The sequence below is a fragment of the Exiguobacterium sp. s168 genome, assembly GCF_018619035.1.
GTDB lineage: Bacteria > Bacillota > Bacilli > Exiguobacteriales > Exiguobacteriaceae > Exiguobacterium_A > Exiguobacterium_A acetylicum.
This window is the reverse complement of sequence record NZ_JACSNE010000004.1, coordinates 114,892-166,899: the sequence shown is the minus strand read 5'-3', so window position 1 is coordinate 166,899 and position 52,008 is coordinate 114,892. Positions and strand designations below refer to the sequence as shown.

The 52,008-nt window shown below is 48.1% G+C and carries 59 protein-coding genes and 1 other annotated feature (1 of these 60 only partly in view); of the genes, 23 read left to right on the top strand and 36 right to left on the bottom strand.

The window, feature by feature from the left end:
* Window positions 1-108 precede the first annotated feature (108 nt).
* Window positions 109-432, bottom strand: coding sequence for a hypothetical protein (locus tag KNQ15_RS04635; RefSeq protein WP_023467783.1), 324 nt, complete (start codon window positions 430-432; stop codon window positions 109-111).
* Window positions 433-523: 91 nt separating this feature from the next.
* Between KNQ15_RS04635 and KNQ15_RS04630 the strand changes: the two genes are divergently transcribed.
* Window positions 524-949, top strand: a complete 426-nt coding sequence (locus KNQ15_RS04630) for a DUF2621 family protein (protein WP_029341260.1) — start codon at window positions 524-526, stop codon at window positions 947-949.
* 42 nt (window positions 950-991) lie between these two features.
* Here the strand turns inward: KNQ15_RS04630 and KNQ15_RS04625 are convergent, their stop codons facing one another.
* Together KNQ15_RS04625 and KNQ15_RS04620 are read right to left on the bottom strand one after the other, a co-directional pair.
* Window positions 992-1,471 carry a CcdC family protein gene (locus tag KNQ15_RS04625; RefSeq protein WP_214728020.1) on the bottom strand — a complete coding sequence of 160 codons (480 nt, stop codon included), beginning with the start codon at window positions 1,469-1,471 and terminating at the stop codon, window positions 992-994.
* Between the two features lie 16 nt (window positions 1,472-1,487).
* The gene (locus KNQ15_RS04620; protein ID WP_023467780.1) at window positions 1,488-2,186 is read right to left on the bottom strand and encodes a cytochrome c biogenesis CcdA family protein; all 699 of its coding nucleotides are present in this window, start codon (window positions 2,184-2,186) and stop codon (window positions 1,488-1,490) included.
* Between the two features lie 221 nt (window positions 2,187-2,407).
* Here KNQ15_RS04620 and KNQ15_RS04615 point away from each other — a divergent pair, with 221 nt between their 5' ends.
* From KNQ15_RS04615 to KNQ15_RS04605, 3 genes are all read left to right on the top strand, one after another.
* Complete coding sequence (locus tag KNQ15_RS04615; protein WP_029341257.1) at window positions 2,408-2,602, top strand: aspartyl-phosphate phosphatase Spo0E family protein; 195 nt, start codon at window positions 2,408-2,410, stop codon at window positions 2,600-2,602.
* 196 nt (window positions 2,603-2,798) lie between these two features.
* Window positions 2,799-3,095, top strand: coding sequence for a hypothetical protein (locus KNQ15_RS04610; RefSeq protein ID WP_214728018.1), 297 nt, complete (start codon window positions 2,799-2,801; stop codon window positions 3,093-3,095).
* A 304-nt stretch (window positions 3,096-3,399) separates the two neighbouring features.
* Window positions 3,400-4,296: an SH3 domain-containing protein gene (locus tag KNQ15_RS04605; protein ID WP_029341255.1), complete on the top strand. Its 897-nt coding sequence runs from the start codon at window positions 3,400-3,402 to the stop codon at window positions 4,294-4,296.
* 58 nt (window positions 4,297-4,354) lie between these two features.
* On the opposite strand, the gene KNQ15_RS04600 is transcribed toward KNQ15_RS04605, so the two are convergent.
* From KNQ15_RS04600 to yneA, 7 genes are all read right to left on the bottom strand, one after another.
* Window positions 4,355-6,118, bottom strand: coding sequence for an ABC transporter ATP-binding protein (locus KNQ15_RS04600; protein WP_214728016.1), 1,764 nt, complete (start codon window positions 6,116-6,118; stop codon window positions 4,355-4,357).
* Window positions 6,115-7,866: an ABC transporter transmembrane domain-containing protein gene (locus KNQ15_RS04595; protein ID WP_214728014.1), complete on the bottom strand. Its 1,752-nt coding sequence runs from the start codon at window positions 7,864-7,866 to the stop codon at window positions 6,115-6,117. The genes KNQ15_RS04600 and KNQ15_RS04595 overlap by 4 nt, the downstream gene beginning before the upstream one ends.
* A gap of 120 nt (window positions 7,867-7,986) precedes the next feature.
* On the bottom strand, window positions 7,987-8,217 hold the full coding sequence (locus KNQ15_RS04590; RefSeq protein WP_012370001.1) for a YneF family protein: 231 nt from the start codon (window positions 8,215-8,217) through the stop codon (window positions 7,987-7,989).
* Window positions 8,218-8,341: 124 nt separating this feature from the next.
* Window positions 8,342-10,330: a transketolase gene (gene tkt, locus KNQ15_RS04585; protein WP_214728012.1), complete on the bottom strand. Its 1,989-nt coding sequence runs from the start codon at window positions 10,328-10,330 to the stop codon at window positions 8,342-8,344.
* A 255-nt stretch (window positions 10,331-10,585) separates the two neighbouring features.
* Complete coding sequence (locus KNQ15_RS04580; protein WP_035398122.1) at window positions 10,586-10,822, bottom strand: DUF896 domain-containing protein; 237 nt, start codon at window positions 10,820-10,822, stop codon at window positions 10,586-10,588.
* 113 nt (window positions 10,823-10,935) lie between these two features.
* A complete protein-coding gene (locus KNQ15_RS04575) occupies window positions 10,936-11,589 on the bottom strand; it encodes a YneB family resolvase-like protein (RefSeq protein ID WP_214728010.1) in 654 nt (217 codons plus the stop codon).
* 45 nt (window positions 11,590-11,634) lie between these two features.
* Window positions 11,635-11,922 carry a cell division suppressor protein YneA gene (yneA, locus tag KNQ15_RS04570; protein WP_023467771.1) on the bottom strand — a complete coding sequence of 96 codons (288 nt, stop codon included), beginning with the start codon at window positions 11,920-11,922 and terminating at the stop codon, window positions 11,635-11,637.
* A gap of 211 nt (window positions 11,923-12,133) precedes the next feature.
* Between yneA and lexA the strand changes: the two genes are divergently transcribed.
* The 4 genes from lexA (at window position 12,134) to glpK (ending at window position 15,684) form a co-directional block, all read left to right on the top strand.
* Window positions 12,134-12,748 (top strand): transcriptional repressor LexA, encoded by a 615-nt coding sequence (gene lexA, locus KNQ15_RS04565; protein WP_023467770.1) that lies wholly within the window; start codon window positions 12,134-12,136, stop codon window positions 12,746-12,748.
* A 31-nt stretch (window positions 12,749-12,779) separates the two neighbouring features.
* Window positions 12,780-13,250, top strand: coding sequence for a metal-binding protein (locus tag KNQ15_RS04560; protein WP_047391185.1), 471 nt, complete (start codon window positions 12,780-12,782; stop codon window positions 13,248-13,250).
* A gap of 186 nt (window positions 13,251-13,436) precedes the next feature.
* Window positions 13,437-14,138: an MIP/aquaporin family protein gene (locus KNQ15_RS04555; protein ID WP_023467768.1), complete on the top strand. Its 702-nt coding sequence runs from the start codon at window positions 13,437-13,439 to the stop codon at window positions 14,136-14,138.
* Window positions 14,139-14,181: 43 nt separating this feature from the next.
* On the top strand, window positions 14,182-15,684 hold the full coding sequence (gene glpK, locus KNQ15_RS04550) for a glycerol kinase GlpK (RefSeq protein ID WP_214728008.1): 1,503 nt from the start codon (window positions 14,182-14,184) through the stop codon (window positions 15,682-15,684).
* A 188-nt stretch (window positions 15,685-15,872) separates the two neighbouring features.
* Here the strand turns inward: glpK and KNQ15_RS04545 are convergent, their stop codons facing one another.
* The 4 genes from KNQ15_RS04545 to dhaK all read right to left on the bottom strand — a co-directional run bounded on the left by KNQ15_RS04545 (window position 15,873) and on the right by dhaK (window position 18,426).
* Entirely contained in the window at window positions 15,873-16,337 is a 465-nt protein-coding gene (locus KNQ15_RS04545; RefSeq protein WP_214728006.1) for a GNAT family N-acetyltransferase, read from the bottom strand.
* Between the two features lie 132 nt (window positions 16,338-16,469).
* Entirely contained in the window at window positions 16,470-16,838 is a 369-nt protein-coding gene (gene dhaM, locus KNQ15_RS04540; RefSeq protein WP_214728004.1) for a dihydroxyacetone kinase phosphoryl donor subunit DhaM, read from the bottom strand.
* Complete coding sequence (dhaL, locus tag KNQ15_RS04535; RefSeq protein ID WP_029341247.1) at window positions 16,831-17,433, bottom strand: dihydroxyacetone kinase subunit DhaL; 603 nt, start codon at window positions 17,431-17,433, stop codon at window positions 16,831-16,833. Before dhaL ends, dhaM begins: the two co-directional genes overlap by 8 nt.
* 24 nt (window positions 17,434-17,457) lie before the next feature.
* Complete coding sequence (gene dhaK / locus KNQ15_RS04530; protein WP_035408722.1) at window positions 17,458-18,426, bottom strand: dihydroxyacetone kinase subunit DhaK; 969 nt, start codon at window positions 18,424-18,426, stop codon at window positions 17,458-17,460.
* 154 nt (window positions 18,427-18,580) lie between these two features.
* On the opposite strand from dhaK, the gene KNQ15_RS04525 reads away from it, so the two are divergent.
* Complete coding sequence (locus tag KNQ15_RS04525) at window positions 18,581-19,282, top strand: AzlC family ABC transporter permease (RefSeq protein ID WP_214728002.1); 702 nt, start codon at window positions 18,581-18,583, stop codon at window positions 19,280-19,282.
* A complete protein-coding gene (locus KNQ15_RS04520) occupies window positions 19,261-19,587 on the top strand; it encodes an AzlD domain-containing protein (RefSeq protein ID WP_214728000.1) in 327 nt (108 codons plus the stop codon). Before KNQ15_RS04525 ends, KNQ15_RS04520 begins: the two co-directional genes overlap by 22 nt.
* Before the next feature lie 313 nt (window positions 19,588-19,900).
* On the opposite strand, the gene KNQ15_RS04515 is transcribed toward KNQ15_RS04520, so the two are convergent.
* From KNQ15_RS04515 to hflX, 7 genes are all read right to left on the bottom strand, one after another.
* Window positions 19,901-20,176 (bottom strand): GNAT family N-acetyltransferase, encoded by a 276-nt coding sequence (locus KNQ15_RS04515; RefSeq protein WP_035398130.1) that lies wholly within the window; start codon window positions 20,174-20,176, stop codon window positions 19,901-19,903.
* Complete coding sequence (locus KNQ15_RS04510; protein ID WP_251137587.1) at window positions 20,151-20,351, bottom strand: (4Fe-4S)-binding protein; 201 nt, start codon at window positions 20,349-20,351, stop codon at window positions 20,151-20,153. The genes KNQ15_RS04515 and KNQ15_RS04510 overlap by 26 nt, the downstream gene beginning before the upstream one ends.
* On the bottom strand, window positions 20,287-20,433 hold the full coding sequence (locus tag KNQ15_RS17015) for a (4Fe-4S)-binding protein (protein ID WP_353048887.1): 147 nt from the start codon (window positions 20,431-20,433) through the stop codon (window positions 20,287-20,289). The genes KNQ15_RS04510 and KNQ15_RS17015 overlap by 65 nt, the downstream gene beginning before the upstream one ends.
* 74 nt (window positions 20,434-20,507) lie before the next feature.
* Complete coding sequence (gene glnA, locus KNQ15_RS04505; protein WP_056060529.1) at window positions 20,508-21,854, bottom strand: type I glutamate--ammonia ligase; 1,347 nt, start codon at window positions 21,852-21,854, stop codon at window positions 20,508-20,510.
* A 45-nt stretch (window positions 21,855-21,899) separates the two neighbouring features.
* Window positions 21,900-22,298 (bottom strand): MerR family transcriptional regulator, encoded by a 399-nt coding sequence (locus tag KNQ15_RS04500; RefSeq protein WP_023467758.1) that lies wholly within the window; start codon window positions 22,296-22,298, stop codon window positions 21,900-21,902.
* 141 nt (window positions 22,299-22,439) lie between these two features.
* Complete coding sequence (locus KNQ15_RS04495) at window positions 22,440-23,717, bottom strand: methionine gamma-lyase family protein (RefSeq protein ID WP_035408732.1); 1,278 nt, start codon at window positions 23,715-23,717, stop codon at window positions 22,440-22,442.
* 2 nt (window positions 23,718-23,719) lie between these two features.
* Entirely contained in the window at window positions 23,720-24,961 is a 1,242-nt protein-coding gene (gene hflX, locus KNQ15_RS04490; protein ID WP_214727998.1) for a GTPase HflX, read from the bottom strand.
* A 139-nt stretch (window positions 24,962-25,100) separates the two neighbouring features.
* Between hflX and KNQ15_RS04485 the strand changes: the two genes are divergently transcribed.
* On the top strand, window positions 25,101-26,072 hold the full coding sequence (locus KNQ15_RS04485) for a site-specific integrase (RefSeq protein ID WP_214727988.1): 972 nt from the start codon (window positions 25,101-25,103) through the stop codon (window positions 26,070-26,072).
* Window positions 26,073-26,101: 29 nt separating this feature from the next.
* Window positions 26,102-26,506: a DUF2283 domain-containing protein gene (locus KNQ15_RS04480; RefSeq protein WP_214727986.1), complete on the top strand. Its 405-nt coding sequence runs from the start codon at window positions 26,102-26,104 to the stop codon at window positions 26,504-26,506.
* Window positions 26,507-26,549: 43 nt separating this feature from the next.
* On the opposite strand, the gene hfq is transcribed toward KNQ15_RS04480, so the two are convergent.
* Window positions 26,550-26,798 (bottom strand): RNA chaperone Hfq, encoded by a 249-nt coding sequence (gene hfq, locus KNQ15_RS04475; RefSeq protein WP_023467753.1) that lies wholly within the window; start codon window positions 26,796-26,798, stop codon window positions 26,550-26,552.
* Window positions 26,799-26,846: 48 nt separating this feature from the next.
* Window positions 26,847-27,773, bottom strand: coding sequence for a tRNA (adenosine(37)-N6)-dimethylallyltransferase MiaA (gene miaA / locus KNQ15_RS04470; protein ID WP_029341237.1), 927 nt, complete (start codon window positions 27,771-27,773; stop codon window positions 26,847-26,849).
* A 506-nt stretch (window positions 27,774-28,279) separates the two neighbouring features.
* Between miaA and KNQ15_RS04465 the strand changes: the two genes are divergently transcribed.
* Window positions 28,280-28,807, top strand: a complete 528-nt coding sequence (locus tag KNQ15_RS04465; RefSeq protein WP_214727984.1) for a P-loop NTPase family protein — start codon at window positions 28,280-28,282, stop codon at window positions 28,805-28,807.
* Between the two features lie 36 nt (window positions 28,808-28,843).
* On the opposite strand, the gene KNQ15_RS04460 is transcribed toward KNQ15_RS04465, so the two are convergent.
* Window positions 28,844-29,842: an ABC transporter permease gene (locus KNQ15_RS04460; protein ID WP_034785942.1), complete on the bottom strand. Its 999-nt coding sequence runs from the start codon at window positions 29,840-29,842 to the stop codon at window positions 28,844-28,846.
* Window positions 29,835-30,755 carry an ABC transporter ATP-binding protein gene (locus tag KNQ15_RS04455; protein ID WP_029341234.1) on the bottom strand — a complete coding sequence of 307 codons (921 nt, stop codon included), beginning with the start codon at window positions 30,753-30,755 and terminating at the stop codon, window positions 29,835-29,837. The genes KNQ15_RS04460 and KNQ15_RS04455 overlap by 8 nt, the downstream gene beginning before the upstream one ends.
* Window positions 30,756-30,881: 126 nt before the next feature.
* Between KNQ15_RS04455 and KNQ15_RS04450 the strand changes: the two genes are divergently transcribed.
* Window positions 30,882-31,646 (top strand): SGNH/GDSL hydrolase family protein, encoded by a 765-nt coding sequence (locus tag KNQ15_RS04450; protein WP_023467747.1) that lies wholly within the window; start codon window positions 30,882-30,884, stop codon window positions 31,644-31,646.
* A gap of 38 nt (window positions 31,647-31,684) precedes the next feature.
* Here KNQ15_RS04450 and KNQ15_RS04445 read toward each other — a convergent pair whose 3' ends face one another.
* Complete coding sequence (locus KNQ15_RS04445; RefSeq protein WP_029341233.1) at window positions 31,685-32,035, bottom strand: DoxX family protein; 351 nt, start codon at window positions 32,033-32,035, stop codon at window positions 31,685-31,687.
* A 207-nt stretch (window positions 32,036-32,242) separates the two neighbouring features.
* Here KNQ15_RS04445 and KNQ15_RS04440 point away from each other — a divergent pair, with 207 nt between their 5' ends.
* Together KNQ15_RS04440 and KNQ15_RS04435 are read left to right on the top strand one after the other, a co-directional pair.
* A complete protein-coding gene (locus KNQ15_RS04440; RefSeq protein WP_214727982.1) occupies window positions 32,243-33,373 on the top strand; it encodes a S1C family serine protease in 1,131 nt (376 codons plus the stop codon).
* A 77-nt stretch (window positions 33,374-33,450) separates the two neighbouring features.
* Window positions 33,451-34,698: a lysine N(6)-hydroxylase/L-ornithine N(5)-oxygenase family protein gene (locus tag KNQ15_RS04435; RefSeq protein WP_214727980.1), complete on the top strand. Its 1,248-nt coding sequence runs from the start codon at window positions 33,451-33,453 to the stop codon at window positions 34,696-34,698.
* 57 nt (window positions 34,699-34,755) lie between these two features.
* Here KNQ15_RS04435 and KNQ15_RS04430 read toward each other — a convergent pair whose 3' ends face one another.
* Together KNQ15_RS04430 and KNQ15_RS04425 are read right to left on the bottom strand one after the other, a co-directional pair.
* A complete protein-coding gene (locus tag KNQ15_RS04430; protein WP_029341231.1) occupies window positions 34,756-35,616 on the bottom strand; it encodes a DUF4003 family protein in 861 nt (286 codons plus the stop codon).
* Window positions 35,617-35,739: 123 nt separating this feature from the next.
* A complete protein-coding gene (locus tag KNQ15_RS04425) occupies window positions 35,740-37,452 on the bottom strand; it encodes an ABC transporter ATP-binding protein (RefSeq protein WP_029341230.1) in 1,713 nt (570 codons plus the stop codon).
* Window positions 37,453-37,647: 195 nt separating this feature from the next.
* On the opposite strand from KNQ15_RS04425, the gene KNQ15_RS04420 reads away from it, so the two are divergent.
* Entirely contained in the window at window positions 37,648-39,081 is a 1,434-nt protein-coding gene (locus tag KNQ15_RS04420) for a C40 family peptidase (protein WP_214727978.1), read from the top strand.
* Window positions 39,082-39,169: 88 nt separating this feature from the next.
* Entirely contained in the window at window positions 39,170-39,349 is a 180-nt protein-coding gene (locus KNQ15_RS04415; RefSeq protein WP_029341228.1) for a hypothetical protein, read from the top strand.
* 29 nt (window positions 39,350-39,378) lie between these two features.
* On the opposite strand, the gene KNQ15_RS04410 is transcribed toward KNQ15_RS04415, so the two are convergent.
* Window positions 39,379-40,569: a helix-turn-helix domain-containing protein gene (locus KNQ15_RS04410; protein WP_050677355.1), complete on the bottom strand. Its 1,191-nt coding sequence runs from the start codon at window positions 40,567-40,569 to the stop codon at window positions 39,379-39,381.
* Between the two features lie 120 nt (window positions 40,570-40,689).
* Between KNQ15_RS04410 and KNQ15_RS16750 the strand changes: the two genes are divergently transcribed.
* On the top strand, window positions 40,690-41,340 hold the full coding sequence (locus KNQ15_RS16750; protein WP_251137586.1) for an MFS transporter: 651 nt from the start codon (window positions 40,690-40,692) through the stop codon (window positions 41,338-41,340).
* Entirely contained in the window at window positions 41,319-41,957 is a 639-nt protein-coding gene (locus tag KNQ15_RS16745) for an MFS transporter (protein WP_251137585.1), read from the top strand. Before KNQ15_RS16750 ends, KNQ15_RS16745 begins: the two co-directional genes overlap by 22 nt.
* A gap of 19 nt (window positions 41,958-41,976) precedes the next feature.
* Here the strand turns inward: KNQ15_RS16745 and KNQ15_RS04400 are convergent, their stop codons facing one another.
* On the bottom strand, window positions 41,977-42,987 hold the full coding sequence (locus KNQ15_RS04400) for an LLM class flavin-dependent oxidoreductase (protein ID WP_023467737.1): 1,011 nt from the start codon (window positions 42,985-42,987) through the stop codon (window positions 41,977-41,979).
* Window positions 42,988-43,150: 163 nt separating this feature from the next.
* Between KNQ15_RS04400 and KNQ15_RS04395 the strand changes: the two genes are divergently transcribed.
* The 3 genes from KNQ15_RS04395 (at window position 43,151) to KNQ15_RS04385 (ending at window position 45,019) form a co-directional block, all read left to right on the top strand.
* Complete coding sequence (locus tag KNQ15_RS04395; RefSeq protein ID WP_023467736.1) at window positions 43,151-43,636, top strand: pyridoxamine 5'-phosphate oxidase family protein; 486 nt, start codon at window positions 43,151-43,153, stop codon at window positions 43,634-43,636.
* A gap of 121 nt (window positions 43,637-43,757) precedes the next feature.
* A complete protein-coding gene (locus KNQ15_RS04390) occupies window positions 43,758-44,726 on the top strand; it encodes a cation diffusion facilitator family transporter (RefSeq protein WP_214727976.1) in 969 nt (322 codons plus the stop codon).
* On the top strand, window positions 44,723-45,019 hold the full coding sequence (locus KNQ15_RS04385) for an MGMT family protein (protein WP_214727973.1): 297 nt from the start codon (window positions 44,723-44,725) through the stop codon (window positions 45,017-45,019). The genes KNQ15_RS04390 and KNQ15_RS04385 overlap by 4 nt, the downstream gene beginning before the upstream one ends.
* A 63-nt stretch (window positions 45,020-45,082) precedes the next feature.
* Here the strand turns inward: KNQ15_RS04385 and KNQ15_RS04380 are convergent, their stop codons facing one another.
* The 6 genes from KNQ15_RS04380 to KNQ15_RS04355 all read right to left on the bottom strand — a co-directional run.
* Entirely contained in the window at window positions 45,083-45,604 is a 522-nt protein-coding gene (locus tag KNQ15_RS04380) for a pyrophosphohydrolase domain-containing protein (RefSeq protein ID WP_214727971.1), read from the bottom strand.
* A 61-nt stretch (window positions 45,605-45,665) separates the two neighbouring features.
* Complete coding sequence (locus KNQ15_RS04375; RefSeq protein WP_214727969.1) at window positions 45,666-47,315, bottom strand: aromatic amino acid hydroxylase; 1,650 nt, start codon at window positions 47,313-47,315, stop codon at window positions 45,666-45,668.
* A gap of 60 nt (window positions 47,316-47,375) precedes the next feature.
* Window positions 47,376-47,580 (bottom strand) — a binding site (T-box leader).
* A gap of 70 nt (window positions 47,581-47,650) precedes the next feature.
* Complete coding sequence (locus tag KNQ15_RS04370; protein WP_053452932.1) at window positions 47,651-48,796, bottom strand: FUSC family protein; 1,146 nt, start codon at window positions 48,794-48,796, stop codon at window positions 47,651-47,653.
* 105 nt (window positions 48,797-48,901) lie between these two features.
* Window positions 48,902-50,836 carry a PTS fructose transporter subunit IIABC gene (locus KNQ15_RS04365; RefSeq protein ID WP_214727967.1) on the bottom strand — a complete coding sequence of 645 codons (1,935 nt, stop codon included), beginning with the start codon at window positions 50,834-50,836 and terminating at the stop codon, window positions 48,902-48,904.
* Between the two features lie 17 nt (window positions 50,837-50,853).
* Window positions 50,854-51,774 (bottom strand): 1-phosphofructokinase, encoded by a 921-nt coding sequence (gene pfkB / locus KNQ15_RS04360; protein ID WP_214727965.1) that lies wholly within the window; start codon window positions 51,772-51,774, stop codon window positions 50,854-50,856.
* Window positions 51,771-52,008, bottom strand: the end of a protein-coding gene (locus KNQ15_RS04355) for a DeoR/GlpR family DNA-binding transcription regulator (RefSeq protein WP_029341218.1). It continues 509 nt past the right edge of the window; only the last 238 of its 747 coding nucleotides appear in the window; its start codon lies beyond the right edge, outside the window; the stop codon is at window positions 51,771-51,773. Before KNQ15_RS04355 ends, pfkB begins: the two co-directional genes overlap by 4 nt.

Genomic DNA, 52,008 nt, shown 5'->3' with positions numbered 1-52,008 from the left:
AAAACTTAGATTTAGACACAGAAAATGCTCCCTTCAAAAAGTGGACAGTTTTTGTTATTTCAACTGTCTACTTTTTGGGGAGCATATCAATCCGCATCTCCTTCTTTTTTAATAGTCGAGCAATCTCGAAGCGTCGATTTGACGTTTCGACCCATCCGCGAACATCTCAAGTGTTGCGAAAATCTGGTCATTTGCCCATTCATAGTGAAGTAACGTGAAGTCTTCGAGTGTCGAGACCGTCTTGAACGTTTTCCCGACCGTAAACGCACGCTTCCGGCTCGCATCTTCTGCCGGAACGGTGACGAAGATGACCGTGATCTCTTCGCCCTTCGTATCATAATAGAATTCAACGATCCGACCGTCCGCTGTTTCAGGTAAGACACCTTTACGGGGCTGTCCGGTCTCGTCCAATTGTACGTATGGTTGCAGCATTCTTTCGCCTCACTTTCTCCGTCATTCATCATAGCACGTCCACCTGATTTATGCTAATCTATATTTGATGTGAAAGGGGGATGAGTCGCGCATGGAATGGTTCATGAACGGGATTCTGCTCTGGGGCTTTATCATGATTACACTCATGGCAATTGGCGGGTTTTTCATGTTCCGGAAGTTCCTCAAAAAGTTACCGAAAGAAGACGGTAAATCGATGATGGACTGGGAAGATGAATACATCGACCAGACACGACATCTTTGGACGGATGAGACGATGGAATTGTTGAACGCTCTCGTCATGCCGGTTCCATCGGCATTTCGCGATGTCGCACGCCGCAAGATTGCTGGGCGGATCGGACAGTTCGCACTTGAGGAACAAGCGACAGAGATGACATCTGAACTGGTCGTCAAAGGATATATTTCCGCTACGCCAAAACGCGATCATAAATTCTTGAAAAAAGCACTGACGGAGCACGCCATCGACTGGCGAGACTACGCATTATACTTCCAAAATTGAAGGATGCACGAAAAACCGCCGAAGTCGCCTTCAGCGGTTTTTTTAGTGAGGTAAGTGCGCGACCGGCACGGTGCCCGACTTTACTCGTTTGTATTTCAAATACATCGCGAAGCGCCAAGGGACTATCATTCCAAAAGCGACGAGATAAAAAATGCCGCCCGTTTCGAAAATATCAATCTGCCCGCCGATGAAGAACTTCGCAACCGTCCGAATGAATAAGATACCGAATAAGACGATGAAAAAAGCTTTCGAACGTTGCAAATAAATCTGCCCTTTTGCTTCATAAAAATTGGATGTCTTGATCAAAAAGATGCTGAAGATGGCTCCAATGAGCAATGCTTCCGCCACTTCCGTCCATGTCAGACGGGATGCCGGGTATAAAAACTGTAGCATCCCCGTCGACATCGCAAAGGGCGGGATCAAGATTTTTTTAGCATTCGTCGGTTTTGCTGATGCCTTCACACGAATGAAGCTGATCAGCAATCCCATGACGAGCGCTACCCCAGTTGATATCCAAATCATCCGATCACTTCCTTGATTAAAATCCAGTGAATCCGACGATGTCACTCATCCATGCTGCGAATTTACTCAAGCCATCAAAATACAGCATGACTCCGAAGACCATCATCAAGGCTCCCCCGAATTTCGTTAATTTCAGACTATACTGCACGAACAAGCGCGAACGACCGACGAAGAACGCCATTAATAAGAAAGGAATTGAGAACCCAAGTACGTAAGCAAGCATGTAGAACATACCTTGACTTGGATTGGTCGCAGCTAATCCGATGACTCCTGCGAGAATCGGACCTGTACACGGTGTCCAACCGGCTGCAAAACCGATTCCGACGAGTACCGTTCCGACGTATCCTCCTTTTCGTTCCCCGAGATTCAGTTTCTTTTCACGCATCAAGAATGTCGGTTGCCATAATCCGACGAGAACAATCCCGAAGACGAAGATGACGAGCGCCCCAACCATCCGTAACGTATCCCGATATGTGATAAAGACATCTGCGAATAACGATGTCGATAACCCGAGCACAACGAATACCATCGCAAAACCAACGAGGAACGCTAACGTATGAAACAAGGATCGCTTTTCTCGTACGCCCCGTTCTTTTAAATCCGTTACCGACACGCCTGTGATGTATGAGAGAAACACAGGATACAGTGGTAGCGTACACGGAGAGACGAAAGATAATAATCCTGCTCCAAACGCTAACCATAACGAGAGCTCCATCATGAGCATCCCCTTTCCTTACTACTATAGAAGAAGTTTCTCCTCTATTTTGCCAAACTCCTCTGCATTTAGCACCTATTATCTCACAGAAAGTTGCAAAAGATTCGTGTCCGCCAAAATTACAAAAAAATTACATTTCGTCGATTTTACTGAAATCTCGTTGCACCTAGTAAATGGACTTGCTAGAATATGGATACGACACCAATGTAAGGGAGACTGCTATGACGACACAACAACTATTGACGTTAGCGATCGAAGCCAAACGTAGCGAACTATATCATCAAGCTGACCAGTCCAGCTTCACCTCCCCGCGTGTTCTACAACTTAGTCATGAACTCGACGTCTTGCTTTTAGAATATTCACGCATCGTCCAAAACTATACCATTCACGGTTCGAATGAACCGCTTTTATCTTAATGCACGATCTGGTCAGCATTCGAGTGCGAATGCTGACTTTTTTGTGACTTCTTATTTCTGATGGAGGTGCTTTATGTCCGCTCTTACATTCATTGCTAGTTCTCGTCCTCTCTATATACCTGACGATCTCCCCCAATTATACGTACATGAAGTCGAAGCGATTGAATACGTATCATTGAAGCGAGGAAGGTTCACGATGCCTTACCTGTACACGATCGAAGGTGCTGATCAGTGGGAGTTCATGATTTACTTACAGCGTTATATGGAAGAAGGAGATGTCCTCGAGTTGCTTTATATTGAAAATCAAAATGACAGCATGCATGACCATCTACCATCCGCCCCCTTACTAGAGCCGATTGAAATCAATATTCGACAGCGAACGTACCAAACGATTCACGGCACGTTTCAGCTTTCCGCTAACGATTGGATGCAGGAATTGTTCCATCGTTCTTACCTGACAGCGTTCAGCGTGACGACGATCGTCAAGTATTGATCTGCGTATCCTCCATTTCACTTTTTCATCACTAGACGATAGAAGGATGACATAGTTTCTATTTTTAAGACTTTTTTCTGTTGAATTGTGCGAATCTTTCAGCAAAAGTAATCCAAAAGACCTACAAACATCCGTTTTTCATAATCAGTATGTCCTATCGATGACAAAAACCGACCTTTTGCAATCTCGTTGTCACAATAGCCCGGTTTGTAACTCGAATGACATTGACCTGTAAACGCACAGGTCAGTTTTGCCGTGTAAAGTAGGAACAGTAAACACAGCATATGTCAGGAGGACATCAATAATGAAAAAAGCAGTTTTCGCTGCCGGTCTTGCAGCAACAGCTCTATCAGTAGGATTTGCCCAAGAGACAGAGGCTGCCTCAGAAACGGTAACAGTAAATACACCAGTACTCAACGTACGCACAGCACCTACAACTGCATCAGCAGACGTAGGCAATGTTTATAAAGGTCAAACATTAAATGTCGAAGGACGTTCTGGCGCATGGATCCAAACACACATTAACGGTCAAAAACGTTATGTTCATGGCGCGTATACGTCTGCAGCAGGCTCATTCGACTTTAAAAAAGCGACAGTTACTACGGCAGTACTAAACGTCCGCACACAACCAACGACAAGCTCGAAAGATGTCGGTAACCTCTACAAAGGCGAAAAAGTCAACGTAGAAGGTAAAGTCGGTGCATGGATCAAAACAACAATCGATGGTAAAACACGCTACGTACACAGCGACTATACTTCACTCGCTGGCGTATCAAAAGCACCAGCAGCGCAAGCACAACCTGCTGCTAAACCAGCTGCGAAGCCAGCACCAAAAGCAGCTGCTAAACCAGCAACTGCAACAAAACAATCGACACCTGCAAAATCAGGTACGAAAGTGACAATGAACGTCACTGCTTACACGAACGACCCGTCTAACAACGGTAGCCAACTCTACAACGGTCGTGCGTTGACAGCAAGCGGTTATGACGTTACAAATACGATCACGTACAATGGTATGCGTATCGTAGCAGCTTCTTCACAATACCCAATCGGTACACGTATGCACATCGAAGGCATTGGTGAAGCAATCGTACTCGACCGTGGTGGCGCAATCCAAGGTAACAAACTTGACCTTCTCGTTGGTTCACAACAAGAAGCACTCAACTGGGGACGCCAAAACGTCACAGTCACAGTCTACTAATCAAAACAAACAACCTGCCGGGCGAGATCGCCTGGCAGGCTTTTTTTATGTCTATTTTTTAAGAAACCGTGACATGACCGGATTGCAACTGGTACATCTTTTTATACAGACCATCTTGCGCAATCAATTCTTGGTGATTGCCTTGCTCGATCACTTCTCCTTGATGCAATACAAGAATCAAATCGGCATCTTGAATCGTTGATAGACGGTGAGCAATGGCAATCGTCGTCCGTCCTTGACGCATCCGTTCAAGTGCAACTTGAACTTTTTCTTCCGTCTCCGTATCAATCGAACTCGTCGCTTCGTCGAGAATCAGGATTTTCGGATCTCGCGCCATCGTGCGTGCGAAGGAGATCAACTGACGTTCTCCAGCTGAGAACGTCGCGCCCCGTTCCGCAACGGGACTATCATATTGCTGGTCCAGTTGATTGATGAATCCGTCGGCTTGTACGAATTTGGCAGCCGCTTCGACACGATCAAAGGAAATCGAACTATCGAATAATCGAATGTTATCAGCGACCGTTCCCGTGAACAAGAATGAATCTTGCAACACGAGTCCGACGTGCTGTCGTAGTTCTTCTTCCGATAACTGCTCGAGCGGTTGACCATCAATCAAGATCCGACCCGATTGGTACGCGTAAAAACGCATCAAGATGTTAATGATCGAACTTTTCCCACTTCCCGTATGACCAACGAGCGCGATCGTCTGTCCTTTTTTCGCCTCGAACGAAATCCCTTTTAAGACGTCTTTTTCTCCGTCATAGCTAAAGCGAACGTTTTCAAAGACGATATGTCCTTCCGATACGCGTGCCTCCCCTTCGAGCTGTTTCGTTGGTTCTGGCTCATCCGTATCGAGGACCTTGAATACACGGTCTGCTGAGACGACAGCTTGCTGGAACTCGGACAACCGTTGCATGATTTGCTGAACCGGTTGGAAAATCCGCTCCATGTAGCTGATGAAGGCATAGACGACACCGACTTGGACCGTTTGTGAGAACGATAGGACACCGAAATACGTTACGAGTGTCGCAATTGAAATGGCGAGTAACAGTTCAATGATTGGTCGCAGTAACCAACTATCGAGCTTCAAGTTCTTATAACGGCCATTCTGGTGGGCAACGTTCGTCTCCTCGAACTCTGCCATCAAGCGTTTTTCTTGGCGGAATTGTTGAATGATCGCCATACCGTTGATGGATTCGTTCAGTTGGGCATTGATTTTCGATAGTAAATCGCGGACTTCCGCGTAATACTTCGTCGAATACTTTCGGTAAATCCAAATGATGAAATAAAACAATGGTAACAACAGTAATGCAATCGTCGCGAGTCGCGGCTCTAGTAGATAGAGGAAGATATATGTTCCGATCAACTGGACACCACTTTGTACGAATGTCGACAAGACACCGATGTAGAGCTCCTTGATCGCTTCCGTATCGTTCGTGATCCGGGACACGAGCACTCCGGCAGGCGTCCGGTCAAAATAGGCAAGCCGTAGGTGCATGACATGACGGAACACATCAATGCGTAAGCGTTGAATGACTTGCAAGGCAATCTTTTGGAATTCGAACGCTTGCAAGTAATCGACGATGATCCCTGTCGTATGCAGTAACAAGTACGCTGTAAACAAAAGTGCGACTTCCTGTACTGGGTACGTACCCGGTGCGACGTATTCATCAATGAAAATCTTGACGAGATATGGTCCACCGAGTTTTGCCGCTGTCGTAATGAACAGCAGGATGAAGGCGATGCTGACTTGCTTTTTGAACGGTTTGACGAAATCAAGCAATCGCTTCAGGACGGCTTTTTCATTGATATCATGATTCATTCGGAACGCCCTCCTTGTTCAACAAGTGATTCTAGTTGCTGGCGATCGTACGTCTCTTTATACCAACCGTCATGGGCGAGTAACTGTTCATGCGTGCCCCGTTCGATGATCCGACCGTCTTCAAGGACGATGATCTCATCGGTATGCGACACAGCCGACAGGCGATGGGCAACGATGATTTGTGCCTGATCGTGATCCGCCGTCCGGAAGTGATGGATGATCGCTTCCTCGGTTTTGGCATCGACCGCAGACAAGGCATCATCGAGCACTAAAATCGGACAGTCTGCTAATAATGCCCGGGCAATCGAGATCCGTTGTTTTTGACCGCCGGATAACGTCACCCCACGCTCCCCGACCATCGTCGCGTACCCTTCCTTAAATCCAAGAATATCATCATGAACCGCTGCAATACGTGCCGCTTCCATGATGTCTTCCATTGATGCATCCGGTTTTGCAAAAGCAATATTGTCGGCAATCGACGCCGAGAATAAGAAATGATCCTGTGGAACGATCGCCACTTGACGACGGACGGTGTCACGTGTCAATTGTTTGATGTCTCGTCCACCAATCGTGATGGCGCCTTGTTTGACGTCGTATTCGCGAGACAATAAGCGAACGAACGTCGATTTCCCGGCACCCGTCTTCCCGACGATGCCAAGCGATTTACCGGGCTTCAACGTCACATCGATGTCTTGTAAGACCGGTTGCGTATCATAGATGAAACGCTCAATCCCAACGTGGAGTTCTGGTGAGGAAACACTCGTTGCTGCTTCTTTTGCGTCTTTAATTTCCGGTTCAATCGCAAGCATCCGCTCGATCCGATCGTAAGAAGCACGACCACGTTCGACGATGTTGAACAACCAACCGAAGGCGAGCATCGGCCATGTCAATAAACCAAGATATGTAGTGAATGAGACGATGTCACCGATTCGGATTTCGCCTTGTTGTAACAGATACGCACCGTATCCGACAGCGATGATGTACGATAGACCGACTAATCCAAAAATCGTCGGGTCAAACAGCGCGTCGATTTTTGCGACACGACGGTTCTTTTGGACGACGTCATCCGATAGATCCGTAAACGTCTGTACATCAGACTCCACTTCTCCTGTTGCTTTTAAGACACGGACACCACTAATGCTTTCCGCGACCTTGTCATTCAAGTCGGAGAAGGCTTCCTGCGCGTCATGAAAACGCGAATGTAACATTTTCCCGTAGCGTGACGTTAAGTAAACCATCAGCGGCATCGGTAGAAGTGATACGAGCGTCAATTTCCAACTGATCGTCGTAACCATCGTGATGATGACGAAGCTCCCCATCGTCACCGAGTCGACGAGCGTTAGAATACCGGCACCCGCTGTCATCGATACCGCCTGTACGTCGTTCGTCGCATGCGCCATCAAATCTCCGCTCCGATATTTCTTATAGAACGATTGATCCAAATCTGAAAAATGACCATACAGTTGACTGCGTAACAATCGACCGAGACGAATCGATGCCCCAAAGATATGAAAACGCCAAAAATAACGAATGAAATACGTCGCGACCCCGATGAGCAACAATGTACCTGCTAGACGAATCAAATCATTCTTCGTCAAGCTCCCCTCGCTTAGACCATTGACTGTCGTCCCGATGATCTTCGGTGGAATGAGTTCTAACGCTGCTACAAAAATCAAGCAGACGACCCCAAGACTATACGCTTTCCATTCTCGTCGGAAAAACCAACCGAGTTTCCTGAAGACTCCCATTCAAGTCTCCCCCCTTTTTTAAATCCTATGATTATTTTAAATAGTCTCACATTTTAGATTAGTTCTCTTTCTAAAAAATAGCAAATAAAAAGGAGACCATTTGGTCCCCTTTCGTACAGCTTATTTTTTAGGTGATTTCATTGAACCACTCATTGAACGCATCACTTGGTTGACTTTCTTTTGTGATGGCTTTTGACCCATTTGCATCATCAATGTCTTAATCATATCTTCGTTGATTGGTGGGTTTTGCTCCAAGTAGTTCATCATGTATCGACGAGCGATATAGAAACCAAGGGCGACACCTGCTACCAAGCAAAGAAGGGCAATTAAAATCCAAATCCATGTAGCCAAGTTGCTTCCTCCTCTAACTTAAAACGTCGCTTTTTACTATACTATAATTCCAATTGTTTGCATAGATGATAATAGATGAAAAACGAGCCCGACGTAAGATCGGACCCGTTTTTTCCGGAAGTGATTATCCGAGTTGCTTGACTGTCGCTAATACGTTCTCAACAGACATGCCGTATTCTTTCAAGAGGAAGTCTCCAGGAGCAGATGCGCCGAAACGATCGATTCCGATGACTTGTCCTTCTGTTCCTACATATTTGTACCAACCGAGTGAAGCCCCTGCTTCGATCGCTACACGTTTCGTGATGTGTTTCGGAAGAACTGATTCTTTGTACTCTGCTGACTGTGCTTCGAATATTTCCCATGATGGAAGCGAAACGACAGCTGCTGATTCACCAAGTTCTTTTTGTGCTTCGACAAGAAGGTGAACTTCTGAACCCGTACCAATTAAGAGCGTATCAGCTTTCGTGACGTCACCAGCGATGACATAACCACCTTTTTCAGCGCCCTCTGTCGTCGTACCTTCCAGTTCAGGAAGACCTTGACGTGTCAAGACGAGAAGTGTCGGTTTGTCTTTTGCTTGAACCGCTGTTTTCCATGCTGCGATCGTCTCTTTTCCGTCTGCTGGGCGGTAGATCGTGACGTTCGGCATTGCACGGAAGCTCATCAAGTGCTCGACTGGCTCGTGTGTTGGACCATCTTCCCCAACAGCGATCGAGTCGTGTGTCAAGACGAAGATTGATGGAAGTCCCATTAATGCTGCTAAACGAACAGCTGGACGGAGGTAATCCGAGAAGACGAAGAATGTCGCGCCGTAAGGAATGACGCCACCGTGAAGGGCCATACCGTTGACAGCCGCAGCCATTGCGAATTCACGTACACCGAACCAGATGTTACGACCGCTTGGGTCGATATCGAAGTCTGCTTCGCCTTTGAGCATCGTGTTGTTCGATCCTGCAAGGTCAGCTGAACCACCGAATAATGTCGGAACGTTCTTCGCAAGACCGTTCAAGACTTCACCACTCGTTTGACGTGTCGCTTTTTTCGATGACAAGTCGTACGTCGGAAGATCTGCTTCCCAGTTGCTTGGCAATTCGTTTGCGATTGCGCGAACGAGTTCCGCATGCAATTCTGGATGCGCTGCTTCGTATTGTTTCATCGTTTCGTTCCATGCGTCTTCCGCAGAAGCACCACGTTGGACGATTCGCTCGTCGAACAATGATTTGACTTCTTCAGGGACGTAGAACTCTTCGTGATCCCAAATGTAGCTAGCTTTCGTCAATTTGATTTCCGCTTCACCGAGTGGTGCACCGTGAGAAGCCGATTTCCCTGACTTGTTCGGTGAACCGAAGCCGATGACTGTCTTGACTTCGATCAACGTTGGTTTTGTCGTCTCTGCTTTTGCCGCCGCGATTGCTTTCGAAATCGAATCGATATCCGTTCCGTCTTCTACGCGAATGACTTGCCAGTTGTACGCTTCGAAGCGCTTCTGGACGTTTTCAGAGAATGATTTATCGAGATCGCCGTCAAGTGAGATATCGTTTGAATCGTACAATACGACCAATTTACCAAGACCAAGGTGACCTGCGAGTGAAGCCGCCTCAGCTGAGACACCTTCCATTAAGTCTCCATCTCCACAAATTCCATATGTGAAGTGATCGACGACATTGAGATCGTCACGGTTGTATTTTGCTTCAAGATGACGTTCTGCCATCGCCATACCAACTGCCATTGCAATCCCTTGACCAAGTGGACCTGTCGTCGCATCTACACCAGCCGTGTGACGATATTCCGGGTGACCTGGTGTTTTTGATCCCCATTGACGGAATGATTTAAGATCATCCATTGATAGATCATATCCCGATAGGTGGAGGAGTGAGTAGAGAAGCATCGAACCGTGTCCGGCTGAAAGTACAAAACGGTCGCGGTTGAACCATTCTGGATTTTTAGGGTTGTGGTTCATATGATCCGCCCAAAGCGAGAATGCCATCGGCGCTGCTCCCATTGGCATACCTGGGTGACCCGAATTCGCCTTTTGTACGGCATCAATCGATAAGGTACGAATCGTATTAATTGCTAATTGTTCTACTGTCGTCATGTTCGTCAAAACAATCATCCTCTCTCTTTTTCACAAATTCCTACTCATTTTAGCACACTCTTAAATGTGATACAACTTTTCTAAATAGTATGTCACATTCAAATGAATGCGCTATCTATAGCCGTTCTATCGACTCATACAGGATGCATGAATTGATGAAAGATCGTTATTAAGATGTATTGCTATCGTACAATGTTTCCTTATCTAACCGCTCTAACAAAAAAGAGGTCCGCTTGACGCGAGACCTCTTTCTTCTATAGAAGAAACAAACGATTATTGTTTATTCCGTTCTTCTTCTTGTGCTTGTTTCAACTTCTCTGGTGTTACGTCCGTCCCCTCTTCATCGACGATCTTCATGCCCATGAGTTGGTTTTTGAACGATCCACGGAATGCTGCGAGATACGCTGCACGTAACTCTTTTTGCTCGGCTGTTTCGGCTTCCGATAACGGCTCAACTTTTGATTTATTCGCTAATGCATTGATTCGATCTAATTGTTCTTGTGATAACATGGAATCCCTCTTTCTGTACGACTCAAACTTGAGTAGTTCAATTGTATTCTTACTGTAAAAGAGCTTACTAAAAAAAGCAAGTTAACCGCGTCAGTCGACGGGTTACTTGCTTCTCATTCCGAACTAGGCGTCAATTCGCGGTATTCAAGATATCGACGATTGACCGTTGCTTTTGAGATATCATGCCCCATCCCGCGAAGCGTAATAGCGATATCTGAAAACGTCAACCCGAGTTCTCGGAGACGTACGATTTCTTCGATCGGTACGTCTTTTCGACTACGCCCGGCGTTCTCTCCTTGACGATTGAGATTACGTTCCGGACGAAAGCCTTGTTCGACCGCTCGCCGCATGCCACGGGCGATTTTTGCATTGTGCAGTTTCCGTTGATATTCTTCAACGAGCGAGACGATCTCAAGGACCATCGCTTCTGCATCAGCAAGCTGATATTCTCCATCCGAATCAAGTGTCATCAACCGAACACCGTGCTTCTTAAACGTGTGCAAAATAGCGATTTTCGCATTCCCCCGACCAATTCGTGTGTCATCCGTCACGAGTACCGCATCTACCGCATCACGTGTCACATGGTCAAGAACCGTCAGCATTCCTTCCCGATCAACGTCATATCCACTCTCTTTTTCAGAGACGATGTCTATGACATCAAAACCCTTTTGAGACGCGACCTTGGAAAGCTCCATCCGTTGGCGTTCAATCGAACTATCTTGTGCTTCTTTTTCGGTCGACACCCGACAATAAATCACGACCTTCATCGTACCTCACATCCCTGTTCGTTCTTTCACAACTTTTCCATTTTGTCATTGTTGTGCGATTGGTACAACGATTTTGCTTTTTGAGATGACGTGTTTTGTCTCGACATCATTATTTTTGATCAACCAGTTGACGTATTCTTCATCTGACATCGAACCATCATTGTAGACTTCAGCAATTTGTTCGACTGTAGCGTTCTCATCGACCGTAACGGAAGCGGTCATCAGTTGCGCTACCTTTTCATCCGGGCGTGGTGTGAGTAAAAAGATCACGAAGGCAATACTTAATGCATAGAAGAGAATTGAAAAAGCATGAGTACGAATCGTATGAATCATCATGAATCCCTCCAAATATGAAATGAATGATTTAGAATAAATGTTCGCGGAACAATTGTTCGCATAACTCATAATAAACACAGAACCCGTGTTCGGTCAACACAAAATGTCGAACAATTGTTTGTACGCTCATTTGTTCTATGTTATAGTGAATTTAGAAACATATATTCTTACATTTCAAACTTCAATCCAGAAAGAGGTGGCAATTCGTATGCGGAAAATGTCTAAGCGCCAACAAGAGATTCTCGACTACATCGTCTCTGAAGTGAAACTGAAGGGGTATCCACCATCAGTTCGTGAAATCGGAGAAGCAGTCGGACTCGCGTCTAGCTCGACGGTACACGGTCATTTGGATCGACTCGAGAAACGGGGAATGATTCGCCGTGACCCGACGAAACCACGTGCGATTGAGATATTGCTTGATAAGCCTGAAGAAATCACGGAAGCCATCGTCCATGTTCCCGTCATCGGGAAAGTCACAGCGGGTCTTCCGATTACAGCGATTGAAAACATCGAAGAACAGTTTCCGCTCCCTGCACATTATGTAGGAAATGAGACGGTCTTCATGTTGACAATCGATGGTGAATCGATGATTAACGCAGGTATTCTTGACGGCGATCGTGTCATCGTGCGCCAACAAAACACAGCAGAAAACGGAGAAATCGTCGTAGCTATGACCGAAGATAGCGAAGCGACGGTGAAACGGTTCTTCTTAGAAGATCAACAGGTACGTCTACAACCAGAAAATGACTCGATGGATCCGATGTATTTCGATAATGTCTCCATTCTTGGTAAGGTAATCGGCGTGTATCGGACGATTCATTGACGGAGGGACCAGTTACGACTGGTCTTTTTTCATGCCTTCAGGAAATGTACATGATACTGTCAATACCGTCGCACTGACGGGTTACGTTGCGTATTCGGTCGCAACGCAACAAACCGATTGGTTACCGACTGCCATCGGTATCGCTGTCGGTACCCTTTGGTTGTCACCCGACCTCGATTTAAAGTCAGAACCGTATTATCGCTTTGGACCATTTCGAGTCTTGTGGATGCCGTATGTCAAGATCATGCCTCACCGATCGATCTGGTCACATGGACTGATCATCGGAGACATCATCCGGCTTCTTTACAGTGCTGCGATTCTGATTCCGCTACTATTTTTAAGTCTATATTTTCAGGTTCTTGATTCTGCTACGATTGATTCGTGGTTCGCTTCCTTGCCTGCATTCGTCGTCGGTATCATGGTGGCAAGTACGATTCATATCCTACTAGATTATTCCAGCAGTTGGTTTCGACCTAAAAAAAGAAAAAAACGTCGTCGGTAACACCTCTTTTGCTTGCTCGCAGGCAGGAAGAGGTGTTTTCTTATCCACTTTTTCGTATCTTTAAACATCAAAATGAAAAATTTCCATTCCTATATTTCAATTATATGTATTGAAAACGTTCTCAATTCGGAGTAATTTAAAGTAGAAAGGCCATTATCTACTTTAATCCAAAGGGAGGGTTTTTGCATGAATAACTTTGTACTAGAAATGATCGGTACGATGATCCTCATCCTGCTCGGGGATGGAGTCGTCGCCGGTGTCGTCTTGAAAAAGACGAAATCGGAAAACAGCGGATGGATCGTCATCACATTCGCTTGGGGTCTTGCCGTCATGACAGCAGCATTCGTCGCTGCTGAAAGTGGAGCACACTTGAACCCCGCATTGACGATTGCACTTGCTTTGAACTCTGACCTACCGTGGGCAGACGTTCCGATCTACATTGCCGGACAACTTGTCGGAGCTTTCATCGGCGCCATTCTCGTTTGGCTTCATTACATGAAACATTTTGAAGCGACTGATGATCAAGCTGCAAAACTCGGTGTGTTCGCAACAGGTCCAGCGATTCGTCATACGCCGTCGAACTTGATTTCTGAGATCATCGGGACATTTGTTCTCGTCTTCGGTATCTTGGCACTTGGTTTAACAACGTTCGGAGATGGCTTAAAACCACTCATCGTCGGTTTACTCGTCGTCGTCATCGGTCTCTCGCTCGGTGGTACAACAGGGTATGCCATCAACCCGGCTCGTGACCTTGGACCGCGTATCGCGCACGCTATCCTACCGATTCCGAATAAAGGTTCATCTGACTGGGGCTATTCATGGATTCCTGTCGTCGGTCCGATCATCGGTGGAGCGATTGCCGTGTTCATCTATCAATTGATCTACTAAGATCACATCTCACTAACACATACCGCTCAAGGGGGATTTCGAAATGGAAAACAAGTATATCCTAGCACTCGACCAAGGTACGACAAGCTCACGTGCGATCATCTTCGATCACGATGGGAAAATCGTCAACTCGGCACAACGGGAATTCAAACAGTACTTCCCACAACCAGGCTGGGTCGAGCATGATGCAAACGAAATCTGGGGTTCGATTCTTGCCGTCATGGCCGAAGCACTCGGGACAGCAGATATCAAACCTGAGCAAATCGCTGGAATCGGCATCACGAACCAACGTGAAACAACAGTTGTCTGGAACAAAGAAACAGGCAGACCGGTCTATCACGCACTCGTTTGGCAATCGCGTCAAACGTCTGGTATCTGTGACGACTTAAAAGAACAAGGTTTGAACCAGAAGTTCCGCGACAAAACAGGACTTCTGATTGATGCCTACTTCTCTGGTACGAAAGTTAAATGGATCCTCGACAATGTCGAAGGTGCACGTGAGCAAGCAGAGAACGGTGAATTGCTCTTCGGTACGATCGATACGTGGCTCGTTTGGAAACTGTCTGGTGGAAAAACGCACATCACGGACTACACGAACGCTTCACGAACATTGATGTATAACATCTACGAACAAAAATGGGATGAAGAGTTACTCGATATCCTCGGTGTTCCTGCTTCGATGTTGCCAGAGGTTCGTCAGTCGAGTGAAGTCTACGACAAAACAGTACCGTATCACTTCTTCGGTTACGAAGTGCCAATCGCTGGTATTGCGGGTGACCAACAAGCAGCACTCTTCGGTCAAACGTGCTTCGAAGCGGGTGAAGGGAAAAACACATACGGAACAGGTTGCTTCATGCTCATGAACACAGGTGAGAAAGCTGTTTCTTCTGATCATGGACTCTTGACGACGATCGCTTGGGGCGTCGATGGAAAAGTGGAATATGCGCTGGAAGGTTCGATTTTCGTAGCTGGTTCTGCAATCCAGTGGCTCCGTGATGGACTCCGGATGCTGAAAAATGCGAAAGATTCAGAAGGTTACGCAACGAAAGTCGACTCAACAGACGGTGTTTATGTCGTTCCTGCCTTCGTTGGTCTCGGTGCGCCGTACTGGGATTCAGATGTTCGTGGCGCAATCTTCGGTTTAACACGAGGAACAGATAAAGAGCATTTCGTTCGGGCAACGCTTGAATCACTCGCTTACCAAACACGCGACGTGTTAACAGCGATGGAACAAGATTCTGGGATCGAACTGAAGACACTCCGTGTCGACGGTGGTGCTGTAGCCAACAACTTCTTGATGCAGTTCCAATCGGACATTCTCGGCGTTCCTGTCGATCGTCCAGAAATCAACGAAACGACAGCACTTGGTGCAGCCTACCTTGCTGGATTAGCTGTTGGTTACTGGAAAGATAAAGCGGAGATCAAACAACAATGGAAGCTGGATCACCAGTTCAAACCAGAGATGAAAGAAGACGATCGTGAACAACGCTATGCCGGATGGCAAAAAGCAGTGGAAGCGACAATGGTCTTCAAACCATCAAAATAAAACAATTGACCCGGTCCCTTTTGCAGAGGGACCGGGTTTTCACTGTCTTATAGAAACTACAATATAATCATTCTTCCAACACCAGACTCAGACTAGAATGTACCACCGCAGCACATACATCATAATTCTTTGTGCTACTCATTCGCATAGAAGAGTTCCCATGTATTCCCCTCAACATATAATGTGGATCACTCATTTTTCTCTAGCATGAGCATGTCGATTGCCTGTATTCCGTTCTCCCAGATTTCCTCTGGATACGACCGAAAAAAATCTTTTTTTATGTCGTATAGCCGGAAACCAAGCTTTTGGTAGAAAGCTAAATTATCAATACTCGAATTAGCCGTTCCTACGATGAAATGATGATACTCTTGTTCCTTATATTGTTCGAGCGTTAATGAGATGATCCTCTTTCCTAACCCTTGACCCTGGTGTTCTTTTTTGATGGCAACGTTTTTTATCTCCATTGTATCTTGATTAATTTTGGTCATAACAATAACACCTACTACATGCCCAGATGAATCTTCGAGATAATACAGGTCACCGTTAGGTAAGTATTCATAAATCTTATTGATAGATTCATCAGCCAGTAATAATAAGTGGATGAATGTCTGCTTTTTGATTTCAGTGTCTGCTTTCCTTAACGTATAACTCAAGAACTCACCTTATGGTTTACATTCTTTTACTATCCTATTTATGTACATGCATTATGATTACAATTTTCATACCACCATTTCATTCAGATATGAAAGAATCCCCATTGCATTGAAGCAAGGGGGATTTGATCCTTATTTGCTAAACTCTTTTTTCAATCCGTCTTCAATCTCATCAACGGATTTCGACTGCCCGCTAAGAACAGCCGCTAAAAACGCGCCTTCGACGAGTGGTGCGTCGATAAACCGAACCGTCCGTTCGCCACTATATAGTTCAAGGGCCAGTTCCGTGTTCATCGTCGCAGAACCGATATCCGTTAAAACGACTCCATCATCGTCCAGTGTATTTAGTGTTTCTTCGATTCGAGTCGCGTCCGTTCCGATGCTACCGTCCTCAAGACCTGCTGCTACTAAGACTGGCGTATCCGGCGCCATCTCTGCCAACAGTTCCTTTAGTCCAATCGCGAGCTTTTCACTATGGGAAACGAGTACAAGATTAACCATGAAGCACCTCCGCGATTTCGCCAAGTAACAACGCACTTGATAGACTACCTGGGTCCTGGACACCTTCCGTCGCTTCACCGAAATAAGACGCACGCCCTTTCGTTGCGATACGCGCTTTCGTATCAGCAAGCGCTTGATCGATTGCCGCTTTCAAATCCCCTTCTTGCGAGAGCGCCTCTTGGAACGGTGTCCAAATATCGACCATCGTCTTTTGACCGAATTCCGATTTTCCACGCGATTTGATGCCTTCCGTCGCTTCATGGAAAGCATCCGCGAGTTCTGCACCTTCGACTTCTGTTTTCCCTTTGAACGCACCAGCGAACTTAACGAATGCCGTACCGTACAAAGGACCGGATGCCCCACCGACCGTCTTGATCAGCGTCATCCCGACCTCTTTCGATAAAGCTCCTAAGTCCTCATACTCGCCGTGTTCTTCTAACGTCTTTTGGACTGCTTGGAAGCCACGTGACATATTGATCCCGTGGTCCCCGTCCCCGATTTCCCGGTCAAGGTCCGTCAATTCATCCTTGTGCTGTTCAATCTGTTCCGCTGCTTTGATGAGCGCGCTTCGTAACTGTTCCGTCGTCAACTTCATCTTTGTACACCCCGTTTATCTGAATTAGAATCCAATCGCTTTCGTTTCTGCATCGAGATATCCGAGCAGTTCATCATCCACTGGTAAGAGCGTGATTGAGAACCCGTGCATCTCAAGCGATGTCATATAGTTTCCAACGAATGAGCGGGCAATCTCGTAACCATGCGCCTCAAGTTCTTCCGCGACATATTTATACGTGATGTACAGTTCGGATTCTGGTGTTCCGCCCATCCCATTCACCATGACGGCGACTTTTTTGTCTGGTACTTCTTTTGTCAAACGATCGAGCAACTCTTTGACGATCGCATCAACGGAAGCGACTGCTTTTCGTTCAAGTCCTTTTTCACCGTGGATCCCGATTCCGATCTCCATCTCGTCATCATGCAACTCAAAGCCTGGCTTGCCGCTCTCCGGCATGTAACATGGTGAGAGTGCCATTCCAATCGAACGAACGCCCTTGATGACTTTTTCCGCAACTGCTTTGACTTCACTTAGTGATTTTCCTTCTGCCGCTGCAGCACCGGCAATCTTATGGACGAAGACAGTTCCTGCGACCCCACGACGATCCTCTTCCTTTTTGATCGCGATGTCATCATTAACGACGACCGTATCAACTTCAATATCCTCGAGTTCAGCAAGTTCCTTCGCCATATCGAAGTTCATGACGTCACCTGAATAGTTCTTGACGACGAGTAGGACACCTTTTCCCCCATGAGCTGCCTTGATGCCTTCAAGCACCATGTCGGGTGTCGGTGAAGTGAACACTTCCCCACAAACAGCCGCAGCAAGCATACCGTCCCCGACGAATCCAGCGTGTGCCGGTTCGTGACCGCTTCCCCCACCAGAGACAAGACCGACTTTTCCGTCCAGTGGTACTTTCCGCGCAACGACGTTAACACCTTCGACTTTTTTATACAAATCAGGGTGAGCAAGTACGAGTCCGTCGACCATGTCTGAAACGAACCGGTTTGAATCTTTCATTAATTTGTGCATGAAAAACGCTCCTTTACCTAACTGATTTTGCCGTACCACTTACTCTTTACCACCAAATCAAGTCGAGTATGTCGAAAAAAATGATGAAAATATTGACCAGTTGGTGACGATATACCGCACGAATGCTATGCTCTTAAAAAAGAGGAGGAATCGAATGTCATCAGCCTTTCAAGCAGGTGTCCGCGCCTGTCTACCCACCGTCCTTGGCTATATCGGCATCGGCTTTTCCGCAGGGATCGTCGGTCGTGCCTCCGGCTTATCCCCTCTTGAAGTCGGATTCATGTCCGTCTTCATCTATGCCGGCGCCGCTCAATTCATCATCACGAGTCTCTTGCTGTTGAATAGTCCCGCCTCTGCCATCATTCTGACGACATTCATCGTCAATCTCAGGCACTTGTTAATGAGTCTGACGCTCGCTCCGCACGTCGAGACACGCCACCTTCGTGATCGACTCGGTACCGGGACGTTACTGACAGATGAATCGTTCGCTGTCGCAATGAATACTGCGCAAAAAGGGAAGATCTCACCGTCCTTCATGCATGGCTTAAATCTGACCGCGTATCTTAGCTGGATTATCGCAACCGTTCTCGGTGCACTTGTCGGTAGCTGGTTTCCTGATCCCGAGCGCTTCGGTCTCGACTTTGCTCTGACGGCGATGTTCATCGGTTTATTGTACTTACAATTTGAAGGAGAACGTACCCGCATTGCCTTGAATAGTTGCCTCTTATTGATCGTCTTACTTTTGCTTTACATCACCATGCGCTACTTTTCTGCGGAAGTCGCCGTTCTTTGCGCGACACTCGGTGGCGCTAGTATAGGAGTCGTGATCTCACGATGGAAATCCGCCCAGAATTAATCGGTCTCTTTTTAGCTTGTGGACTCGTCACTTGGATTCCACGTATCTTACCGTTTCTCGTCCTTCATGGACTGACGTTACCGCGCCTTGTAACGGAATGGCTCTCGTTCATTCCCGTCTGCCTGCTTGGCGCCCTCTTCTTTCAAAATTTACTTATCGCGCAAGACGACGCGTTCCCGACGATTTCGACGCTTCATGTCTTCGCCGCCCTACCGACGATGGCAGTCGCGATTTTCAGTAAAAGTCTTTCTTGGACGGTCGTCACCGGTGTCGTCACGATGGCGTTTCTAAGGATTTATCTGTAAGCAAGTTATTCATCTTTAACATATTCCGGTAAATATTTTATGTTATCCTCAAAATGGAAATAAATGGATATTAAAGGAGGTGCTGATGTGCCGAACAAGTGGTTAATACCTTTTTTAATTTTATCGTGCGCTAGTTTTCTACTGTTAAATCAAATGGATCTACCTTATATGCTAAAACAAGGACTGGTCGTGTTGTACGTCATCGCCTATTTCGGTGCGATGGTTGTTTCTCGCAAAATGAAAGTCAGAGATCACAAACAATGACTCGAAAAAATCTCCTCTAGTCTTGAGAGACCGGAGGAGATTTTTATGATCACGTATTTGCTTGTACGTCCTGATAATCTGATTGATGTTCAAACTCTTTTTTCGCAAACGGACATAACGGCAGTAGCTTGACGTTTGCTTCCCGTGCCCAGTTGACGATCTCGGCAACGAGTTGTTCCCCAATCTGTTGGTTCCGGTGCGCGGGATCAACATACGTGTGATCGATGATCCACATGCCGTTGTTCGTATCGCTGTAAGTGATTTCTCCAATCACTTCACCTTCCTGATGGGCTTCGATTTTACGTTCCGCTCGTTTCAGCTCCATTTGCTTCCCTCCGTTCGTAAGATAAGGCGCCGCTTGGACAACCATCGACGACGCGCATGACGTCTTCCACCGGCGCCCCGTCCGCTTCAATCCACGGACGCCGTTTGACATCAAAGACGGTCGGTCGGTAGACTTCGTACACAATGACCGGAATGAATGCAGACTTCCGAATCAAAATAGACCGTGATCTCTTTGCCTTCATATCCTTTTTTCATGATGTATCGTCTCCCTTTCTTTGTACTCTTGTATCTTTCCATATCCTTGACTCAATCCCTGTCGACGACATGAAAAAAGCACTTCCAGACAAAAGTCCAGAAGTGCTTGAGTTGGATTAGAACAAGACCATGTACTGATCGCGTTCCCATTCCGTGACTTGCGTCCGGAACATATCCCATTCGATTTCTTTCAATTCAACGAAGTGCTCTGCGATGTGATCGCCGAGAGCATGCATGACGACGTCATCCGCTTTCAAGACTTCGAGTGCGTGGCTGAGTGTTGATGGAAGATCATCGATTCCGTTCGCAACGCGTTCCGGTTTGTCCATGACGTAGATGTTACGGTCGATTGGAGCCGGTGCTTTCAAGTTGTTCTTGATTCCGTCGAGACCTGAAGCGAGCAATGTCGCAAGCGCGAGGTACGGATTCGCTGCTGGATCGACTGAACGAACTTCGATACGAGTCGAGAGTCCACGTGCTGCAGGAACACGGACGAGTGGTGAACGGTTACGGGCTGACCATGCGACGTAGCAAGGCGCTTCGTAGCCAGGAACAAGACGTTTGTATGAGTTGACTGTCGGGTTACAAACCGCTGTGAAGGCACGTGCGTGTTTGAGGATACCTGCTGTGAAGGCACGTGCATCATCCGACAATTGCATTTCTTCGTTGCCTTCATCGAAGAAGACGTTCTCGTTGCCTTTGAAAAGCGACATGTTCGCGTGCATTCCTGATCCGTTGACTCCGAAGAGTGGTTTTGGCATGAATGTCGCGTGCAAGTTGTGCTTCGCCGCGATCGTCTTGACAACAAGTTTGAACGTTTGGATGTTATCCGCTGTCGTGATCGCATCCGCATATTTGAAGTCGATTTCGTGCTGACCTGGAGCGACTTCGTGGTGTGATGCTTCGATTTCAAAGCCCATGTTCTCGAGCTCGATGACGATTTCTTTACGGCAATTTTCACCAAGATCGACTGGTGCGAGGTCGAAGTATCCACCTTGGTCGTTCAATTCAAGTGTCGGACGACCTTTTTCATCTTTCTTGAAGAGGAAGAATTCTGGCTCTGGTCCAACGTTGAATGATGTGAAACCGAGTTCTTCCATCTCTTTAAGTACCCGTTTGAGCTGACCACGTGGGTCTCCTGCGAACGGCGAGCCATCCGGATTATGGATGTCACAGATTAAACGTGCAACTTTCCCTGTTCCATCTTCTGTCCATGGGAAGACGACCCATGTGTTTAAGTCTGGGAAGAGATACATATCTGATTCTTCGATCCGGACGAATCCTTCGATCGATGAACCATCGAACATCATTTTGTTATCAAGTGCTTTTTCCAATTGGCTTACTGGAATTTCAACGTTCTTGATCGTTCCGAGGATATCTGTGAACTGTAAGCGAATGAAGCGTACATCCTCAGCTTTAGCGATTTTCAAAATGTCTTCTCGTGTAATGTTGCGACGTGTCATGTGACAAATCCCCTCTCCGATTCGTTTTTATATGGTTACAGGTCCTTACTTGAAGAAACGCCCGAGCTCACCTTGGATGAGCGACGTCTTTCCATGTCGTCCTGCTTCCTTCAATTCATTTTTCAGGAGTTTATACAATTCGCCGTCAGATAGTTCCGGGCGCGTCTCGACGACGCTCTCCGCAACGCGTTCGCGTTTGACGAGATCGTTTTCAAAAATCAATTTGATCCCTGCGATATTCAGTCCCTGATCCAGGTATTCCTTAATCGACAACAGGCGATCGACATCGTTGAACGAATAGAGGCGACGCTTCGTCTCTGTCCGCTCCGGCTTAATCAGTCCCTGTTCTTCGTAATATCGGATCTGGCGGGCAGATAACGCGGTCAACTCTTGAACGACTCCGATGGGAAATAGTGGCTTGGACTGGCGTGATGAGTCTGCCATGTGGTTCCTCCTTTTTCCTTACTCCATGAGAATAAACCTCTGTCAGGCAACTTGTCAAGCGATGTAAGAAAAGTTAACACAACTTTTTTAATCACTTTACTCGAAGTCGTTCAGAGGTCGTTTTCACGAGATATGCTAGTATTAAACGTTTTTTTCTGGAATTAATTGTTTTTCCATCAAGTGATTGACGGCTGAGATGATCGCGATCTTGACGTGGCTATACGTTAAACCACCTTGGACGTATGCAGTATAGGGTGCACGGATCGGACCATCCGCTGACAACTCGATCGATGAGCCTTGTACGAACGTTCCTGCTGCCATGATGACATCGTCCGCATATCCCGGCATATAATCCGGAATCGGTAACGCATGTGCATTGACGGGTGAAGCAGCTTGGATCGCCTGACAGAAGGCAATCATCGGCTCCGGCGCATGGAACGAGACCGATTGAATCAAATCCGTCCGTTCTGCCGTATGGTGCGGTGCCGTGTCAAAGCCGAACTGACCGAGCATGCTTGACGTGAACATCGCACCCATCAACGCTTGGCTAACCGTATGTGGTGCCATATAGAAACCTTGATACATATCCGGAAGTGCGGATAACGATGGACCGGCTTCGGCGCCAATCCCTGGCGTCGTCATCCGGAACGATGCCCGTTCGATCAAGTCCGTTCGACCGACGAGATAACCGCCAGTCTTCGCAAGACCACCACCCGGATTCTTAATCAACGACCCTGCCATCAAGTCTGCCCCGACGTGCGTCGGTTCGATCGTCTCGACGAATTCACCATAGCAGTTATCGACGAAAATCAAGACATGGGGATGAGCGTCTTTGATGGCGGCGATCGCTTCACCGATTTCATTAACCGGTAGACTGCGTCGCGTCGCATACCCTTTTGAACGCTGAATCCCGACGACCTTCGTCTGCGGTGTGATCCGTTCGAGAACGGCCGGTACGTCGATCGTCTCGGCGTTTTTCATCTCGACGACATCATAGTGGACGCCCAGTTCCTTTAATGAACCGCGTCCATCACCACGAATTCCGACGATCTCTTCGAGCGTGTCGTATGGTTTTCCTGTAATATAGAGCAGTTCATCGCCCGGCAACAATAAACCGAACAATGCGATACCGATTGCGTGGGTGCCGCTGATGATTTGTGGACGACAAAGACCGGCTTCCGCACCGAAGACGTCGGCATAGATGCGTTCGAGCGTATCGCGTCCTTCATCGTTGTAACCATAGCCAGTTGACGGCATGAAATGAAAATCACTGACCTTGTGACGCCGAAACGCATCGAGGACACGGAATTGATTATATTCCGCGACCTCTTGCGCCTTCTTGACGTACGGAGCGATCTGTTCCTCCGCCCGGTCAATGAGCGGACGAAGCGTTTCGTAATGGGTTAATTCTGAAAACATGTTTACACCTCGTATTGTTTCAATGTCGCATATAGACGCGTATCTTTACGCAAGTAACCTTTTAGAATGACGGAACCATCTTCTTCGAACGATTCCTTCAAATTCATCATGACTTCCTTCGCCGGATTGTAATGGGCAAATCCGTCAACTGGAATGCGAATCTCGAGATACTCGAGGATTTCGCTGATTGACCGTTCGATCTCTTCGATCAAGCGCTCGATATCCTGCGGGTCAAGCGCAGAAATCAGCAGTTTTCCACCTGTGAACAAGCGGTTCAATTGATCCTTCTTGTTGTAGACTTCCAGTTGCGGAATGTCACCGGCACCGAGTTCATCGAGGACATCGTTCGTCGTCTGCATCTGATTCAAGTAATGCTCACTCGACGCATCAACGACATGGAGGATCAAGTCGGCTTCCAGCACTTCCTCAAGGGTCGAGCGGAACGCCGCGATCAACTTCGTCGGGAGATCTTGAATGAAACCGACCGTATCCGTCAGGAGGATTTGACCACCTTCCGGCAAATCGACTTGACGTGTCAACGGATCGAGCGTCGCGAACAGCTCATCCTTCTCGTATGTGTCGGCTTGTGTCAACCGGTTGAAGATCGTTGATTTACCGGCATTCGTATAACCGACGAGCGCGATTTGGAATGTCTGGTTCTCTTTGCGACGTTCCCGGTAACGGGCACGGTGCGCGACGGATGTCTCGAGTTGTTTCGAGATCTCATCAACGCGACGCCGGATATGACGGCGGTCCGTCTCAAGTTTCGACTCACCTGGTCCACGTGTCCCGATTCCGCCACCAAGACGTGACAGTTGTGTACCCTGCCCGGCTAGGCGTGGTAACAGATAACTCATCTGTGCCAGTTCGACCTGTAACTTCCCTTCGCGCGACTGGGCACGACCAGCAAAGATATCGAGGATCAACTGCGTCCGGTCAATCAATTTGATGGCTTCCGGGTCCGATAAGGCGATCCGGATATTCTTCATCTGACCGGGCGTGACCTCGGCATTGAATATGATTAAATCAGGTTCAAGTTCGTCTGCTAAAGCAACGAGTTCTTCAACCTTTCCTTTTCCGATGAACGTACGGCGATCAATCGCTTGTCGTTTTTGATCCAAACGACCGACGACGACACCATGCGCAGTCGTTACGAGTGCTTCGAGCTCCGCGACCGATTCTTCATAGACATGGTCCGGGACATCGGGGAGCTGGCAACCAACGACGATGACGCGTTCTGACATAATATCATTCCTTTCACGAGTAAAGACGTACTGCGCCCTTTATCATACCACAGGCACCGGTTCGTCTGAACTTTTTTGGACAGGAAACATTCGTTCGGTTTATGATGGAAGAAACACCATGAGGAAAGGGAGGAAAACGATGGCACGCGAACAGTCGTATACGCTTCCAGAGTTCATTGAACGCTACCTGTTTTATCTAACGACAAGTGGACGGCAACTTTCGACCGTCCGACGCTATCGCTATGATCTCATCGAAGTCCATCGCTATATGACCGATGTCGACCAACCACTCGAGACGATCGACGATTTCAAGGCGATTTCAATCGAGACGTGGAAGACGTTCATCAATGAGTACTTGATCGAAGAGAAACTCTACCAGCAAGCGACGGTCGCTCGAATCGTCACCGTCATCAATCAAGTCAATTACCAGATTCGGCAAACGAAAGCGAAGCTGATCGAATACGCACAACCGACGCACGAATTAACGGCAAAACACGTCGCTTCCTTCAAGGAATACGAGCAATTGGTGCGGACGAATCAATCTGATCGCGGCTTGACGGAACATCAATTGAAGGCACGTCCGTTTTTAATCGATCGAAACGAACTGATCCTTCGATTGTTTTATCGCTATGGCTTACGTGTTCATCATATCATTGGTTTGAAGATGCATGACCTCAATTTCGCCCAGCAAGAGATGACCGTTCATGATCGACTTGGCAATCGTTATCTGCTTCACCTCGAGTGGGAAGATCAAGACATCATGCTGCGTTACTTGAAGACGATTCCGGAGCCGGTCCGACCCCGTTATCACAGTACCGATCCCTTTTTTGTCGCCTTCGACTTCGCTCGGATGACATTCCGCTGGGTCTACAGCAAAAATGCACCGAAGCAATTGTCGATCGTCATGATTACGAAGATGATGCGTCAGCTGAATGAACGGTCCGATAACAAGCGGATCTTGACACCGTCGATGTTACGCAACAGTTTTATCCTGAAAACATATCAGGACGAGATGACGAAGGAAGAACGTCTGCAGAAGACATGCCTCTATAAGGATGTCTCGCTCCGACGTTATGAAGAGGCGGTCGAGGAACTGACACCGTTGTTGTAAAAAATTCATTAGACTTGGAAGTGACATGAATGACGATTCGAATGACTTATGATCAAAAAGCAAAAATGGGATATCTATATCTCTTCCCAGAAACATTTACTCCCGCAATTGAAGAAACGGACGAGCTAGAAGAAAATGAATTCCTCAACGTAGACGTTTATCAAGAGGGACGCATCGTCGGAATCGAATTTTTCAATGAAGAAGCGAATGTGATCCGCGCCGTCCATTCACAAGCATTCTTATACGCAGAACATACAGATCGTTTCTCGCTCCGATTGCAAAACACGATTCCGAAAAGTTCGTGTCACCTCCAAGGAGTTGCGTTCTACTTTGCTGAAACCGATCATACCGGATTCATCGGACTTGATATCCTTGACTTAGAACGATATCCTGTCGACGTTCTTCGTACGCTTGCTCAGCCAGCGTATAAATAATGAAGTGAACAAAAAAAGACGACCCCCCGGTCGTCTTTTTTACTTAGCGAGAGACTTCTTGTGTCTCTTCTTGCTCATATAACGTCACGTTGCGCGCTGGTGCGAACGTCGAAATCGCGTGCTTGTAGATCAACTGCTGTTTGCCTTCCGACTCCAAGATGACCGTGAAGTTATCGAATGACTTGATCAGCCCCCGTAATTGATACCCGCTGATTAAGAAAACCGTTGTCGGGACTGCATCTTTCCGTAATTGATTTAAAAAGACGTCCTGAATGTTGTATGTCGCTTTCATGATTCCCCGTGCCCCCTCTTTTTATCTGTTTCTGTCTTCGGGCAACTCTTATTTAACCGCTTTCAGAAACTCTACAGTTCTATCATAGATAATTTTGAACGTTTCTTCAAATGAAAACTTTCCCATATCCACCCAAACGCCATCAAATTGGTGACGGAACCACGTCAATTGACGTTTAGCGAAGCGTCGCGTGTTCCGTTTCAGCATATCGACGGCAGGATCGAGTGGTGCCCCGTCAAGGACCGGTAACATCTCTTTATAACCAATCGCTTGCAACGCCTTCGTCTGACGGTACCCTGCAGCGTCAAGACGCGCCACTTCCTCAAGAAGTCCACTTTCGACCATCATATCTACTCGCTGATCGATCCGATCATACAAGCGATCCCGGTCTTCCATGTGTAGGACGAACAGTAGACTCTCGTAAAGTGCAGGCTTACTACCGGTCGTTTGTGTCTGACCCGTCCGCGCGACCTCGATCGCCCGCACGACCCGCTGAATGTTATTCGGATGAATCGCTTCGGCACGCACCGGATCAAGTTCCTTCAACTGATCATGTAGCGCATTCGCTCCATGTGTCGCTGCATACGCTTCGAGTTCAGCCCGTAAGGCTGGATCTTCTGCCTGCTCGGTGAACTGATAATCATATAAAATCGAACGGATATAAAGCCCTGTTCCACCGACGATGATCGGTAACTTCCCCCGACTTGCGATCTCATCGATCGTCGCTCGGGCAACCGTCTGGAAACGCGCTACACTCATCTCATCATCCGGTGTAACGAGATCAAGCAGATGATGCGGCACCCCTTCCATCTCTTCGGTCGTCACTTTCGCCGATCCGATATCCATCCCTTGATAGACTTGGACAGAGTCTCCAGATAAGACTTCTCCGTTTAATCGCTTGGCTAGTTCAATGCCCGTCTTCGTTTTTCCGACTGCAGTCGGTCCGACGATGACGATGACTGGTTGTTTCTTCATTTTTCTTCACCCATTCTCTATCTTTTCATTCTGATTCGAGTGTACCACAGCCACTTACTCGGATTAAAAAAATCAACAAAAAAACCGCCCTCCTTAGACGGTTCACGTTTGCTCGTCTTATACGCGACGGATAAAATCGTCATAGATGGCACTAAAGATGCACCACCCACAAATGACGACGCCTGTCAGCATGATGCCCCAATCTGCCATGGTCGTTCCTCCTCTAGTCATCGTTATTCTCTCTTTTGACGGTTTGAACGGTTTGTAAACCCTTTCGAGCAGGTTTGACACCAATTCTTGGAATCAGTATGATAAAAGTACGATTGGTACGTAGCGCGGAAGCTGACCTGCATCGGCTTCCTATTAGAGGCACTGCCTCTCGATTCCATGTCTTGTGCTTGCACGAGGCGACATAGGAAGAATTCGTTCTTCCAAGCGACAGGTCCGGCATCATGCCCGGGCCTGTTCTGCGTGCCGATACATTATTTCGAAAGGAGCCGATTATCGTGCGTATTCAAATCATTGGTGGATCAGGTACCGGAAAAAGTACACTGGGCGCCTTCATCGGGAAAGCTGAACAGATTCCCTGGATTGATACAGACCATTATCTTTGGAAAGATACGACGTTCACTGAAAAGCGAGACGTCTCCGAGCGATTTTCCATGTATGAAGCAGATCTTATGTCTTACAACGATTACATCGTCTCCGGTTCTGTCTTCGCCTGGCATCCGGACGGTTTCATCAATCGGGACTTGCTTGTCTTCCTGTCGCTCGACGAATCGGTTCGGATGGAACGTCTCATCGCACGCGAAGCAGCACGATACCCAGATTTTACAGGCTCCAATGAATTCCTTGACTGGTGCCGGACGTATCACACGGCGACGGACCCATCGATGATCGGTACGTTCGCAGAACACCAGTATCAAATGGACCGGTCAATTTCCCCGATTCTCATAGTAGATGCTTCGTTATCGACACAACTTCAGTATCAAAAAATAATCGAGACATACGATCGTTTGTCGCTTCATCCATGAAAAACGGGTCCCCCTCTATAGGTGGACCCGTTCGTCTTAATACATATCTTTTTGTGTGAAGTTCCAGAACGCAACGACTAGTGCCGCGACCGTCCAACAACCGAGGACGGCAAGGGAGAACGGAAGCGTCATCCCTTCGATCGGTGGTGCTTGTCCATCGAGATAGTTGATCAGTCCGAAGTTGACGTTGACGAGATATTTCGAGCTCGTCCAACTTGAACCGAGTGTCGTCAGTAACGTACCGGAAATCAAGACTGCCATCATGATCCCAATCCCTGTCGCTGTGTTTTTGACGAGAACAGAGACCATCAAGGCAATCGTTCCAACGACAGCTGTAACGATCCACGCTAGACCGACTGCCATCAAGAGGTACTCCCACATCGGTAACGTATGCACGAACTCCGTCGAGAACGTACCGCTCGGTGAAGCTTGGAAACCGGTCAAGATCGGTGCGGTCCATCCGTCATAGCCGAGGACGATCCCGGATATCGCGTAACAGACGGCGACGGTCAATGCCATCAGCATCGACGTATAGAGTAACACCGTCAACCATTTCGCCATCAGGATCTTCCAGCGCCGGACTGGTCGCGACAGTAGCGTCTTGATCGTTCCGTCATTTTGCTCCCCACTGACGATATCCGCCATGATGACGATGATGAACAGCGGTAAGATCAGCGTCAATCCTTGCGAGAAGAAGATTCGGATGAACGTCGGGGCTCCCGGATAGTTCGGGTTGATGTCGTTATCGAGATAATATTGATTCTGTTTTAGGTCAAACTCAAGGAACTGACGGAACTCATCTTGAATACTGCTGGAAGCAAGACGGTTCTGCGTGTCGACGATGTCTTGTTGTAACTCAACCCGCCAATCGAGCGTTCCTTGCTTTTTGATTTGTTCCTGGATGTCTCGGTACTGTGCGTACGTAAACATCGAGACAAGGACGATCAAAATGATCGCAACGACAGCAAAACGACGTTTTGAAGCGATTTTCGTCACTTCATTTCGAACGAGACCGATCATGTTCGGATTACGCAATGTGATCGCCTCCCGTTAACGTGATGAACAGATCTTCGAGCGTTTGGACTTTCCGTTCAATCGTCCAGACTTCGACACCTGCTTCGAGCAACTGTTTGTTGAGCGCTGGTGTCTTGCTTGCATCCATCAAAGTATGAACCGTATTCGCATCGACGACTTCGGACACTTGGACTTGATCCGATGCTGATAAAATCTCATTTGCCTTAAAGGCATCATCGACACGCCAGTCAACGCCTGGTGCGAGCGACTCGACCAGTTCCTTGACCGTTCCGACTTGAACGATTTTGCCATAACTCATGATCGCAACTCGATCGGCAAGCATTTCGATCTCAGCCAAGATATGACTCGAGACGAGGACCGACAGTCCCGTTTCCTCGACGAGCCGGCGGATGAATTGACGTAAATCCCGAATCCCCATCGGATCGAGACCATTCGTCGGTTCGTCGAGAATCAAGACGCTCGGTCGTCCGAGTAATGCTTGTGCGATTCCGAGACGCTGCCGCATCCCGAGCGAGTATGTCCGGACTTGATCATCAACACGCGCCGTCAAATCGACGAGATCGATGACTTCCTGAATCCGGGCATCATCGACATTCGGTAACATCCGGGCAAAGACTTGTAGATTTTCGCGACCCGTCAAATACTTATACAACTCTGGATTTTCAACGATCGAGCCAATCCGCTCCATCGCTTGGACGAACTGTTTGCGGACGTCGAAGTCACAGACCGTGATTTTACCGGACGTCGGTTTGATCAAGCCGACGAGCATCCGGATCGTCGTCGTTTTTCCTGCCCCGTTCGGTCCAAGGAAGCCAAAGACTTCACCTGGTTGAATCTCAAACGAGATATTATCAATGATCGTCTTTTTTCCGATCACCTTTGTTACACCTTCTAATTTCACTGTTGGTTTCACGTCTCTCACCTCTTATTGTCTATTCTAGCGGAATAATGAATCATTTGACTTGTCAGAACACTTCATTTCCGCACATTCTTTCAACTTTTGCTACAATCAGGTTAGAACCTAGAAGGAGGAACGTTCATGAAGCGATTACGCTGGCCCCTGTTTTTAACCGTCTCACTCGTTTTGACGGCAATCTTTGGATACGGCTTCGTCAGTGCCTATAGTGACGTCGTCAACCCACCAAAACGTGCCGTCCTGACACCTACGAAGGAAGAGCCTGTCAAAAAAGGCGGGACGTACGTCGCGCTTGGTGATTCCTTGACACGTGGTGTCGGAGCATCAAACGGCAATAGTTACGCCGCGATCGTCGGACGCGATCTTGTCAAAGATAACACTGTCGAGCGCTTCCAGAATCTTGCCGTCAGTGGTGCCCGGACGGAAGATTTACTGAAACAACTAGAACAAAAAGAAGTCTTACGTTCAATCAAACAAGCAAAAGTCATCTCGGTGACGATTGGCGGAAATGACTTATTCAACCGTGGTGAAGGCGTCGCGAACTTCAATGCGAAGAAGACAGCCGAAACCGTCACGACGGCACAAGCGAACTTGAAAAAGACGTTCAGTATCCTACGAGAACAAAATCCGGATGCTGTCATTTTCTACGTCGGGCTCTATAATCCTTTCCGTGCGACGGAAAACGGTGAAGCATTCGATGCTATCGTACAAGATTGGAACGCAAAATCACGGACGCTCGGTATCGAGTACGATGTCGAGATCATCGACACATTCAATCTCGTGCGTGACGTCAAACGCGATTTGTCGAGTGACCAATTCCACCCGAACGATTCTACCTACGAAGAGATTGCAAAAGCTTCCTTACTTGCTGTCAACAAACGTTTCTAACAATAAAAGCCGCCATTTAGGCGGCTTTTTGTTCCGATTCATTTCAGACGTTTCGCAAGAGAGACGAGCCCCCATTGGAGCGGCAACCGTGTCCAAAGCAACCAAGACGGAAGACGTTTCCCATTAATCGGCTTCGGATTGACTGCCATGTTGACGTTTGCGGGTAAGACAGCATATAAGAAGGCAGGAAGAGTCTTACGAACGAGGTGCACCCCTTTTCCTGTCAACAACATGACACCGTAAGCGATTTCGATGACCCCTGTCACTTGGACGAAGAAGCGCTTGAACGGAATGAACGACGGCATGATGCTGACGAACCCTTTTTCATTGCGGAAATGACCAACTCCCGCAAACAGTAATCCTGCTCCATAGACTAGACGCAATAGCATTATGTTCCACACTCTCTTTCTGTTAATGAAATATATGTTCGAGACAGCTTCAGTGTATCGAAATGACCTGATTATCTCAACTTTTAGAAATTGTCGTCGAATTATGGGGAATGATGAGTCATTTCGGAATGTCTCCCGTAATCAGAGAAGAGGTTGCTTCATTTGCTATGATGAAGTCAGAAATCATACAGAGAGGAATGATGACTTATGGCTGGAAAAACGAAAGCACTTTTACCTGGATTGACTGGAGGCATCATCGGCGCGGTCTTGACGGCTACGGTTGCCTTTCCGATCCTACTCGATCAAGAACAACAAGTCGCTGATACACCACTATCAAATGGTATGCCCAAACAAGTCTCAACGACGACGAATGATCCGGTGACGAACGCAGTCGCCACGGCTCAAAAATCCGTCGTGACCGTAACGAACTATCAAGCGGGCAACTCAATGTCGCAACAAGAAGCAGCGGCTGGTTCAGGGTCCGGTGTCATCTATAAGAAAGAGGACGGCAAAGCATACATCATTACGAACCATCACGTCGTCGACGGGGCATCAAAACTCGATGTAACGTTGAATGACGGCAAGACACTCTCAGCCAAGTTGCTTGGTAGCGACGAAACCTATGACTTAGCTGTGCTTGAAGTTGACGCAAGCGATGTTCCGGGTGTCATCACACTCGGAAAATCAGCGGACTTAAAAGCCGGACAAACCGTCCTCGCAATCGGTAACCCGCTCGGTGAGTTCCAAAACTCCGTCACACGCGGAATCGTCAGTTCGAAAGACCGGACCGTACCGGTCGATACGAACAGTGACGGACAAGACGACTTCAATACGACGGTCATCCAGACCGATGCTGCCATTAACCCCGGGAACTCGGGTGGTGCCTTGATCAATGAACAAGGACAACTCGTCGGAATCAACTCGATGAAAATCGCTGAGTCTGGTGTTGAAGGCGTCGGCTTCAGTATCCCGATCGATGATGCATTACCAATCCTCAAACAGCTTGAAACAAACGGTAAAGTTGAGCATCCGACGCTCGGTGTGTCCTTACAAGACGTCGCGGCGTTCCCTGCCGGTTATCTAAACGATCAAGTCAAACTACCAGACAGTCAAAAAACAGGTGTCGTCGTCATGTCGGTCGAACCGAACAGTCCAGCTGCTGCGGCTAAACTGAAAACAGGTGATGTCATCACGAAAATCAATGACTCCGAAATCAAAGCATTCGTTGATATCAAAACGGCACTGATCAAATCAGATGGACCGCTCTCCTTGACGATCATCCGTGATGGGAAAACGATGACGGTCGAAACCAAAACAACGACAACCGACCAGCTGTAAAGCTTCAGCCTGACGTTTCGTCCGCCTTCCTTTTCGGGTATTGTTTTAGAACAATATCGAATTGGGAGGCTTTTTCTATGTATGACTTAATCGGCATTGGCATTGGTCCGATGAATTTAGGATTGAGTGCACTTGCGCATCCGACAGATTTAAAGACGTTATTTTTTGACGAAAGCGAACAATTTTCATGGCATCCCGGCATGATGATTCAGGACTCGATGATGCAAACAAGCTTCATCTCCGATCTCGTCACACTCGCCGATCCGACAAGTTCGTTTTCCTACCTCAATTACTTACGATCGATTCACCGTCTCCACACGTTTTACTTCTATGAAAAACTTCTGATCTCAAGACAAGGTTACAACGATTACTTACGCTGGGTCGCGACACAACTTGAAGATCTCCGCTTTTCGACGCGCGTCATCGACGTGCAAGACACCGGTGATAGTTTTGAAGTCCTCGTCGAAGATGTCTCAACCGGCAAACGCGAAACGTTCGAAGCACGAAACGTCGTCATCGGCACTGGTTCAAAACCCGTCATCCCGGATACGTTTGACGAACGCGTCATCCACAATACGCAATATGTCATGAACAAGGCAGATTTACTTCAGCGCAACAAAATCAGCATCGTCGGCTCCGGTCAAAGTGCCGCCGAGATTTTCCTTGATCTCTTGACGACGCCTGCTCCAGAGCGTCCTGAACTCGAGTGGATCGCGCGTTCGACACTGTTTGAGACACTTGAGACCGGCAAACTCGGAGAAGAAATTTTTTCACCGAGCTACGTCACGTATTTCAACCAACTTCCACTCGAAGTACGACAAGAGTCGGTCAAGAAGTTTGCCCGCTCTCAGAACGGTATCAGTCCGGAGACACTTCAATCAATCTATGCCCATCTCTATGATTTGACGGAAGAGGAACAACGACAGGTCGCGATCCGCGCGAATCTCGAAGTAAAAGAAATCACCTATGATGAGCGGTTCACGATTGCGATGCAACATCAAGAACTTGAGGACGAGCGCTCGTCTGTAACAGATGCCGTCATTGCAGCAACTGGTTTTTCGCCATCCCTTCCGAGCTTCATCGACCGACTTGATATTGTATTCGAAGCACCGAATGCCTGGAAAGTCGATGCCGACTACCAAATCGTGCGTTCGGTCGAGACAGCCCATCATCTTTACGCAACTGCTAATTTAGAGCTGTCACACGGTCCGGCTGCGGATAATCTCGGGATGTCCGTCTCGCGGAACCAGTTGATCTTGAACGCTGTCGCCGGTACGGAACTGTATCCGGTCGAACGACATGCGACGTTTACGACGTTCGATTAAGTCACTAAACCAAACGAACGAGGAATGGCGCGCGCCACTCCTCGTTCGTTTTTCGTTTTACGGTTTTTTCGTCAACTCTAGTGCAGCCAGCAATAGCAACGTGGCTTGAACTCGTGTCACACCCGTTTTAGCAAGCAACAAATGAAAGGCAATCAACCAGTTGACTTCGTCTGAAAATCGATTCCGTGCCCGCTCCCGGTCGACAATCCGAGTCACATAAATCCAGTCGACACGTTCCATTGTAGGCAGTAACGCAAGGATTGGCATCAAGCGATCCCAGATGATGATTTCTCGCCGCTCTAACAGTTCCCGCCACGCAATGATTCGTTCCTGTTGCGCTGAAGGATCTGGATGCGCCGCTAAGATTTGCGCTGTAATGACACGTTCACTCGTCCGTTCCATATATTGCGCGAGCCATTCTTCCGATGTATTGACCCGCTCTAGAAATTCCTCTGGTAATGGCTGCTGTTCAAGCAAGGTCGATGTCACGACGTACTGCTTTGCTGCATTCAAATGCGGGCGTGTCGCATGCAATCGTTCCATGTAAGGGAACGCATCAATTCCTTGTCGCCGATTCAATACTTCGTTGAGCGCAAAAAATGGACGAACCCCTTTATCACGAATCAGGCGATGTTTAATTTTCTTTTCCGCAACGATGATCTCTTCGATGAGAACATCGGGATCCGTGCTATTCAATTGAACATGGGCGACAAGTAACGGCGTATAACGGCTCCGAAGCGCTGAAAAACGCGATGTCTTGTGTTTGATTGTCCGCATCAATCTTTCATATACAGTTTGTTCAAAGACAGTATCATGAATCGTGTAGGACAATGCAAAAAAACGATGGAAATCATGTGACGTCTCTTCCCGCAAGACGGGATAACTCTCATCATAGTTCTCACAGAATTGACCGTACATCCTTCCACCTCGCCTTCTTTTCTATAAATCGTTTTCCCTAAAATTAGCATACACAATCTTATTTTTGAACGAACAAAAAAAGCAACGGAACATGTCCATTGCTTTCCATTCTTTCAAATCGATTCAAACTCGTTGTCTCTCTAACAACCGGGAGAAATAACCACCTTGATCCATCAGTTCGTCATGCGAGCCTTCTTCGACGATGCCGTCCTTCGTGACGACGAAAATCTTATCTGCATTCCGGATCGTCGCTAAACGATGGGCAATGACGAGCGTCGTCCGGTTCTCGGACAACTCGGCGAGCGATTCTTGGATCAGTGCTTCCGTTTCCGTGTCGAGCGCCGACGTCGCTTCATCGAGAATCAAAATCGGCGGATTCTTAAGGAACATCCGTGCAATGGCAAGTCGTTGCTTCTGCCCACCCGATAACTTGAGTCCCCGTTCGCCGATTTGTGTCGCATACCCATCAGGCAGATCCGCGATCATCGGACCGAGATGGGCACGTTCTGCCGCTTGCACGATGTCTTCGTGCGTCGCATTCAGGTCACCGTAGGCGATGTTTTCAGCGATCGTCCCTGAGAACAAGAAGACATCCTGCTGGACGATCCCGATTTGTTGTCGCAGAGACTCCTTCGTCATCTGCCGGATATCGATTCCGTCAATCGTGATTGCGCCATCTAGAACATCGTAAAAACGTGGAATCAACGAACAGATCGTCGTCTTCCCTGCCCCTGATGTTCCGACGAACGCGACTGTCTGACCCGGTTCGACCGTCAGATTGATATTCTCTAGAATGAGACGATCGGCTTCATAACCGAACGCCACATCCTTGAATGTGATGCCACCGTTCAACCGATCAACGACGAGTGCGTCTGGCGCATCCGGAATCGATGCATCCTCATCAATCATCGAGAGGAAGCGTTTGAAGCCAGCCATCCCTTTTGGATACATCTCAAGTAATGCGGTGATCTTGTCGATTGGCTTCAGCAGGATGTTCATATAAAGAATGAATCCGACGAGTTCCCCTGCCGTTAAAGCTTCGCGATACGTCAAGTAGGCACCGACGACTAAGACGGCAAGCGTCATCACACGGGTCGTCAAGTAGATGCCGGATAGACTCTTACTCATGACCTTGTAGGCATTGATCTTCGACTGCCGGAACGTCGCGTTGTCTTTTTCAAAACGCTCGATTTCGTAAGCTTCGTTTGTGAATGACTGAACGACACGGACACCAGAGACACTGTCCTCGACGCGTGAATTGACTTCCGCGATGTTGCCATACATCCGGTCCCATGATTTATTCATCCGGACGTTCGCATAACTGATCAGCCAGATCAGGAATGGTACGGCGATGATTGTCACGAGCGCGAGTGGTACGTTGATCGTCAACATGATCGAGAATGCACCAAGCAATGTCATGACGGCAATGAATGCATCTTCCGGACCGTGATGGGCAAGTTCCCCGATATCAAACAAATCATTCGTGATCCGACTCATGATATGACCCGTCTTCGTATTATCGAAGAAGCGGAACGACTGTTTCTGCACATGGCTGAACAGTTGACGACGCATATCGGTCTCGATATTGATCCCGAGCTTATGTCCAAAATAGTTGACGACGAACTGCATCAACGTGCTGATGATGTAGAGTGCTAATAGTCCGACGCTGACGAGGATGATCCAGTTCATCTCACCGTTTGGCAACAAGGAGTCGATGAACCATTGGACAGCGAGTGGAAAAGCAAGTTCTAAAACCCCGACGAATAAGGCAGATATGAAATCGAGCCAGAATAATCGTTTGTGCGGGATATAATACTGATAAAAACGGCGTAACATGTGTAGCCTCCTTCCGAGTACTTCTAGTGTACTTGAACTTTTTTGAAAATACTCATTCTACCTATTAATTTTTTGAAAAACGGTATTACAGTTTTCCAGACAAAAATTATATTTTTAAATCAGGGGAATCAGCGCTTTTTATGACAAAATGGTAACAACGATTTTTACCTATCTATTTGGAAGGAGCTATGTCACGTGAAAAAGACTGTTCTCGCCCTCACGACGCTCGCTTTGATCGGTACCACGGTTCCGGTTTCAGCCGCGTCAACGACACTGACTTTGACGGATAACGTCAACATTCGCACGGCTGCCTCGACTTCCGCGAAGGTCATCACGACGCTAAAAAAAGGTACGAAGCTGACAGCTGTCAAGAAAGTCAACAGCTGGTATGAAATCCGCTATCAGTCCAAACCAGCCTTCATCACTTCAGCATATGTCAAAGCGACGACGGAAAAGGCTCCAACAACTACGACCTACATAACGAACACCGATGCCGTCAACATTCGCCAAAAAGCAACGACGAGTTCGAAATCACTCGGAAAACTGGCAAAGAACACAATCTTATCTGTTAAGAAAAAAACAGGAGATTGGTACCAAATCACGTATAAAAAGCAAACGGTTTACGTCCATGCGACGTTAGTCAGCAAAAAGACCTCGAACGTCACGACGGACTCCAAGCCACCAGCGACGACTCCCGTCAAAAAAGTCGTTAAAGCGGTTGATCGATCGAAAGTCTACACGGTCAATGCGAAGGAAGGCTTGAACGCACGGACTGCTGCAGCGACGAACGCAAAAATCTACAAGACATTACCGCATCAGACGGTGCTCGATGTCACAGGTGCCGTTGATTCGTGGTACCAAGTCAAGCTTGACGGAAAAGAAGCATATGTCGCTTCGACCTATGTCAAAGCTTCAACAAAAGCATCACCACCAACAACACCGACGACTCCCGGAGTCTCTTTGACGCCAGTTGATGCCTCGAAGACGTATCGCGTCAATGCACCAACCGGGCTGAACGTCCGCACATTGCCTTCGACGTCGTCTAAAGTCTTCACACAAGTCGGACACGGTTCGACAGTCAATGTCACAGGTGAAACGACAGGTAAAGATAGCGGCTGGTACCAGATCAAGATCGGAACGGGTCTCTACTATGTCGCGAAGAGTTACATCACGACGGGATCCGTCACGACGACGCCTCCGGTCACTCCGACGACACCTCCTGTGACGACCGTTCCTGGTTCGACATTGATGGAACGTGCCATCTCGATTGGTCAACAATATCTCGGTACACCATACGTCTGGGGATCAAGCAGCCCCGTTAATGGTGGATTCGACTGCTCTGGATTCATTAACTATACGTTGAATGCCGCTGGCTATGCAGTCGGACGAACGAACGTCAACGGCTACTGGAACGATGATCGGTACCTCGGAGCGAAGTTATCAAAATTACGTCAACCGAAGCGCGGCGATATCATCTTCTTCGAAAACACATATGCTGCTGGTCCGACGCATATCGGAATCATGCTGAACAACGATCAGTTCATTCATGCCAATACACCGGCACTCGGCATCAGCCGTGTATCGGAACGTTACTGGACACAAAAACTGTTAGGGTTTAAATCACTTTAAACATTTCCTCATCCATCCCTTAGGATGGATGTTTTTTGTCTTCTCACTTTACTTTGGGATATACTGGATATGGAAAGGATGTGTCTGCATGTCTTATAAAACACTTTATGTTCGGCTCCTCTTTCTTGCCTTATTGATTTTTGGTGGCTCGATGATCTTGCATTATATCCAGACGGGAGACGTCTATGTCGGTCACTTGATTGTTTCCGTCGTCGCATGCGTCTTATTGATCTTCAGAAGAACGACATCCTCACACGAACAGGCATGAAGCGCACTCGCTTCATGCCTGTTTTTTCGTCATTGAATATTAACCAATGTTTGTATCTCTCGCTCAAGATCGCCTTTGAGGCGTTCACTTTGAAGATCATCCTTCAATCGCAAGACATCATTCAGCCGTTCCTGACCGACACCTTGTTGCATCGCCAGTACGAGCGTCCGCAACATCATCGCTTGGTCGAACCCACTCGCCGCAAGCCAGTCATCTTGCATCTCCCATATCTTATCGACGCTCTGCTGAAGCGTCTGATTCGGTAATTCGATGCCGTTCACAAGGAGATGGACTTCGAGTTGTCCGATGTAATGTTTCGCGTCGTCGATCGCCACAGTAACGAGTTTTTCCCACGCCATCTGCATGCCGGTCGTATCGTTTTCAAAAATCGCGATGAGTCCTTTCGTCAAATCGACTTCAATCCGTCCAACGGCAGTCGTTTCACTAAATGCAAAAAACTGCTCCAATCGATCAAACTCTTGCTGTGATTGTTCGATTTCCCCTTCTAGATATAAAAACAGTCCGAGAAAACGTTGAAACGAAATGACATGATAATAGACATCTTGCTCCCGCATATACTGAACCCCTTCACGCAATAAGGCGATCGCTTCTGTGTAGTGATCATCGAACAAACTTGCTCGAAGTGCACGCAAGATTTGGAAATTTAAATAGGTTTTTGGCGCAAGTGGAATCTCGCGTGGTACATCCATTGCTTCGATCAGCTCGTATGCTTCCTTTGTCCGTTTGAGATTGAATAAAAAATAGACTTTCGAGATCTGAGCGAGCAACTGCTCATCTTGACGACCGAGCTGTCGAAAAATCTGCTCCGCTTGGTCGTAATACGTCAAACCAAGCTCCGGATTCTTCGTTCGGAGGGCATCGCCGTATTTATGGTAGACCTGCCCTTGCCAATAAGAAGTCGTTTCCGGAACCAAGTAAGGTTTTAGCAGTTCCTGAATTTTTTCGTCTGAAAAATATGGGGTATGCCGCGAACGGATTGTTTCGATGAGTTCCCGCATCTGAACATCCCGCGGATCAAGCATCAATTCTTCGACCGTCACCTGTAATCGCCTAGCAATCGCCTGTAGTGCGGGTACAGACGGTGTCGCTTTCCCATTCTCGACCATACTGAGCATCGACTTCGTGATGATACCGGTCGCAACGTCCGTTTGTGTCATTTTTTTCTGTTTTCGGATCTGTTTGATACGTTCCCCTAACACACTGGTCACTCCTTTTATCATAAAAGTTAAATTAAATTTAACTTTTTCTTTACATTTTTCTTCCACTCCTTTATTCTACACTAAAGTTCAATAAAATTTAACTCTGAAGGAGTGAACAGGATGTCATTTAATTTAAAGCGTGTCTTATTCGGAAAGTTTTGTTCATTGTTCGCGGCTAGTCTCTTTACGTTTGTCGCCGGACTGACCGTCTTACGGGAAACATCGTCTGGTTTTCAGTTCGCGCTCGTAATGCTTGCAGGATCGGTGCCACGGATTTTGCTCTCACCGGTTGCTGGTGTCCTCGCTGATCGATGGAACCGCAAACGAATCATCGTCATGACCGAGAGCTTAAGCGCACTCGTCTTGTTCGGACTTTTGCTCTATTCGCTACAAGCCCCTCTACATACCGTTCATTACATCATCGCAAGTGTCCTCTTGACGAGCCTGTCGACGTTCCTGTCCGTCACCTTATCAAGCTCGTTACCGCAACTCGTACAAGAAGAGGAGTTACAACGCGGGAACGCCCTCTTCTCGACGATTCAATCGACCTCAACGATCACCGCTCCACTCGTTGCGGGATTGCTCATCGCCGCTGTCTCCATCACGCAATTTTTGGTTTTACCGTTTCTCTTGTTTGCTTCTGCTGCCTGGTGGAATAGCCGTCTCCGCTTTCTTGCAGTGGATACCTCTCCTCTAGCTACTACCGATACTTCGTCTTTCGTCTCGGCGTTTAAAGAAGGCTACCGCTATTGTTCCGTCAACCAGTATTGACGACACTCGTCCTGATGGCGATCGTCCTGAACTTCTTTTTTGTCGCTTTCGAAATCTTGTTACCGATCATTTTGCTCGATCGACTACAATTCACACCATTTCGGTTTGGAGTGGTCGAGTCCGCACTAGGTGCCGGTCTTCTTGTCGCTTCGTTGCTTCTTGCCTTACCTCGCTTTACGGTGAAACGTCCGTTACGAACGATATTCGAGTCGCTCTTTTTAATCGCCTCTTGTTATGCGCTTCCTACACTTGCGCTACTCGGCTATGTTCCATCTGCTCTACTACTACCTTTTTTCATGATCCTATTGTTCATCGACGGCATGCTCGTCTTACGGATGAACATTCCACTACAGCTCATCGTCCAAAAACAGACCGATCCGGCTTATCTCGGACGTGTCATCGGTGTTCTAGAATCAGTTGCGATGGCGATGATGCCGATCGGTACCCTATTGTTTGGTTTACTCAGTGATCATGTGTCTATCATCGTGCTACTTGGAGTCGGTACAGTCGGCTTATTCGGTGCGGCATCATTCGGATTCCTCCGACTTCGTAAAGACATCTTGTCCGAGAGCATTCCTGTAGCAGACGCAAAAAACACGTCCTCCCTCACTTCGTGAGAAAGGACGTGCGTATCGGTCAGACCGTCGCTTTGACGGCGTCCATGATTAATTTCAATGATTGTTGTTTTGCTTCCTTGTCTGCGATCATCGAAGCGATCATCACTTCGTCTGTGCCGTAGGAATCGGCGAGCTCTTGCAATTGTTTCGCAACAGATTCCGGATTACCGACGATCATCCGCTTCCGGTTTTCAGCGATCCGGAATTGGTCTTGGAACGTATACGGATACGCCGCTGCCTCTTCCGGAGTTGGCGTTCCTGTCGACGAGACCCCTTTTTCCAGTAAGAGTAGGGACAAATCCAGGCTTGACGCCAAACGTTCTGCTTCTTCCGTCGTTTCAGCACACGTCACGAAGATCGAAACAAGCGTTTGTGGTGTCTCATTGAACGACGTCGCCATGAAATTATGACGGTAGTAATCCATCACTTCCTGACCACCTTGTCCATTGATGAAGTGAGCAAATGCAAATCCGAACCCGCGTTGTGCGGCGTTCAAGGCACTACCCCCACTTGATCCAAGCAACCAGCCCTCTGGTGTCGTATCGACTTCTGGTGTTGCAACGAGTCCTGCGAACCGGTGTCCGGCAGGTGCCCCGTCTTTCAAGTAATCGACGAGATCATCGAGTTGTTCGCCGTAATCGGCTCCACCAAAACGTGGGGACGATCCTTCCTGCAACGCACGTGTCGCAAGCGGCATACCGCCTGGTGCCCGACCGAGTCCAAGGTCGATCCGGTTTGGTGCAAGCCCTTCAAGGACACGGAAGTTCTCTGCGACTTTATAGGCACTGTAATGCGGCAGCATGACACCGCCTGAACCGAGGCGAATCTGTTTCGTCACTGCCGCCATGTAGGCGATCAAGACTTCCGGGCTCGAACCCGCTAATGTTTTGGCGAAGTGGTGCTCGGATACCCACAGGCGATGATAGCCGAGTTCGTCCGCGATTTTCGCGAGCTCGACCGTTTCGTGTAAGGCATCCGATGGGGATTGTCCTTTAGAGACCGGGGATTGGTCTAAAATACTAAGTTTCATGTATGTCTCTCCTTTTTCTTTCGAATACGTACCTACACTGTACGCCTCCTCGTTGTACCGTGCAACGAAACTGCTTCTTTCCATCATGGGGACGTTTTCATTTTGAAATTCAGGGAACAATGCCTAAGTGAGCATAAAAATCTAACGAATGAGGTGGAGTTACATGTCAACCCATACTACGAATCAAGAAGCAGTCGAAACGGTTAAGAAACTGATTGATAAAATCGAAACAGCGATGCTGACGACAATTTCAGCAGAAGGACTCGTATCGCGTCCGATGCAGACACAGGATATCGAATTTGATGGCGACCTCTGGTTCCTCACTTCAAAAGAGACAGACAAATACCAAGAACTACTTAAGAATCCGAGTGTTAACGTCGCGTACGTCGACAAATCATATGTCTCAATCCGTGGAACAGCGGAACTCGTCGAAGACATCGAACGAAAAAAAGAGCTCTGGAGCCCACGCTACGAAGCATACCTCGGAACGACATACGAAGATCCAAAAGTCGTTCTGATCAAGGTCAACACAGAAGCTGCTGAATACTGGGAAACAGGAAACACGACGAAATCCGTCAAACAAGTATTGAAAAAAGTCGTCGGCAAAGATGATGAGAACGAAATCAATAAAACAGTCGACTTGTCTTAACCTCTTAACCCCCACGCTCTTCGCGTGGGGGTTTTGTGTGCCGGAGTGGTCGTTTTAGAAAAATTAAGTTAACATAAGAAAGTGAACTAATACGTAACTTAATTAAAAGGAGTACAATCACATGGGAGAATTCATTACATTACTACGCCGGGGTAACCGGTCCGCTTTGACAGCAGGCATCGTTAACTCTGTCATCGCCATCATCAAGGCCGTCGCCTATGTCTTGACAGGAAACGTCGCGATGTTCGCGGAGATGATGCATACGCTCGGTGACGCTGCCAATCAATTTTTTGTCTTTATCGGTTCTGCCCTCAGTAAGAAAGCACCGACGAAGCGATTCCCGAACGGCTTCGGTCGTCTCGTCAATCTTGTGTTGCTCGGTGCGATCCTCTTCGTCGGTATCATGGCTTACGAAACGATTCATGAAGGGGTCGCCCACATCATTGAACCAACTGAATCAACTGGCTTTTGGATCACGTTATCGGTTCTGTTCGTAGGTGTCGTCTTAGAGAGTGGCGTTTTTGTCAAAGCGATGCAGGAAATCGCGCATGATGCGAAGTTAGACTCGAAAGGACCTCGTTTGATTCTCGACAGCTTCCGCTCATTGAAACAAGCGAAACCCGCCACACGCCTTGTATTTCTGGAAGACTTGGTCGCAACGGCTGGTGGAGTCGTCGCGATGATCGCCGTCATCATCTCGCATGTGACACCGTTCCATCAGGCAGAAGGAATTGCTTCGATTCTGATCGGATTGATGATGTTTTATGTCGTTGGGAATGTCTTCTTACAAAACGCAGCTGGTGCGCTTGGTGAAGCCGATGAGACGATGGCTGCCCGCCTCGGTGGACTGATCATGAAAGACCCTGACGTCAAGGACATCAGTAAGCTTGAAGTCATTAAAGAAGGCGACCACTTCCATGTCGAAGTGGAAATTGAAGTCGACCCGACCTTGACGATTGCTCAAGCGGACGACATCAAGGACCGTCTCGAATTGCAGATTCGTTTGCAACAAGGGATCATTGACGTAACGATTGGTTTTGATGAAGACGATAAGATTCAACAGTACATCGTCGCTTCTGACGAGTCATGACTCCGTTTACGCAAGATGTCTTGACTATCATGCGTTCGATCCCTGCAGGTCGGGTCATGACGTACGGGCAAGTCGCTCGACTCGCCGGTCATCCGCGTAGCGCACGACAAGTAGCGCGGATTCTTCACAGCATGAGTAAGACGGAACGTCTACCTTGGCACCGCGTCCTTGCTGCTGGTGGTAAACTGTCGCTTGAAGGTGATGAACAGCGACTGGCGCTTGAAGCAGAAGGTGTCGAGTTCCTGACCGCCCGTCAACTCGATTTATCGCGTTATCAAGTCAAAAGTGAATAGATACAACAAGAGAGGGATGACCGGTTCTTAGACCAGTCATCCCTCTCCTTTTATCGTCATGAATCATGCCTTCGACGTACTCGAAGCCCCAGCGATTTGTCGACGTACTTCTGCTTCTAATTGTGGTTCCGGTGGTTGCCAGCCTTCCGGTTTCATGACCTTTTGATCCGATTCCCGGAAGATTGGTTTTCCGTCCGGTCCAAGCTTCGCCATGTTCGCACGCTGGACGATTTCGAACAAAGGAGCCGGATCAAGCCCAATCTCAACGAAGCTTCCCATGATGAAGTAGAGGGCGTCCGTCAAGGCATCCCCTTGTCCGACGAGCCGTTCGACGTCCGTTTCGGGTTGTTTCATCTGGAGTGATTTTTCGACCGCTGTATCAAGCCCTGACTTGAAACGTTCGATTGCTTCGAGAAATTCTGCTTCACTCGTCGCTGATTGATGGAGAAACTCAACGACCGCTTCTTCCGCCGTCCAGGTCGAGCGTTTGATCCCACGATCGACCGTCATAGGTGTTGGTGTCGTCGCACCAGGGTGTGAAAACACACGGTGGAATTCCTTTACGTCTTGATAATAATTTGTCATAACCGATCATCCCCTTTTACCGAATGTCTCCATTCTAACAGGTTCAGAACCGGAGTTCGACTCATTGATGAACGACGTCGAGTAAGGCCATCCCACGTGTAATCAATTCATCTCGCTGCTCAGACGTTGCTTTTAAGCGCTCGAGATCTACAATCAGACGTGGTTGATCGACTTCATCCGCTAACTCGAGTAATTCGAGACGGAGTAACCAGGCGTCCGGTAGCTGGACGAGTGTCTGGTCGATCAGTTGCGGTAACCGTTCCCGACCGGCACGTCCTTCGCGAATCTCGCGGACGACTTCGAAGATTGGATCAGCCGCTGTCAACGGACGTTCGATTCGTTCGAACTCGACCGTTTCCGGAATCGGCTTCAGTGCTTCAACTTCCGTTCCCGGGAATGCTGACGTGATGTCACCGACGATCAATTCCATCCGGTCCATCGTCATCGTTTTCCCGTCGTTTGCAAGCGTTGCTGCCTCTAAGACGACGAGCGCCCGGTTTCCATTGACGTTTTGAATTGCTGTGATGTCCCCTGTGACGTGAACATTTCCTTCCGCCCAGTCGAGACGTTCACCGACTTTGACTTGCAGCAACACTTCATTCAATTCCTTACCGTGAAGGAGTGTAAAGCCTTCCGGATGATCTGCCAGTCCTTGACCTGTCAACACTTCGCCGTTTGCAGCAAGCGCTGTCGGACCTGTTAGTTTGACGAGATGCAGCGAATCGTGAATCTCTTGCGTTTCAGGAACACCGACGAGCGAGAGACCACTGTCGAAGACGAGCGTTGACAGGTTACCCGATTCGACCGCTTTTGTCAGTCCGTGGATGCCACCGCGGATGTATGACATGGATTGTGCGAATTCTTCAAGTGCATCGCGGAGTTGTTCGAACGATTCACAGACGAAAAGTTCTTTTTGCATGCTCGTCACGTCATGTTTCGTCGCAAGTGCTTTTTCAAGCGAGAATGGATGTTTGACGACCGCGTCCGTTAAGCAGTGGCGACTTTCACCGACTGATGATAAAAGACCTGCCCCGTAGATTTGTGGGTTGTCGATATCACCAATCAGACCGAATTCAACCGTCCACCAGAACAGACGTGAGATTTCGTTCGCTTCCGAAATCCCTTTGACGTGTGTCCGTGTCTCAGCGAGTTCAATTTCAGCTTGTTCGATATCGGCTGGAGTCGAGAATGGACTCTCTTTGACGATCGTCAATTTCTTCAGTGCCTTGAACACGTCATGTTCGGCTTTATGGTTAAAAGCGTGTGCCCCGATCTCACCGAAGCGTCGAACAAACTCTGCGTAGATCGGATTCATCAAGATTGGCGCGTGTCCCGCTGCTTCATGCAAGATATCTGGCGCTGGTGTGTAAAGAATGTTATCGACCTTCCGGATGTCAGTTGCGATCGGTAAGAGACCGTGCCCTTGGAAATCGAAGAAGGCGACGCCAGGAATGAGACCATCGACAGCGACTGTTCCCCAGCCTCCACGGCTTAGATTCGCTGTCATCTCACGCACGTCCGGGATCCGTTCCGGGCTGATGCCGGATGCAGCAAGCCCTTCGAGGTATGCCGGATGTGCTGTATCTTGTAATGTATTTAAATTCAGTCGCATGACGTATCTCCAAACGGCATGATCCGTTGGTGTGTAGTCTTCGTAGTGCTGTGGTGCGACGTGTGGACGTAAGTGACTTGGAATGATTGGTGTAGACATATGAGTTCCCCCTTGAATGAATGTGAGATAATAAAAAAGCCCCTGCCGAACGTATCGTTCGACAGGGGCGACGAAAGCCGCGGTACCACCCTGATTACCCAGTCATTGACTGAGTCACTCATGATCGGGATAACGGTTTGCTCCGCTCGCTTACGCAAGAAGCTCAGAAACTGTAATTCAACACCATCTGTGTACACGTTCGCAGCGCCACGTGCTCTCTGAAACAGGGAGATGGTCTTTACTTCGGTTTCATCATCGCTTATTCTTTCATTCTGTTATGCTGTTATACTGTTATGCTTTTAGCAAGTAAAGTATCGTTAAGGAGGACTATACGCTTACTTTTTACTTTCGTCAATGGCTTTTTTACGTTTAAATCGATTAAATGTTTTATCACGGACTGATTTTTGTTCGATCGTCAGTGAGGTGATATGGCGACGAAGCGCACCATTGAGGCGTTTTTCAAAGGATTCGAGCTCCTGGATCCACTCGTTCATCGAGACAACGATCGGTAAGATTTCCATGATGACTTCTTCCTCGAGCTCATCGCGATCGAGGAAAGAGTGCTTAACGAAAGCAATGTTCTCTTTGACGAGATCCTCCATCGCGAGTGGTTCTTCCGTCAACAAGAGATCATATGTCAATAAGACCTTCTCTTGGCGCTGAGCGATATGCATCAAGTGATAGAACAACTCGCTCCGAAGATCGTCCGCAATCGAGTCGAGTGCCTTCTCTCGCTCTCTGAAGCGCTCTGCTGTCGCGACACCGCGTTCGAGGCACGATTGCATATGTTTGAGGATCAACAAGTTCCGTAAGAGCGAGGCGTGCTTCTGACGCGTTCCCCGAATCTCTTCCTTGTGTAGGTTGAACAAGTTTTGTGTCTCAAGGAGCGAACGTCCCATCTTATCGATTGCCGCCCGATACGGGACGACCTTTCCTTCAAAGGCAATCGCTCGCGTAACGACGAGCAACTTCTCGAAGAGTTTCGTCGCTTTCTGGTAATAGACATTGCCGTAGCGTGGCGGGAAGATCAGCGCATTGATGCCGAGTGCGCAGCCGATCCCGAGCATGACGAGCAAGTAGCGAATCAAGACGACTTGCCAAAGTGGCTCGGTCGCGGTCGCCACACTTTCGAGAATGACGATGATCATCAAGACGACGTGCGGAATCGTCCGCCCGAAACCAAAGGCTAGCAAGATCGAGATTGCTGCCATGATGACGATCCCGATCGCGAGCGGATTCGCCGGATTATCGCCTAATATCCAAAGGGCGAGTAACGTCAAAAAGGCACCAATCAAATTGGCCTCTGCTTCCTCAAGAAATTGTTTCCATGTCTGATAGACCGAAGGCAGGAGTGTCGTCGCTGCCGAGATCGCAGGTAGGATCGGGCTGAGGTTGAACAGATTACTGATCAACAGCGCCAGGATGACCGCAAGACCTGTCTTGATGGTCCGTGGTCCGATTTGTAAGGATTGTCCACCCATGTCCATCCCTCCTTCTTATTCAGTATGCCCTCTATTCTTCACCGTTAGCCGTCAAAATTCAACAAAAAATCCCCTCCGCTTGAAAACGGAGAGGATTTGAGTGAATTATGATGCTTTCGTACCTGTTCCTTCTGTCATTTCCGCTTTCGCGACCGATTGGTCAACGAGCGGTTTTTTAAGGAAGGAGAGGATTGCCGCACCGACGAGTGATCCGATGAGGATCGCACCCGCGTAACCGACGATTGCCATGACCGTACCTGATGGACCATCAAGTAACGGGAAGACGAAGATACCGCCGTGTGGCGCTGGGAGCAAGACTCCGAAGACGATTGTCAACGCACCAGCGATCGCTGAACCGATAACGCTTGATGGAATGACGCGGAGTGGATCGGCTGCTGCGAATGGAATCGCACCTTCTGTGACGAACGATGCACCCATTGCGTAAGCAGCGATACCTGCTTCACGTTCTTGCGGCGTGAATTTCTTACGTGCGAACAATGTCGATGAGAAGGCTACGATGAGTGGTGGAACCATCCCACCTGCCATGACGGCTGCCATGACTTCCGTGTTACCTGCTGTAAGAGCAGCTGTACCGAATACATATGCTGTTTTGTTGATTGGACCACCCATGTCGATTGCCATCATACCTGCGACGAGCAGACCGAGAAGGATTGCGTTCCCACCGCTGAGTCCGTTCAACGAATCCGTGAGCCATGTCATGAACTTCGCGATCGGCTCATTGATGACGAGTAACATGATCATCCCTGTGATGAATGAACCAAACAGTGGATAGAGCAAGACCGGTTTGATTCCTTCAAGAGCTGCCGGGAGACCTTTGAAAACTTTGACGAGTAGAAGAACGACGTAACCAGCAAGGAAACCGGCAATCAATCCACCGAGGAAACCAGCATTACCGTTGCTTGCAAGGAAACCAGCGATCAGACCAGGAGCAAGACCTGGTTTATCAGCGATCGACATCGCGATGAATCCAGCGAGAATCGGAATCAAGAGACCAAATGCAGCTTTCCCGATCGACATCAACTGAGCAGCAAACTCATTGTATGACGCATCATCCGGGTTCGCAGAGTTGATCCCCCAGAAGAAGCTAATCGCGATCAAGAGACCACCTGCGACGACGAGTGGCAACATTGCAGATACCCCACTCATCAAGTGTTTGTAGAATCCGCCACGAGCCGGTTTTGAACTTTCGCTTGAACCGCTTGCTTTATAGACAGGTGCGTCTTGTTTAACGGCACGGTTGATCAATTCTTGTGGTTTACGAATTCCTTGTGCGACCGGTACTTCAACGACGTGTTTCCCGTTGAAGCGATCCATCTCAACTGCTTTATCCGCTGCGACGATGATCGCTGTCGCATCTTTGATGTCTTGTTGTGTCAAACCGTTCTTGACACCTGTCGATCCGTTCGTTTCGACTTTAATACGGACACCCATCTCTTCCGCTTTTTGACGAAGCGCATCAGCTGCCATATACGTGTGCGCGATTCCTGTTGGACAAGCTGTGACAGCGAGGATGTACGGTGCATTTTGGTCGACATTGTCGCTTGAGACGTCAACTGGACCTTCTTCTTCACGTTCCTTCGCTTCGATTGCTGCGATGACTTCGTCTTTCGTTTTAGCCGCAAGGATCGTATCGCGGAAATTCATATCCATTAGATAAACCGATAGTTTCGAAAGTGTTTCGAGGTGCGCATTATCTGCGTTTTCACCCGCTGCGATCATGAAGAACAACCGACTTGGTTGACCATCGAGTGCTTCGTAGTCAACACCTGCCGAACGACCGAAGGCGATCGCTGGTGTTTTGACTGCTGCCGTTTTTGCGTGTGGGATAGCAATGCCTTCCCCTAAACCTGTTGTGCTTTGCGCTTCCCGTGCGAGAATCGCTTCTTTATATGCCGAGCGATCGTTCAGTTTTCCTGCCCGATCGAGGACGTTGACGAGTTCGTCGATGACAGCGGCTTTAGATGACGCTTGTAAATCGAGTTGAATCGTATCACGTGTCAAGAGATCAGTAATTTTCATGAGTAGTCACACTCCTTTTAGGATTGAATGAGTTCAACGACGTTGACGTCTACGAGGAGACGATCGATATCTTCCTTCGTACAAAGACCGAAGGAATAAGCAGACGCACTACCAGTCGTTACCGCGTAGCGGAACGCTTCTTCTGGTGATTTGCCGAGCGAGTGGCTGGCAACGAATCCAGCGACGAGTGAATCTCCGGCACCGACGGAGTTGACGAGCTTCCCTGCCGGTGTGTTTGCCGTATAGGCACCTTGACGATTGACGAGCAATGCTCCGTCTCCTGCAAATGAGATGACGACGTTCTCGGCACCGCGCTCAACGAGTTGCTGGGCGTATGGAACGGCCATCTCCTTCGACGTAATCTCGACGTCGAAGATTTCACCGAGTTCATGGTGATTCGGCTTGATTAAAAATGGACCGAGCGGTAAGACTTCAAGCATCGCTTCCTTCGTCGTATCAACGGCGAAGCGGACGTTCCGTTCATTCAAGATCGTCGCGATATGACGATAAAGATCATGCGGCAGACTGCTTGGGATACTACCTGCGAAGACGACGATGTCACCGGCTTGCATCGTCTTGAATCGGGATAATAAATGCTCCAGCTCTTCCGGTTGAATCTTCGGTCCCGCTGCATTCAGCTCAGATTCTTGATCGGCGCGAATCTTTACATTGATCCGCGTCTCATCTTGAATCGGTGTGAAGTCCGTCAACACGCCTCGTTTCTCGAGTTCCGTCCGGATGAATTGTCCGGTACTTCCTCCAAGGAATCCGAGTGCTTGTGTTTCCACCTCATAGTTTTTTAGGACGAGAGAGACGTTGATCCCTTTCCCTCCGGCCACTTTTTCCGCCTGTTCGACACGATTGACTTGTCCTGCCTCAAATACCGGTAACGTGACATAATAGTCGATTGATGGGTTGAGTGTCAGTGTATAAATCATTTCGCGTTCACCACCTCTGTGTATTGACTGTATTTCGCTTCTTGCTCGCTGGATGTCGTCGTGATGATCGTCGCCGCTTGCAAGGACGCCACCCGACTGAAGCTGATTGCATCCAGTTTCGTCTCATCGACGAGTACATACGATTGTTTTGCTAACTCGATCGCTGTCTTCTTTACGAGTGCCTCTTCCGGATCTGGTGTCGTGAAGCCTTGTGTCGGATGAACACCGTTCATC

Coding starts and splice junctions, on each gene's coding strand:
- dhaM (WP_214728004.1), bottom strand. CDS start 16,838: ATGGTTAATCTTGTACTCGTTTCCCATAGTGAAAAGCTCGCGATTGGA.
- KNQ15_RS04520 (WP_214728000.1), top strand. CDS start 19,261: ATGGAAATCCGCCCAGAATTAATCGGTCTCTTTTTAGCTTGTGGACTC.
- tkt (WP_214728012.1), bottom strand. CDS start 10,330: ATGATTGTTTTGACGAACATGACGACAGTAGAACAATTAGCAATTAAT.
- KNQ15_RS04425 (WP_029341230.1), bottom strand. CDS start 37,452: ATGTTACGCCGTTTTTATCAGTATTATATCCCGCACAAACGATTATTC.
- yneA (WP_023467771.1), bottom strand. CDS start 11,922: ATGATTCATACGATTCGTACTCATGCTTTTTCAATTCTCTTCTATGCA.
- miaA (WP_029341237.1), bottom strand. CDS start 27,773: ATGAAGAAACAACCAGTCATCGTCATCGTCGGACCGACTGCAGTCGGA.
- KNQ15_RS04415 (WP_029341228.1), top strand. CDS start 39,170: ATGTCTTATAAAACACTTTATGTTCGGCTCCTCTTTCTTGCCTTATTG.
- KNQ15_RS04380 (WP_214727971.1), bottom strand. CDS start 45,604: ATGACAAATTATTATCAAGACGTAAAGGAATTCCACCGTGTGTTTTCA.
- KNQ15_RS04635 (WP_023467783.1), bottom strand. CDS start 432: ATGCTGCAACCATACGTACAATTGGACGAGACCGGACAGCCCCGTAAA.
- KNQ15_RS04600 (WP_214728016.1), bottom strand. CDS start 6,118: ATGAATCATGATATCAATGAAAAAGCCGTCCTGAAGCGATTGCTTGAT.
- KNQ15_RS04525 (WP_214728002.1), top strand. CDS start 18,581: ATGTCATCAGCCTTTCAAGCAGGTGTCCGCGCCTGTCTACCCACCGTC.
- KNQ15_RS04615 (WP_029341257.1), top strand. CDS start 2,408: ATGACGACACAACAACTATTGACGTTAGCGATCGAAGCCAAACGTAGC.
- KNQ15_RS04515 (WP_035398130.1), bottom strand. CDS start 20,176: ATGGAGCTGAAACGAGCGGAACGTAAAATCGAAGCCCATCAGGAAGGT.
- KNQ15_RS04450 (WP_023467747.1), top strand. CDS start 30,882: ATGAAGCGATTACGCTGGCCCCTGTTTTTAACCGTCTCACTCGTTTTG.
- KNQ15_RS04500 (WP_023467758.1), bottom strand. CDS start 22,298: ATGGCAGACTCATCACGCCAGTCCAAGCCACTATTTCCCATCGGAGTC.
- hfq (WP_023467753.1), bottom strand. CDS start 26,798: ATGAAAGCGACATACAACATTCAGGACGTCTTTTTAAATCAATTACGG.
- KNQ15_RS04480 (WP_214727986.1), top strand. CDS start 26,102: ATGACGATTCGAATGACTTATGATCAAAAAGCAAAAATGGGATATCTA.
- KNQ15_RS04595 (WP_214728014.1), bottom strand. CDS start 7,866: ATGGGAGTCTTCAGGAAACTCGGTTGGTTTTTCCGACGAGAATGGAAA.
- lexA (WP_023467770.1), top strand. CDS start 12,134: ATGCGGAAAATGTCTAAGCGCCAACAAGAGATTCTCGACTACATCGTC.
- KNQ15_RS04385 (WP_214727973.1), top strand. CDS start 44,723: ATGACTCCGTTTACGCAAGATGTCTTGACTATCATGCGTTCGATCCCT.
- hflX (WP_214727998.1), bottom strand. CDS start 24,961: ATGTCAGAACGCGTCATCGTCGTTGGTTGCCAGCTCCCCGATGTCCCG.
- KNQ15_RS04440 (WP_214727982.1), top strand. CDS start 32,243: ATGGCTGGAAAAACGAAAGCACTTTTACCTGGATTGACTGGAGGCATC.
- KNQ15_RS04580 (WP_035398122.1), bottom strand. CDS start 10,822: ATGTTATCACAAGAACAATTAGATCGAATCAATGCATTAGCGAATAAA.
- KNQ15_RS04605 (WP_029341255.1), top strand. CDS start 3,400: ATGAAAAAAGCAGTTTTCGCTGCCGGTCTTGCAGCAACAGCTCTATCA.
- KNQ15_RS17015 (WP_353048887.1), bottom strand. CDS start 20,433: ATGGAAAGATACAAGAGTACAAAGAAAGGGAGACGATACATCATGAAA.
- KNQ15_RS04560 (WP_047391185.1), top strand. CDS start 12,780: ATGCCTTCAGGAAATGTACATGATACTGTCAATACCGTCGCACTGACG.
- KNQ15_RS16750 (WP_251137586.1), top strand. CDS start 40,690: ATGTCATTTAATTTAAAGCGTGTCTTATTCGGAAAGTTTTGTTCATTG.
- KNQ15_RS04630 (WP_029341260.1), top strand. CDS start 524: ATGGAATGGTTCATGAACGGGATTCTGCTCTGGGGCTTTATCATGATT.
- KNQ15_RS04485 (WP_214727988.1), top strand. CDS start 25,101: ATGGCACGCGAACAGTCGTATACGCTTCCAGAGTTCATTGAACGCTAC.
- pfkB (WP_214727965.1), bottom strand. CDS start 51,774: ATGATTTATACACTGACACTCAACCCATCAATCGACTATTATGTCACG.
- KNQ15_RS04375 (WP_214727969.1), bottom strand. CDS start 47,315: ATGTCTACACCAATCATTCCAAGTCACTTACGTCCACACGTCGCACCA.
- KNQ15_RS04495 (WP_035408732.1), bottom strand. CDS start 23,717: ATGTTTTCAGAATTAACCCATTACGAAACGCTTCGTCCGCTCATTGAC.
- KNQ15_RS04620 (WP_023467780.1), bottom strand. CDS start 2,186: ATGGAGCTCTCGTTATGGTTAGCGTTTGGAGCAGGATTATTATCTTTC.
- KNQ15_RS04610 (WP_214728018.1), top strand. CDS start 2,799: ATGCCTTACCTGTACACGATCGAAGGTGCTGATCAGTGGGAGTTCATG.
- glpK (WP_214728008.1), top strand. CDS start 14,182: ATGGAAAACAAGTATATCCTAGCACTCGACCAAGGTACGACAAGCTCA.
- KNQ15_RS04390 (WP_214727976.1), top strand. CDS start 43,758: ATGGGAGAATTCATTACATTACTACGCCGGGGTAACCGGTCCGCTTTG.
- KNQ15_RS04430 (WP_029341231.1), bottom strand. CDS start 35,616: ATGTACGGTCAATTCTGTGAGAACTATGATGAGAGTTATCCCGTCTTG.
- dhaK (WP_035408722.1), bottom strand. CDS start 18,426: ATGCACAAATTAATGAAAGATTCAAACCGGTTCGTTTCAGACATGGTC.
- KNQ15_RS04435 (WP_214727980.1), top strand. CDS start 33,451: ATGTATGACTTAATCGGCATTGGCATTGGTCCGATGAATTTAGGATTG.
- KNQ15_RS04625 (WP_214728020.1), bottom strand. CDS start 1,471: ATGATTTGGATATCAACTGGGGTAGCGCTCGTCATGGGATTGCTGATC.
- KNQ15_RS04575 (WP_214728010.1), bottom strand. CDS start 11,589: ATGAAGGTCGTGATTTATTGTCGGGTGTCGACCGAAAAAGAAGCACAA.
- KNQ15_RS04400 (WP_023467737.1), bottom strand. CDS start 42,987: ATGAAACTTAGTATTTTAGACCAATCCCCGGTCTCTAAAGGACAATCC.
- dhaL (WP_029341247.1), bottom strand. CDS start 17,433: ATGAAGTTGACGACGGAACAGTTACGAAGCGCGCTCATCAAAGCAGCG.
- KNQ15_RS04365 (WP_214727967.1), bottom strand. CDS start 50,836: ATGAAAATTACTGATCTCTTGACACGTGATACGATTCAACTCGATTTA.
- KNQ15_RS04555 (WP_023467768.1), top strand. CDS start 13,437: ATGAATAACTTTGTACTAGAAATGATCGGTACGATGATCCTCATCCTG.
- KNQ15_RS04370 (WP_053452932.1), bottom strand. CDS start 48,796: ATGGGTGGACAATCCTTACAAATCGGACCACGGACCATCAAGACAGGT.
- KNQ15_RS04445 (WP_029341233.1), bottom strand. CDS start 32,035: ATGCTATTGCGTCTAGTCTATGGAGCAGGATTACTGTTTGCGGGAGTT.
- KNQ15_RS04395 (WP_023467736.1), top strand. CDS start 43,151: ATGTCAACCCATACTACGAATCAAGAAGCAGTCGAAACGGTTAAGAAA.
- glnA (WP_056060529.1), bottom strand. CDS start 21,854: ATGACACGTCGCAACATTACACGAGAAGACATTTTGAAAATCGCTAAA.